Annotated in this window: 48 protein-coding genes and 1 pseudogene (2 of these 49 cut by a window edge); 36 read left to right on the plus strand and 13 right to left on the minus strand. The window is 75.5% G+C overall.

The window, feature by feature from the left end:
* Both E1O70_RS06440 and E1O70_RS06445 read right to left on the minus strand, forming a co-directional pair.
* Positions 1 to 497: the 5' portion of a glucose 1-dehydrogenase gene (locus E1O70_RS06440; protein WP_061269402.1), read on the minus strand. The gene continues 268 nt to the left of window position 1, outside the view; only the first 497 of its 765 coding nucleotides appear in the window; it begins with the start codon at positions 495 to 497; its stop codon lies beyond the left edge, outside the window.
* A gap of 125 nt (positions 498 to 622) precedes the next feature.
* Positions 623 to 1285 carry a TetR/AcrR family transcriptional regulator gene (locus tag E1O70_RS06445; protein WP_163186606.1) on the minus strand — a complete coding sequence of 221 codons (663 nt, stop codon included), beginning with the start codon at positions 1283 to 1285 and terminating at the stop codon, positions 623 to 625.
* Between the two features lie 176 nt (positions 1286 to 1461).
* Between E1O70_RS06445 and gad the strand changes: the two genes are divergently transcribed.
* The 4 genes from gad to E1O70_RS06465 are packed head-to-tail and all read left to right on the plus strand — an operon-like array spanning position 1462 to position 9073.
* A complete protein-coding gene (gene gad / locus E1O70_RS06450; protein ID WP_061269400.1) occupies positions 1462 to 2868 on the plus strand; it encodes a glutamate decarboxylase in 1407 nt (468 codons plus the stop codon).
* Between the two features lie 27 nt (positions 2869 to 2895).
* Positions 2896 to 4539: a glutamate/gamma-aminobutyrate antiporter GadC gene (gadC, locus tag E1O70_RS06455; protein WP_082774848.1), complete on the plus strand. Its 1644-nt coding sequence runs from the start codon at positions 2896 to 2898 to the stop codon at positions 4537 to 4539.
* On the plus strand, positions 4536 to 7877 hold the full coding sequence (gene lysX, locus E1O70_RS06460; RefSeq protein ID WP_082774847.1) for a bifunctional lysylphosphatidylglycerol synthetase/lysine--tRNA ligase LysX: 3342 nt from the start codon (positions 4536 to 4538) through the stop codon (positions 7875 to 7877). The genes gadC (E1O70_RS06455) and lysX overlap by 4 nt, the downstream gene beginning before the upstream one ends.
* Positions 7878 to 7879: 2 nt before the next feature.
* Positions 7880 to 9073: an alpha/beta hydrolase gene (locus E1O70_RS06465; protein WP_061269398.1), complete on the plus strand. Its 1194-nt coding sequence runs from the start codon at positions 7880 to 7882 to the stop codon at positions 9071 to 9073.
* A 7-nt stretch (positions 9074 to 9080) separates the two neighbouring features.
* Here the strand turns inward: E1O70_RS06465 and E1O70_RS06470 are convergent, their stop codons facing one another.
* From E1O70_RS06470 to E1O70_RS06480, 3 genes are all read right to left on the minus strand, one after another.
* The gene (locus E1O70_RS06470) at positions 9081 to 9503 is read right to left on the minus strand and encodes a hypothetical protein (RefSeq protein WP_128957650.1); all 423 of its coding nucleotides are present in this window, start codon (positions 9501 to 9503) and stop codon (positions 9081 to 9083) included.
* 50 nt (positions 9504 to 9553) lie between these two features.
* The gene (gene gadC / locus E1O70_RS06475) at positions 9554 to 11068 is read right to left on the minus strand and encodes a glutamine/gamma-aminobutyrate antiporter GadC (RefSeq protein WP_128957649.1); all 1515 of its coding nucleotides are present in this window, start codon (positions 11066 to 11068) and stop codon (positions 9554 to 9556) included.
* 79 nt (positions 11069 to 11147) lie between these two features.
* Positions 11148 to 12422: an amidohydrolase gene (locus tag E1O70_RS06480; RefSeq protein ID WP_061269397.1), complete on the minus strand. Its 1275-nt coding sequence runs from the start codon at positions 12420 to 12422 to the stop codon at positions 11148 to 11150.
* Between the two features lie 545 nt (positions 12423 to 12967).
* On the opposite strand from E1O70_RS06480, the gene E1O70_RS06485 reads away from it, so the two are divergent.
* The 8 genes from E1O70_RS06485 (at position 12968) to E1O70_RS06520 (ending at position 19379) form a co-directional block, all read left to right on the plus strand.
* Positions 12968 to 13171 (plus strand): cold-shock protein, encoded by a 204-nt coding sequence (locus tag E1O70_RS06485; protein ID WP_034655341.1) that lies wholly within the window; start codon positions 12968 to 12970, stop codon positions 13169 to 13171.
* A gap of 184 nt (positions 13172 to 13355) precedes the next feature.
* On the plus strand, positions 13356 to 14042 hold the full coding sequence (locus tag E1O70_RS06490) for a Pr6Pr family membrane protein (RefSeq protein ID WP_167496856.1): 687 nt from the start codon (positions 13356 to 13358) through the stop codon (positions 14040 to 14042).
* A 10-nt stretch (positions 14043 to 14052) separates the two neighbouring features.
* On the plus strand, positions 14053 to 14724 hold the full coding sequence (locus E1O70_RS06495; protein WP_128957648.1) for a hypothetical protein: 672 nt from the start codon (positions 14053 to 14055) through the stop codon (positions 14722 to 14724).
* A gap of 89 nt (positions 14725 to 14813) precedes the next feature.
* Positions 14814 to 15521 carry a copper resistance CopC family protein gene (locus tag E1O70_RS06500; RefSeq protein WP_061267085.1) on the plus strand — a complete coding sequence of 236 codons (708 nt, stop codon included), beginning with the start codon at positions 14814 to 14816 and terminating at the stop codon, positions 15519 to 15521.
* A gap of 88 nt (positions 15522 to 15609) precedes the next feature.
* Positions 15610 to 16137: a hypothetical protein gene (locus tag E1O70_RS06505; RefSeq protein WP_128957647.1), complete on the plus strand. Its 528-nt coding sequence runs from the start codon at positions 15610 to 15612 to the stop codon at positions 16135 to 16137.
* Positions 16138 to 16317: 180 nt separating this feature from the next.
* Positions 16318 to 17049 carry a YcnI family copper-binding membrane protein gene (locus tag E1O70_RS06510; protein ID WP_061267083.1) on the plus strand — a complete coding sequence of 244 codons (732 nt, stop codon included), beginning with the start codon at positions 16318 to 16320 and terminating at the stop codon, positions 17047 to 17049.
* A gap of 3 nt (positions 17050 to 17052) precedes the next feature.
* Entirely contained in the window at positions 17053 to 18765 is a 1713-nt protein-coding gene (locus E1O70_RS06515) for a copper resistance CopC/CopD family protein (RefSeq protein ID WP_061267082.1), read from the plus strand.
* Positions 18762 to 19379: a YcnI family protein gene (locus E1O70_RS06520; RefSeq protein ID WP_061267081.1), complete on the plus strand. Its 618-nt coding sequence runs from the start codon at positions 18762 to 18764 to the stop codon at positions 19377 to 19379. Before E1O70_RS06515 ends, E1O70_RS06520 begins: the two co-directional genes overlap by 4 nt.
* Before the next feature lie 27 nt (positions 19380 to 19406).
* Here the strand turns inward: E1O70_RS06520 and E1O70_RS06525 are convergent, their stop codons facing one another.
* Together E1O70_RS06525 and E1O70_RS06530 are read right to left on the minus strand one after the other, a co-directional pair.
* Positions 19407 to 21338: a sigma-70 family RNA polymerase sigma factor gene (locus tag E1O70_RS06525; protein ID WP_061267080.1), complete on the minus strand. Its 1932-nt coding sequence runs from the start codon at positions 21336 to 21338 to the stop codon at positions 19407 to 19409.
* A 357-nt stretch (positions 21339 to 21695) separates the two neighbouring features.
* The gene (locus E1O70_RS06530; protein WP_240696627.1) at positions 21696 to 22808 is read right to left on the minus strand and encodes a CobW family GTP-binding protein; all 1113 of its coding nucleotides are present in this window, start codon (positions 22806 to 22808) and stop codon (positions 21696 to 21698) included.
* 281 nt (positions 22809 to 23089) lie between these two features.
* Between E1O70_RS06530 and rpmB the strand changes: the two genes are divergently transcribed.
* The 7 genes from rpmB (at position 23090) to E1O70_RS06565 (ending at position 26207) form a co-directional block, all read left to right on the plus strand.
* On the plus strand, positions 23090 to 23326 hold the full coding sequence (gene rpmB / locus E1O70_RS06535) for a 50S ribosomal protein L28 (RefSeq protein WP_021483267.1): 237 nt from the start codon (positions 23090 to 23092) through the stop codon (positions 23324 to 23326).
* Positions 23326 to 23493, plus strand: coding sequence for a 50S ribosomal protein L33 (rpmG, locus tag E1O70_RS06540; protein WP_021483268.1), 168 nt, complete (start codon positions 23326 to 23328; stop codon positions 23491 to 23493). The genes rpmB and rpmG overlap by 1 nt, the downstream gene beginning before the upstream one ends.
* A complete protein-coding gene (rpsN, locus tag E1O70_RS06545; protein ID WP_021483269.1) occupies positions 23493 to 23798 on the plus strand; it encodes a 30S ribosomal protein S14 in 306 nt (101 codons plus the stop codon). Before rpmG ends, rpsN begins: the two co-directional genes overlap by 1 nt.
* 47 nt (positions 23799 to 23845) lie before the next feature.
* Positions 23846 to 24145 (plus strand): type B 50S ribosomal protein L31, encoded by a 300-nt coding sequence (locus E1O70_RS06550; RefSeq protein WP_021483270.1) that lies wholly within the window; start codon positions 23846 to 23848, stop codon positions 24143 to 24145.
* Complete coding sequence (gene ykgO / locus E1O70_RS06555; protein WP_021483271.1) at positions 24142 to 24264, plus strand: type B 50S ribosomal protein L36; 123 nt, start codon at positions 24142 to 24144, stop codon at positions 24262 to 24264. Before E1O70_RS06550 ends, ykgO begins: the two co-directional genes overlap by 4 nt.
* Positions 24265 to 24376: 112 nt before the next feature.
* Positions 24377 to 25771, plus strand: a complete 1395-nt coding sequence (gene aztD / locus E1O70_RS06560) for a zinc metallochaperone AztD (protein WP_061267110.1) — start codon at positions 24377 to 24379, stop codon at positions 25769 to 25771.
* 154 nt (positions 25772 to 25925) lie between these two features.
* Positions 25926 to 26207, plus strand: a complete 282-nt coding sequence (locus E1O70_RS06565; protein WP_021482680.1) for an HU family DNA-binding protein — start codon at positions 25926 to 25928, stop codon at positions 26205 to 26207.
* A gap of 94 nt (positions 26208 to 26301) precedes the next feature.
* Here the strand turns inward: E1O70_RS06565 and E1O70_RS06570 are convergent, their stop codons facing one another.
* Positions 26302 to 26673 carry a hypothetical protein gene (locus E1O70_RS06570; protein WP_021482679.1) on the minus strand — a complete coding sequence of 124 codons (372 nt, stop codon included), beginning with the start codon at positions 26671 to 26673 and terminating at the stop codon, positions 26302 to 26304.
* Between the two features lie 167 nt (positions 26674 to 26840).
* Here E1O70_RS06570 and rpmF point away from each other — a divergent pair, with 167 nt between their 5' ends.
* From rpmF to E1O70_RS06585, 3 genes are all read left to right on the plus strand, one after another.
* Positions 26841 to 27011, plus strand: coding sequence for a 50S ribosomal protein L32 (rpmF, locus tag E1O70_RS06575; protein ID WP_009864893.1), 171 nt, complete (start codon positions 26841 to 26843; stop codon positions 27009 to 27011).
* Positions 27012 to 27105: 94 nt separating this feature from the next.
* Positions 27106 to 28416 (plus strand): YibE/F family protein, encoded by a 1311-nt coding sequence (locus tag E1O70_RS06580; RefSeq protein WP_228485181.1) that lies wholly within the window; start codon positions 27106 to 27108, stop codon positions 28414 to 28416.
* Between the two features lie 67 nt (positions 28417 to 28483).
* Entirely contained in the window at positions 28484 to 29401 is a 918-nt protein-coding gene (locus tag E1O70_RS06585) for a ketopantoate reductase family protein (RefSeq protein WP_205688621.1), read from the plus strand.
* Positions 29402 to 29435: 34 nt separating this feature from the next.
* Here the strand turns inward: E1O70_RS06585 and E1O70_RS06590 are convergent, their stop codons facing one another.
* On the minus strand, positions 29436 to 30296 hold the full coding sequence (locus E1O70_RS06590) for an SDR family NAD(P)-dependent oxidoreductase (RefSeq protein WP_061267079.1): 861 nt from the start codon (positions 30294 to 30296) through the stop codon (positions 29436 to 29438).
* Positions 30297 to 30410: 114 nt separating this feature from the next.
* Between E1O70_RS06590 and E1O70_RS06595 the strand changes: the two genes are divergently transcribed.
* Entirely contained in the window at positions 30411 to 31004 is a 594-nt protein-coding gene (locus tag E1O70_RS06595) for a TetR/AcrR family transcriptional regulator (RefSeq protein ID WP_061267078.1), read from the plus strand.
* A gap of 103 nt (positions 31005 to 31107) precedes the next feature.
* Positions 31108 to 35295, plus strand: a complete 4188-nt coding sequence (locus tag E1O70_RS06600) for an SCO7613 C-terminal domain-containing membrane protein (RefSeq protein ID WP_128957646.1) — start codon at positions 31108 to 31110, stop codon at positions 35293 to 35295.
* Positions 35296 to 35336: 41 nt separating this feature from the next.
* On the opposite strand, the gene E1O70_RS06605 is transcribed toward E1O70_RS06600, so the two are convergent.
* The gene (locus E1O70_RS06605; RefSeq protein WP_061267076.1) at positions 35337 to 35810 is read right to left on the minus strand and encodes an Lrp/AsnC family transcriptional regulator; all 474 of its coding nucleotides are present in this window, start codon (positions 35808 to 35810) and stop codon (positions 35337 to 35339) included.
* 142 nt (positions 35811 to 35952) lie between these two features.
* Between E1O70_RS06605 and E1O70_RS06610 the strand changes: the two genes are divergently transcribed.
* From E1O70_RS06610 to E1O70_RS06650, 9 genes and pseudogenes are all read left to right on the plus strand, one after another.
* Entirely contained in the window at positions 35953 to 37266 is a 1314-nt protein-coding gene (locus E1O70_RS06610; protein WP_082774306.1) for a thiamine pyrophosphate-dependent dehydrogenase E1 component subunit alpha, read from the plus strand.
* Complete coding sequence (locus E1O70_RS06615) at positions 37263 to 38291, plus strand: alpha-ketoacid dehydrogenase subunit beta (RefSeq protein WP_061267075.1); 1029 nt, start codon at positions 37263 to 37265, stop codon at positions 38289 to 38291. The genes E1O70_RS06610 and E1O70_RS06615 overlap by 4 nt, the downstream gene beginning before the upstream one ends.
* A complete protein-coding gene (locus tag E1O70_RS06620) occupies positions 38288 to 39979 on the plus strand; it encodes a dihydrolipoamide acetyltransferase family protein (RefSeq protein WP_061267074.1) in 1692 nt (563 codons plus the stop codon). The genes E1O70_RS06615 and E1O70_RS06620 overlap by 4 nt, the downstream gene beginning before the upstream one ends.
* The gene (locus tag E1O70_RS06625; protein WP_061267073.1) at positions 39976 to 41616 is read left to right on the plus strand and encodes a carboxyl transferase domain-containing protein; all 1641 of its coding nucleotides are present in this window, start codon (positions 39976 to 39978) and stop codon (positions 41614 to 41616) included. Before E1O70_RS06620 ends, E1O70_RS06625 begins: the two co-directional genes overlap by 4 nt.
* Before the next feature lie 4 nt (positions 41617 to 41620).
* Positions 41621 to 44008 (plus strand): ATP-binding protein, encoded by a 2388-nt coding sequence (locus E1O70_RS06630; protein WP_061267072.1) that lies wholly within the window; start codon positions 41621 to 41623, stop codon positions 44006 to 44008.
* The gene (locus tag E1O70_RS06635; protein WP_061267071.1) at positions 44005 to 45180 is read left to right on the plus strand and encodes an acyl-CoA dehydrogenase family protein; all 1176 of its coding nucleotides are present in this window, start codon (positions 44005 to 44007) and stop codon (positions 45178 to 45180) included. The genes E1O70_RS06630 and E1O70_RS06635 overlap by 4 nt, the downstream gene beginning before the upstream one ends.
* Before the next feature lie 42 nt (positions 45181 to 45222).
* Positions 45223 to 45696 (plus strand): annotated as a pseudogene (locus E1O70_RS06640) (MaoC family dehydratase); the annotation flags it as partial.
* Positions 45697 to 45887: 191 nt separating this feature from the next.
* Positions 45888 to 46790, plus strand: coding sequence for an HpcH/HpaI aldolase/citrate lyase family protein (locus E1O70_RS06645; RefSeq protein ID WP_276321392.1), 903 nt, complete (start codon positions 45888 to 45890; stop codon positions 46788 to 46790).
* A gap of 115 nt (positions 46791 to 46905) precedes the next feature.
* Complete coding sequence (locus E1O70_RS06650) at positions 46906 to 47493, plus strand: hypothetical protein (protein WP_061267070.1); 588 nt, start codon at positions 46906 to 46908, stop codon at positions 47491 to 47493.
* 52 nt (positions 47494 to 47545) lie between these two features.
* On the opposite strand, the gene pntB is transcribed toward E1O70_RS06650, so the two are convergent.
* From pntB to E1O70_RS06665, 3 genes are all read right to left on the minus strand, one after another.
* Positions 47546 to 48955 (minus strand): Re/Si-specific NAD(P)(+) transhydrogenase subunit beta, encoded by a 1410-nt coding sequence (gene pntB, locus E1O70_RS06655; protein ID WP_061267069.1) that lies wholly within the window; start codon positions 48953 to 48955, stop codon positions 47546 to 47548.
* Positions 48952 to 50550 (minus strand): Re/Si-specific NAD(P)(+) transhydrogenase subunit alpha, encoded by a 1599-nt coding sequence (locus tag E1O70_RS06660; protein ID WP_061267105.1) that lies wholly within the window; start codon positions 50548 to 50550, stop codon positions 48952 to 48954. The genes pntB and E1O70_RS06660 overlap by 4 nt, the downstream gene beginning before the upstream one ends.
* A gap of 171 nt (positions 50551 to 50721) precedes the next feature.
* Positions 50722 to 53520, minus strand: coding sequence for a flippase-like domain-containing protein (locus tag E1O70_RS06665; RefSeq protein WP_082774301.1), 2799 nt, complete (start codon positions 53518 to 53520; stop codon positions 50722 to 50724).
* Between the two features lie 170 nt (positions 53521 to 53690).
* On the opposite strand from E1O70_RS06665, the gene E1O70_RS06670 reads away from it, so the two are divergent.
* The 3 genes from E1O70_RS06670 to E1O70_RS06680 all read left to right on the plus strand — a co-directional run.
* Positions 53691 to 54593, plus strand: a complete 903-nt coding sequence (locus E1O70_RS06670) for an HdeD family acid-resistance protein (RefSeq protein ID WP_061267068.1) — start codon at positions 53691 to 53693, stop codon at positions 54591 to 54593.
* 294 nt (positions 54594 to 54887) lie between these two features.
* Positions 54888 to 56534 (plus strand): ABC transporter substrate-binding protein, encoded by a 1647-nt coding sequence (locus E1O70_RS06675; RefSeq protein ID WP_061267067.1) that lies wholly within the window; start codon positions 54888 to 54890, stop codon positions 56532 to 56534.
* Positions 56535 to 56648: 114 nt separating this feature from the next.
* A protein-coding gene (locus E1O70_RS06680) for an ABC transporter permease (protein ID WP_081600020.1) crosses the window boundary here: on the plus strand, positions 56649 to 57195 show its beginning. The gene runs 575 nt beyond the window's last position; 547 of the gene's 1122 nt are visible here — the first part of the coding sequence; the start codon lies at positions 56649 to 56651; its stop codon lies off the right edge, out of view.

Here is a 57195-nt window from a genome sequence, read left to right on the forward strand (position 1 = left end):
AGCCCGCGGACGCCGAACTTCGACGCGACGTAGCCGTGCAGGCCCGCGCTCCCGCGCATGCCCTCGACCGACGAGATGTTGATGATCGACCCCGCGCCGGCCTTCGCCATGATCGGCGACACCGCGCGGATCCCGAGGAACGTGCCGGTGAGGTTGATGTCGATGATCCGGCGCCAGGCGGCGACGTCGAACTCCGTGATGGGACCGCCGTTGGCGATGCCCGCGTTGTTGACGAGCACGTCGACGCGCCCGAACGCGTCGAGCGTGGCCGCGACGGCGGCCGCCCACTCGTCCTCGCTCGTCACGTCGAGGTGCACGTAGCGGGCGTCGGGGCCGAGCTCGCGCGCGAGCGCCTCGCCCTTCGCGTCGTCGAGGTCCGCGACCACGACCTTCGCGCCCTCGGCGACGAGCGCGCGCGCGTTCGTGACGCCCATGCCGCCGGTGCCGCCGGTGACGATCGCGACCTTGTTCTGCACCCTTCCGGGAGTGCTGCCCATGGTGGGGCTCCTTTCCTTGCCGGGCACGGCGGCGTCGGCCCGCCTCGTGAGCGGGGGCGTCGTCGCGCGGGTGGTGCGCACCTGCCCGCCGGGGACCGCGGTCGACCGGCGGAGGGGACGGCTCGTCAGGGCGACGGCGTGGTCCACCAGGCGGGCAGGGCGTCTCGGGCGACCCGCGGGAAGAGCCCGGGGTCACGGGGAGGGGGCGTGGCGAGCCACACCTCGAGCGCGCCGACCGTGCCGAAGCCGACGTACGTCGCGAACGCGCGCGCCGCGACGTCGGCCGTCGCGGTGGTCGTGGCTCCGGCCGACGGCTCGGCCGGGAGTCCCGCCGAGGTGCCGGCCGGGGCCGACGGCAGGAGGCCGGGGTGGGCGTGCAGGTGCTCGACGAGCGTGCCGGTGACGTGGCTCGCGAGCAGCCGGAACAGCGGCGCGCTGAGGCCGCCCTCGAGCGCGCGCTCGTAGACGGGGAGGTGGGCCTCGACGTGCACGACGAGCGCACGGCTCCAGTGGTCGACGACCTCGCGGGAGCGGGCGGCGACGTCGTCGGCCGTCTCGGCGGCCCGGACGTCGGCGAAGAAACGGTCGCGGATCGCGTCGAGCTCGGCGCCGAGCACGCGCGCGAGGAGCTCGGACGGGCTCGACGCGTGGTCGTAGAACGTCACGCGGTTGATCCCCGCCCGGGCCGCGACGGCGGACACCGTGAGCCGGGTGACGTCCTGCTCCGCGGCGAGCGCGAGGATCGCGGTCCGCAGGGCCGCGGCGGTGCGGGCGGTGCGCTTGTCCACGGCCACCTCCTCCGCGTCGTGCCGTGCGCTGCGTCGTCCTCGACGTTACGCCGAGGCAATCACTTAAGCAACAGGTGTTGCCTATCTCACTCGCCCAGAGGCGGTGCCGGGACCGCGGTCGTACCGTCGAGAGAGCGGCCGCAGGTCCGCGGCCACACCAACCCGAGGGGGCGGACATGGTCACGAACACGCGCCGGGCCGAGAGGCACACCGGAGAACCCGACGTCGTCGAGCTCAACCCGGTCTTCGCCAGACCGGGGGAGGCGACGGCGCTGCCCAAGTTCCGGTTCCCGGAGGACGAGTCCCTCCAGGAGACGGCGTACCAGATCGTCCACGACGAGGCGATGCTCGACGGGAACGCGCGGCTCAACCTCGCGACGTTCGTCGGCACGTGGATGGACGAGCACGCCGCGCGGCTGTACCTCGAGGCCGCCGACAAGAACATGATCGACAAGGACGAGTACCCGCAGACGGCGGCCGTCGAGACGCGGTGCTGGACGATGCTCGCCGACCTGTGGCACGCGCCCGACCCGGAGCACACCATCGGGACGTCGACCATCGGCTCGTCCGAGGCGTGCATGCTCGGCGGTCTCGCCCTCAAGCGGCGCTGGCAGCACGCGCGCCGCGCCGCCGGCAAGCCGACCGACCGTCCGAACCTCGTGCTCTCGAGCGCGGTCCAGGTGTGCTGGGAGAAGTTCTGCAACTACTTCGAGGTCGAGGCGCGCTACGTCCCGATCTCCGAGGACCACAAGGTCCTCGACGGCCACGACCTCGAGACGTACGTGGACGAGAACACGATCGGCGTCGTCGCCATCATGGGCGTGACCTACACCGGCATGTACGAGCCGGTCGCCGAGATCGCCGCGGCCCTCGACCGGATCCAGGAGTCCACCGGCCTGGACGTGCCCATCCACGTCGACGGCGCGTCGGGCGCGATGATCGCCCCGTTCCTCCAGCCCGACCTCGAGTGGGACTTCCGCGTCCCCCGCGTCGCGTCGATCAACACCTCGGGCCACAAGTACGGCCTCGTCTACCCGGGCCTCGGGTGGGTCGTCTGGCGCGACACGGAGTCGCTGCCGGAGGACCTCGTGTTCCGCGTGAGCTACCTCGGCGGGGACATGCCGACGTTCGCCCTCAACTTCTCGCGCCCCGGCGCGCAGGTGCTCCTCCAGTACTACCTCTTCCTGCGGCTCGGGCGCACCGGTTACGAGGCCGTGCAGCGCACGTCGCGCGACGTCGCGCTCTACCTGTCGGGCGAGATCGCGAAGATGCCCGCGTTCGAGCTGTGGAACGACGGCTCGGACATCCCCGTGTTCGCGTGGCGCCTGCGCGAGGGCCACACGAAGAACTGGGACCTCTACCACCTGTCGGAGCGGCTGCGCACCAAGGGCTGGCTCGTGCCCGCGTACCCCATGCCCGACGACCTCACGGACCTCACCGTCCAGCGCGTCGTCGTGCGCAACGGCTTCAGCCACGACCTGGCGTCCGCGTTCCTCGCGGACCTGCGCGACGAGGTCGCGCTCCTCGACGCCCTCACCGGCCCGATGCCGACCGAGGGCCAGCGCTCCAACTTCCACCACTGACCCGGGCGACCGCGGGAAGGACGGACCATGGCACAGGGGGCAGCACAGGATCCGCCCGGCGGCTCGGGACCTCACGTCCGGGCCGACGGCACGCACGCGCCGACGGCGGCGCACGTCCGGCCGCACCCGTACGGGTCGCCCGGCTCCCGGCAGCCGCCGGGCCACACGGGGCCCGCCATCGGGGCGCCCGCCGCGGGCGCGACGACGTTCATGTCGGTCGTGCAGCTCGCGATGCTCACCGTGGTGGTGGTCGCGTCGCTGCGCTCGCTGCCGGCGATGGCGTCGTACGGGCTCGGCTCGGTGACGCTCTTCATCGTCCCGGCGATCCTCTTCCTCGTCCCGACGGCGCTCGTCGCGGCCGAGCTCGCGACCGGCTGGAAGGGCGGCGTCTTCACGTGGGTGCGCGAGGCGTTCGGCGAGCGCGCCGGGTTCGTCGCGATCTGGCTCCAGTGGATCCAGAACGTCGTCTGGTACCCCACGCAGATCGCGTTCATCGCGGCGAGCCTGTCGTTCGTCGTGGGCGACCCCGGTCTCACGCAGAACGGCCTCTACACGGCCGTCGTGATCCTCGTCCTGTACTGGGGGTCGACGCTCATCACGCTCGCCGGCGGCAACCTGTTCGCCAAGGTCGGCTCGTGGAGCGGCGTCTTCGGCACGATCCTGCCCGCCGTCCTGCTCATCGTGCTCGGCGCGGTCTGGCTCGGCGCCGGCGAGCGCTCGGAGACGACGCTCGAGGCGTCCGCCGTCATCCCGCCGTGGACCGGGATCGCGTCCATCGTGCTCATCGTCTCGAACGTGCTCGCGTACGCGGGCATGGAGGTCAACGCGGTGCACGCGAACGACCTGCGCAACCCCGGTCGGGGCTTCCCGCGCTCGATCGCCATCGCGACCGTGCTGATCCTCGGTGTCTTCATCCTCCCGACGCTCGCGATCTCCGTGGCCGTCCCGAAGTCCGCGCTCGGCGTGACCGACGGGATCAACCTCGCGTTCAAGGCGTTCTTCGACCACTGGGGCATGAGCTGGGGCACCCCGGTCATCTCGCTCCTCATCGCCCTCGGGGCGTTCGCGTCGGTCGTCACGTGGATCGCCGGGCCGTCGCGCGGCCTGCTCGCCGCGGCTAGGACCGGCCTGCTCCCGCCCGCGCTCCAGCGTCGCAACAAGGCCGGGGTCCAGGTCGGGATCCTCGCGGTGCAGGGCGGGATCGTCACGCTGCTCGCGCTGCTGTTCGTCCTCGTGCCGAACGGCAACACGGCGTTCATCGCGCTGGTCGACATGGCAGCGGCGCTCTACCTCGTCATGTACATGCTCATGTTCGCCGCGGCGATCCGGCTGCGGCGCACCAAGCCCGACGTGGTGCGGACCTACCGCACGCCCGCGATGCGGTTCGTCGCGGGGCTGGGGTTCGTCGCGTGCGCGGCCGCGTTCGTGCTCGCGTTCGTCCGGCCGTCCGGCTTCAGCGGCCTCTCCGAGACCGCCTACCCGATCGTGGTCGCCGGGGTCGTCGTCGTGCTCGGCGGCCCGCCGCTCCTCTTCTACGCGCTGCGGCGCCCCACGTGGGATCGTCGTACCGCGGCGGAGCGGCAGACCGCCGACGACGTCCTCGTCAACCCGCCGACGCAGCCCGCGCCGGCGCCCGCCCGCACACCGCGCGACCCGGAGGAGACCACGTGACGGGTACCAGCACCGTCGGGCGCGAGACGCCCACCCCGGACGGCGGACGGCGCGCTCCAGCGCCGCCCGCCGTCGCGTCGCCCTGGGCCGAGGCGGTCGCACGCTGGGGCGGCCGGATCCTCGAGGTCTACGCGGTGTGGCTCCTCGTCGCGCTGATCCTCCGTCCCGTCGCGCACCACGCCGAGCGCCCGGTCGCCGAGGTCCTGTCGGTCACGAACGTGCCGTCGTACCCGTCGCTCTTCTCCGCGGTCGTGGTCGGGCTCGTCGCGAGCGGCTTCCTGCGCCGGCGCCGCGCCGCGCTGTGGTTCGTGGTCCTCGTCTGGCAGCTCCCGTCCGCGCTCGTCATGCTGCTCGCGATCGTGCTCGACCGGATCGACCCGGCGGCCGGCGTGCTCGACGACGTGCACTGGACGGCGTACGCGGGCGGGCTCGTCGGGCTCGTGCTCGTCGTGGTGCTCGTCGCCGCGCGCCACGCGTTCCCGGCCCGTATCGCCCGGGGTGCGTGGTGGACGGCGGCGCTCGTCCTCGTGCTCGGCCTCGCCGTCGCGACCGGCGTCGTGTGGGCGCTGCTCCAGGTCGTGCCGTCGAGCCTCGACGACCAGTCGGCGCGGCTCGGGTGGGCCCTGAGCGTCTCGGTCGGGCTGTCGCCGCACGAGGAGCCGTTCGCCATCGACGGCGGCGCGCCCGGCTGGCTCGCGCTCGTCGGCGGCCTGCTCGCGGGCGCCGCGCTGCTGCTCGCGGTGCTCGTGTTCCTGCGGACCGGTCCGCGCGACGCCGCACGCACCCCGGACGAGGAGCTCGCCGTGCGCCGTCTGCTCCTGGAGCACCCGAGCGACGACTCGCTCGAGTACTTCGCGACGCGCGACGACCGCGACGCGATCTTCTCCGGCGACGGCCGCGCCGCCGTGTCGTACCGCGTGGTGAGCGGCGTGCTGCTCGCCGCGGGCGACCCGCTCGGGGACCCGGCGTCGTGGCCCGACGCGATCGAGCGCACGCTCGCGTACGCGCGGCGCCACGGGTGGGCGCCCGGCGTGCTCTCGGCGAGCGAGAAGGGCGCGCGGGCCTACCGCGACGCCGGGCTCGCCGTCCTCACGATGGGTGACGAGGCGATCGTCGAGACGCGGTCCTTCGACCTCGCGTCGCCGTCGATGCGGCCCGTGCGGCACGCCGTCGCGCGGCCCCAGCGCGAGGGGTACACCGTGCGCCTGCGGCGGCAGCGCGAGATCCCGGCGGACGAGCTCGCGGCGCTCGCGCAGGCCGTCGACGCGTGGCGGCACGGCGAGGACGAGCGCGGCTTCTCGATGGCCCTGGAGCGCCTCGGCAGCCCGCGCGACCCGCGCGTGCTCGTCGTCACCGCGCACGACCGCGACGGCGCGCCGCGCGGCCTGCTCACGTTCGTCCCGTGGGGCCGCAAGGGGGTCTCGCTCGACTACATGCGTCGGTCTCCCGACGCGGTGCCGGGCGTCACGGAGCTCATGATCTCGACGCTCGCGAGCGAGGGCGCGGGCATGGCGATCGACCGGGTCTCGCTCAACTTCGCGATGTTCCGCGGCCTGATCGAGCAGGGCGAGTCGGTCGCGGCGAGCCCCTTCCAGCGTTTCCTGCGCCGCCTCGTCCTCACGGCCTCGCGCTGGTGGCAGCTCGACCAGCTGTACCGCTCGAACCAGAAGTACGAGCCGCGCTGGCGCACGCGCTACCTCTGCTACGCCGCCCCCGCCCAGCTCACGTCCGTGTCGCTCGCGGCGGGGCAGGCCGAGGGCTTCGTGCCGCAGTGGCCCGGCGCGCGCGGCGGCACCGGGAGCCAGCAGGTCGCGACGGCCGACGCCGCGCTCGGCGCCGCCGTGCGCGAGCAGGAGGACGCGCTGCTGGCGCTCGACGTCCCGACCCGGCGGCTCACCGACCAGGAGCGCGCCCGCCGCGCCAAGCTCGACGTGCTCGCGGCGGCCGGCATGCCCGCCTACCCCGTGGCCGTGCCGCGCACGCACCGGCTCGCCGACGTCGACGACCTGCTGCTCGGGCACGAGGTGTCCGTCTCGGGGCGCGTCGTGCGGCTCCGGGACCTCGGTGGCGTCGTCTTCGCCGTCCTGCGCGAGGAGAACCACGAGCGCCAGGTGATGCTCACCGCCGACGGCGCCGCCGACCTCGCGCTCTGGCGCCGCGTCGTCGACCTCGCGGACCAGGTGAGCGTCACGGGGACCGTCGCGCGCAGCCGGACGGGGGAGCTGTCCGTGCACGCGGGGTCGTGGGTCATGGCGTCGAAGTCGCTCAAGGCGCCACCGGACAAGTTCCGCGGGCTCGCCGACCCGGAGACGCGCATGCGCCTGCGCCACGTCGACCTCGCGCTCGACACGCGGTCGTCCGTGACGCTCCGCGGTCGCTCCGCCGCCGTGCACTCGCTGCGCTCGTCGCTCGTCGAGCGCGGCTTCATCGAGGTCGAGACGCCGATCCTGCAGCGCGTGCACGGGGGCGCGAACGCGCGGCCGTTCCGCACGCACATCAACGCGTACGACATGGACCTGTACCTGCGCATCGCCCCGGAGCTGTTCCTCAAGCAGCTCGCGATCGGCGGCATCGAGCGCGTCTTCGAGCTGGGCCGCAACTTCCGCAACGAGGGCGCCGACGCGACGCACAACCCCGAGTTCACGTCGCTCGAGGCGTACCAGGCGTTCGGCGACTACACGACGATGCGGCACCTCACGCGCGAGCTCGTCGTCGCGGCCGCGGTCGCGGTGCACGGCGACGCCGTGTCGCGCCGGCCCGACGGCAGCGAGGTCCGGCTCGACGGCGAGTGGCCCGTCGTCACCGTGCACGACGCCGTCTCGCGCGCCGTCGGCGCCGAGGTCACCCCGGACACCCCCGACGCGGAGCTGCACGCCCTGTGCGCCCGGCTCGGCATCGAGGTCGGCGAGGACGAGACGCACGGTGCGGTGGTCAACGAGATGTACGACCGCCTCGTCGAGGGCCAGACGGTCGAGCCGACGTTCTACACCGACTTCCCGGTCGAGACGTCGCCGCTCACCCGCGTGCACCGCCGCGACCCGCGCCTCGCGGAGCGCTGGGACCTCGTCGCGTTCGGCGCCGAGCTCGGCACCGCGTACTCGGAGCTCATCGACCCGATCGACCAGCGCGAGCGGTTCACGCAGCAGTCGCTCCTGGCGGCCGCGGGCGACCCGGAGGCCATGGAGATCGACGAGGACTTCCTCTCGGCGCTCGAGTTCGCGATGCCGCCCACCGGCGGGCTCGGCCTCGGTGTCGACCGCATCTACATGACCATCATCGGGGCGTCGATCCGCGAGACGCTCGCCTTCCCGTTCGTGAAGCCGCAGCGCCGGTCCTGACCGTGGCGACCGGCCTCCCCGTCCCGGACACCGACCCGGCCCTGCCCGCGGCCGTGCTGCGCGAGCTGCAGCCTGCCGAGACGTACCTGACGAGCTACCCGGTCGCCGTCGTGCTGACGGTGCTCGGGGCGGGAGCGGTGGCGTGGGCCGTGGTGCGCGCACGGCGCGGCGCCCGGGCGCGGCGCGCGCGGCGGGCCCGGGGCGAGGACCCGCGCCGACCGTGGCGTTCGCGCGTCGCGACGGCGTCCCTCGCGGCGCTCGGCGCGCTGTCCCTCGTGCTGGGCCTGGCGGTCGGCGCCAACGCCTACTCCGGCTACGTCCCGACGTGGGGGGCCGCCCGGGTGCAGCTCGTCGCGCTGGGTCTGACGGACCTGTCGGCCGACGCGCCGGGCGGCGCGCACCGGGGCCAGGTGCGGACGCTCGCGATCCCGGGGACGGCCGCCGAGCAGATCGCGGACGAGGACGCCTGGGTGTACCTCCCGCCGGGGTTCGACCCCGAGGGCTCGACCCGCTACCCGGTCGTGTACCTGATCCACGGGTCGCCCGACGACCCGAGCAGCTGGTTCGCCGCCGGGCGGGTGCCCCGCACGATGGACGTGCTCATCCGGCGCGGGCTCGTCGACCCGATGATCGTCGTCGCCCCCACGGTGAACGGCACGGGGCCGGGCGGGCTCGACACCGAGTGCCTCGACTCGATGACGGGCGGCGAGCAGGTCGAGACGTACCTGACGACGACCGTCGTCGACACCGTCGACGCGACGTACCCGACGCTCGCGGACCGCGAGCACCGCGTGCTCGGCGGCATGTCGTCGGGCGGGTTCTGCGCGCTCAACGTGGGTCTGCGGAACCTCGACCTGTTCGGGGCGATCCTCGCGATCGAGCCCTACGGGAACCCGGGCCCCGGGCCGGAACGGACGATGCTCTCGACGCAGGCGGAGATCGACGCGAACACCCCGACGACGTACCTGCCCACGATGACGTTCACGCACCCGATGCCGGTCTTCCTCGACTCCGGGCAGGAGGCGCCGCGGGAGGCGCTCACCACGGTGCGGCGGATGGCGCAGGACCTCGAGGACCAGGGGCAGACCGTCGAGCTCCGCGAGGAGCCCGGTCAGACGCACACGTGGGCCATGGCCGCGACCGCGCTCCCGTACGGGCTCGTGTTCGCGCAGCGGCAGATGGCGGGCGGCGGCTGACGCCGCGTCACTCGTCGGTGAGGAACTGTCCGCCGATGCCCGCCTGGGTCTCGAGCAGGTCGCCGGTGTCGCCGAGCACGACCCAGTTCGGCCCGGCGAGCGCGGCCTCGCCCTCCTCGGTGGGCTGACGCGGCAGGAGCGCGAGGAACTCGTCCTCGGCGATCCCGTCGGTGAACACGGCGAGGAGCGTCGTGTCGTCGCACGCGCCCAGCTCGACGTCCTCGCTGTCCGTGCTCTCGGTCGTGAACGACAGGCACGTGAGGCCGGCGGACGTGGCGGCGCGGTGGAGCGCGTCGAGCGAGTCGTACTCGACGTCCTTGTCGCCCGGGCCGGGGCCGGAGCAGGCGGCGAGCGCCCCGACGAGGACGACGAGACCGACGACCGGGCCGGTCGCGGCGCTGCGAGGGCGGGGAGCGGGTCGGGTAGGCATGTTCCGATGGTCCGCCGCCGCGCGGGTTCGCGCCACGGGAACCTCGCCCGTCATCCCGGCGGGCCGGGATCGCCTCGGTCGGGTTCGGCGTCCGCGGACTGCCAGGTGAAGGGCGCGAACGTCGACGAGTCGTCCCGCCAGGCCGGTGTGCGGGCGCGGTACAGGAGCAGCGGGAGGGCCACGAAGACGAGGGCGAGCGCGACGAGCAGCACGACGTACGTCGTCGGGCTGCCGACCGCGACCTGGCCGGGCGGGGCGAAGCTCGTGACGAGCGCGAGCAGCGACGCGACGAACCCGAGCCCGCCGACCGCCCAGACCCCGACGCGGCCCCCCGGCACCCGGTAGGGGCGCGGCCGGTCGGGCTGCGTGCGGCGCAGCACGACGACCGCGGCGAACATCAGGAGGTAGGCGACGAGGTAGAGGATCACGGTGAGCTGGCTGAGGAGCTGGTACGCGGACTGCACGGAGGGCATGACGACGAACAGCACCGACAGCACGGTCACGACCAGCGCCTGGACCAGGAGGATGTTCGTCGCCATGCCGCGGTCGTTCGTCCGGTGGAACCACCGCGGGAGGAACCCTGCTCGCGCGACGGCGTGCAGGCCCGTGGCGGGCCCGGCGACCCACGTCGTGACGCCGGCGAGGACGCCGACGGCGAGCATCGCCGCGACGACCGGCCCGGCCCAGCCGATCCCCGCCCAGGCGAGCAGGTGGTCGAACGCCTGGAGCAGGCTCGTCGTGAGGCTGATGTCCTGCTGCGGCACGACGACCGCGATCGTCAGCGTGCCGAGGGTCAGCACGACGACGGCCACGAGCGCGGCGACGAGGATCGCGAGCGGGTAGGTGCGCTCCGGCCGCCGGATCGAGCGGACGTGGACCGCGTTGACCTCGATGCCCGCGTAGAAGAGGAAGATCCCGGCGGCGAGCACGATGTTGTCGAGACGCGTGAGGTCCGGGACGAACGCGCCCCAGGAGAGCGTGGTCCGGGACGGCTCGCCGCCGAGGAGGTAGGCGGCGCCGAGCCCGACGAGCAGCGCGGCGGGGACGAGCGTCCCGACGATCCCGCCCCAGCGCGCGGTGCGGGCGAACGCGGACGCGCCGCGCAGGGCGATGAGCGTCGCGGCCCAGAACACGACGAGAACGATCGCGAGGACGAAGAGCCGGTCGTCGGCGACCCGTTCGTCGAACCGCGCCTCGGGTCCCGTGTAGGCCAGGGTGACGGCGGCGAACGTGAGGACGGTCGGGAACCAGATGCAGCCCTCGACGAACACCATCGCGATCGCGAGGAAGCCCCACCTGCTCCCGAACGCCTCGCCGACCCAGCGGAACATGCCGCCCTCCTCGGGCCACGTGGACGCGAGCTCGGCCGCGACGACGGCGACGGGTGCGAGGAAGCAGACGGCGGCGAGCAGGTAGTAGAACGCGGAGGAGAGCCCGTACTCCGCCTCGGCGGGCAGACCACGCAGGCTGACCACCGCGGCGACGTTGAGCATGACCAGCGACGTGGCCGTGATGGTCGCCGCGGCGGGCCGGGCGGGGTGCTGCGAGGTGGCGGTCCGGGCCATGGCGTCCCCCTCGGCGGGCGCGACGGCCCTCGGGGGGAACGCTAGCGACGCCGCGCGCGACCGGCGAGCGGGGCCGGCGTCAGGCCCGGAAGCGCTCGCCGCGCTCGACGACGCGGCCCGCGCCGCGCCCGTCGGCGGCCGTCGCGTCCCACGTGTAGACCTCGGTGCCGGTGATCAGCACGTGCTCCGCGCGCGACGTCACGTCGAGCGGGTCGCCCGACCACACGACGACGTCCCCGTCGAGGCCCGGCGCGAGCGCGCCGACGCGGTCGTCGAGACCGAGGAAGGCCGCGGGGTTCACGGTGAGTGCGCGCAGCGCGGTGTCGCGGTCGAGGCCCTCCTTGACCGCGAGCGACGCCTGGTGCACGAGGAAGTTGATCGGCACGACGGGGTGGTCGGTCGTGATCGCGACGCGCACGCCCGCGCGGGCGAGCGCCCCGAGGTTCGCGATGTCGCGGTTGCGCAGCTCGATCTTCGAGCGTGACGTGAACAGCGGGCCGAAGATCACCGGCACGTCGCGTTCGGCGAGGACGTCCGCGACGGCCGCGCCGTCGGTGCCGTGGTTGACGACGAGCCGGTAGCCGAACTCGTCCGCGAGGCGCAGCGCGGTCGCGATGTCGTCGGCGCGGTGCGTGTGCTGGTCCCAGTACAGCTCGCCCGCGAGGACGCGCGCGAGGGTCTCCTTCGCGAGGTCGCGGTCGAACGGCTCGCCCTTCGCCTCGGCCGCGTCACGCCGCGCGGCGTAGTTCTGCGCGTCGACGAACGCGGCACGGATGACCTTCGCGACGCCGAGGCGCGTCGAGGGCGTCTTCTTCTGGTCCCCGTACACGCGCTTGGGGTTCTCGCCGAGCGCCGACTTCACGGAGACCGCCTCGCGGATCACCTGCTCGTCGACGGTGCGGCCGCCCCACGTCTTGATCGCGACGGTCTGCCCGCCGATGGGGTTGCCCGAGCCCGGCTTCACGACGGCGCTCGTCACGCCGCCGACCAGCGCGTCGCGGAAGCCCTCGTCCTCGACGTTGATCGCGTCGATCGCGCGCAGCGCCGCGCCGTTCGGGTCGGTCATCTCGTTCGTGTCGTTGCCGGCCCAGCCCTCGGCCTCCTCCATGACGCCCATGTGGGCGTGCGCCTCGACGAAGCCGGGCAGCACCCAGCGGTCGCGCGCGTCGAGGGTCGGGACGCCGTCGGGCACGACGACGTCCGCGCCGACCGCGGTGATGACCCCGTCCTCGACGAGGACGGTCCCGTTCTCGATCGGGTCGGACGCGACGGGCACGAGGTAGCCGTTCACGACGGCGACGCTGCGGCGCGCGGTGCGAGGGGCGGTGCGGGCGGGGGTGGAGGAGGTCGTCATGCCCCCATCATCGCCCGGGGCGACCGTCCGCCACACGCCATGGTGTAGCGTGAGGGCTGCGCCCAGGTCGCGAGCAGGGTCTCGCGACGATCTTCGGTCCTCGGCATCGAAGCACGACCGCGGGCGCCGGGCAGCAGACGCTGCCGACGACGATCTCCGCCCCAGAAGCGCGCGGAGCGAGAGCAGAGAAACACATCACTTCTTCCACCATCCTTGACCGCCCGGCGACCGCTCCTGCGGCCGCGGGCACGCCCGGACCAGACCTCGTGCTGCGCCGCGCCGACGACGACCTGTGGGTCGCGACGGCCGACGGCGAGTACGCCGGGATGGTCACCCGACGCCCGGACGGCTTCCACGTCCACGACCGCTTCACGCGGCCCGTGACCGTCGTCGCCGCCCTGGAGCACGCGCGGCGCCATCTGAGCGCCCCGCCCGGTCGCCCGGCGGGCTCCCGCCGCGACCACACCCCGAACTGCCGGCGCCCTGCAGGGCGCGGTACCCGGACCCGCGCACGTGGGCCGGTCGTCTCGACGAAGGAAAACACCATGGCTACAGGCACCGTGAAGTGGTTCAACGCGGAGAAGGGCTTCGGCTTCATCGCCCCCTCCGACGGCACCGCGGACGTGTTCGCCCACTACAGCGAGATCCAGTCGAGCGGCTACCGCTCGCTCGAGGAGAACCAGAGCGTCTCCTTCGACGTCACGCAGGGCCCCAAGGGCCCGCAGGCGACGAACATCCAGGCACTCTGATCCCGCTCCCGCCCGGCGCCTCGCGCCGGCGGGGGTGACGATCTCCACCGGAGGGCCGCGCCTCGTGCGCGGCCCTTCGGCGTGCCCGGACCTCGACGCGCGCCGCGGTGCCCGACGGCGGTCGTGCCCCGGCCGCGAGGACTAGGCTCTCGACCGGAGCCACACCGCGCGCGAAGGAGCCCGCATGCACGTCGTCGTCGGACTGTTCCGGCTGTTCCTCGTCGTCCTCGCCCTCGTCGGGACGCGCGCGATCTGGCGCGACGGGGACATCGAGGGCCTCGTCTACTTCACGAACCAGACGGGCTTCCTCATCGCGGTCGTCTTCGCCTGGGCGGGCCTCGCGTCCCTCCTGCGCCGCCGGCAGCCGCCGGGGTGGCTGAAGGGCGGCGTGACGCTGTTCGCCGCGATCGCGGGCCTCGTGTCGTGGCTCGTGCTCGCGCCCGAGGACCCGGGCGCGCCCGCCGTCTTCCTCGGGCTCACCGACGGCCAGATCGAGCACGAGGTGCTCCCGCTCGCCGTGGTCGCCGACTTCCTCCTGCTCGACGCGCACCGGCGCCTGCGCGGCCTCGACGCCGCGCGCTGGCTCCTGTACCCGCTCGCGTACTTCGCGTTCACGACGATCCGCGGGTTCGTCAGCCCCGGCAGCGAGTACCCGTACGGGTTCGTCGACCTCGACGCGCTCGGCTGGACCGGGCTGCTCGTCAACGTCGTGCTCTACGGGGCGGGCTTCCTCGTGCTCGGGCTCGTGATCGTCGGGCTCGACCGGCTCCTGCCCACCGGCCCCGCGATCGGCCGGTACGCGGAGCGTCGGCCCGCCCCGGCCCCCGCGTCGCAGCGGTCCCGGGCCGAGGGCGTGGACACCTCGCGCTAGGGTGGCCGTCGTGCCCTCCCCGGTCGTCGGTCCGCTGCGCGTCGCCCGCGCCGCGCTCGTGGCGACCCTCGTGCTCGCGTTGACGGCGCTCGCGCACCGCGTCGCCGGGGGCGCACTCCCGGACCCGCTGGTCCTCGCGGCGCTCGCCGCGTTCACGCTCGCCGGCACGACGGCGGCCGCCCGCCTGCGCTTCACGCCCGCCCGGCTCGTCGTGCTCCTCGGGGGTGCGCAGCTCGCGCTCCACCAGGCGCTCACCGTCCTGACCCCGGGGTCGTGCCACGCCGTCGGCGGGGGAGCCGGGCACGCTGCGCACCTCGCGGCGTCGTCGGGCGCGGTCGTGTGCGCGGTGCCGTCGGCCGACGGCGCGGCGTCCCCGCTGCACCCGGAGCACCTCGCGGCGTCGGGCGCGTGGATGGTCGCCGCCCACGCCGCCGCGACGGTCGTGCTCGCCCTCGTGCTGGCGCACGGCGAGCGCGCGCTCGAGCGGTTCCTCACCTGGGTGACCCCGCGCGCCGCGCTCCCGCTCCCGGCCCGTGCGGCGGTCCTCGGCCGCCGCGGCGTCGTCCCCGCGCGCCCGGTGCGCGTCGTCGGCGTGTGGCGGTCGCTCCGGGCGCCGACGCGCGGACCGCCGCGGGCGCACGGTCCGTCGGGAGCACTGCTGCGCCCCCTCGCCGCGTCCTGACGCGGCCCCCGACGAGGCCGACCCGGCGACGGCCGGGCCCCGGGGCACCACCGTGCGGCCACCGGCCGCGCCTCGGACGGAAGAACCTCATGACCCTCTCCCTGCGCCGACCGCTGTCGGCCCTGCCCACCCTGCTCGCCCTCCTCGCCGCCGCGGTCCTGACGCTCGGCCTCACCGCGACGGTCACGACGCTCACGGCCGGCCCGGCGTCCGCGCACGACCGGCTCCTCACCTCCGACCCGGCCGACGGCGCACAGCTCGAGGCCCCGCCCGCGGCGATCACGCTGACGTTCAACACCGAGCCGCTCCCCGTCGAGCCGCAGGTCGTCGTCTCCGACGCGGCCGGCACGGTCGTCACGCAGGGTGCGCCGACGATCGACGGCAGCACCGCGACCTTCGCGATCGACCCGGCCGTCGCGCTCGGCGGCGACACGTACACCGTCGCGTGGCGCGTCGTCTCGTCCGACGGGCACCCGATCGAGGGCACGTTCGCGTTCGCCGTCGCAGCCCAGCCGGAGGCGCCCGCGACGGACGACCCCGCGACGGACACGGCGACGCCGGAGGAGACCGCGACCGAGGAGCCGACGACCGGCACCACGACCGAGCCCTCCGCGACCACGACGACCGACGCCGCCGAGACCGCGGACGACGGCACCTCGTCGCTGCTGCCGGTGCTCGTGGGGCTCGGCGCGCTCGTCGTCGCCGCGGCGGTCGTCGTCGTGGTCGTGCTGCGCCGTCGGGGCCCCGGCCCGGACGCCGGCACCGACGACGGCGCCCCGCACGACCCGCAGGGCTGACCGTGCCGGCGCACGCCGCCCTCTCCCGCGCGGAGAGGGCGGCGCCGGCCCCTGCCGCCGGAGCCCCTTCTCCCGCTAGGGTGCGTCCGTGACGTCGCCCGGAGCAGGGGTGCTCCGCGGCGTGCGGGTGCTGCTGCTCGCCGCCGCGGTCGTCGGGCTGTCCGTCGTCGCGCACGGCCTCGCCGGGGGCACCGACCCCGGGGCGGTCCCGCTCGGGGTCCTCGCGGTCCTCACCGCCGTGGCCGTGCGACCCCTCACCCGGCGCGAGGTCGGGCTGCCGCGGCTGCTCGGCGCGGGCCAGCTCGTGCTCCACGTCGTCTTCGACCGCTGCGCCGCGCTGTCCCCGGCCGACGCCGCCGCGCACGCGCACTCCTCCTCGCCGCTCGCGATGCTCGGCGCGCACGCCGTCGCGACGCTCGCCGTCGCGCTCGTGCTGCGGTACGGCGACGCCGTGCTGTGGCGCCTGTGGACGTGGCTCGCAGGACGCCGGGTCCCCGGCCGCCCGCGGCCCGTCGTCGTCCTCGCGGCCCCTCCCGCCGTCGGCGCGCTGCCGACGGTGCGCGACCTGCTCGTGCGCGGCGCCGCCCCCGGGCGGGGGCCGCCCCTTCCCGCCTGACCTCTCCCGGACGCCCCCCGGACGCCGTCGCCCGACGGAGTCCGCGGCGTCCCGCTCCCGCGCGCCCGCGCGACCGCTCACCCGCCGCCGGCCGGCTCCGCCGACCCGTGGCGCGGCGCGCCGTCGTGCCCGCCGGAGCAGCGTCGCCTCTCCCCGCACCTCTCCCCGAAAGGCACCACCATGCGAAAGACCCTGCGCGCCGTCGGCGTCGCCGCACTGACCACCGGGCTCGTCGTGACCGGCGCGGCCGCCGCCTCCGCCCACGTGACCGTCACGCCCGACACGACCGAGGCGGGCTCCTACGCCCTCCTCACGTTCGGCGTCCCGCACGGCTGCGGCCACTCCCCGACGACGAAGGTCTCCGTCCAGGTCCCCGAGCAGGTCGTCACCGTGACCCCCACGGTCAACCCCGGCTGGGACGTCGAGAAGGTCATGGAGGACCTCGCCGAGCCCGTCGACGACGGGCACGGCGGCCAGTACACCGAGCGCGTCGCGGAGGTCGTGTACACCGCGAAGGCGCCGCTGCCCGACGGCTACCGCGACGCGTTCGTGCTGTCGCTCAAGCTGCCCGACGCGGCGGGCGAGACGCTCGTCTTCCCGACCGTGCAGGAGTGCGCCGAGGGCGAGAGCGCCTGGGTGCAGGTCCCGGCGGAAGGCGAGGACGGCGAGGAGCTCGACCTGCCCGCCCCGCTGTTCGAGCTGACGGCCGCGTCCGGCGGCGACGCGCACGGCACCCAGGACGCCGCGGCGGACGCGACCGCCGAGCCGGCCGCCGCGGACGGCGAGACGACGGAGGCCGCGAGCACGTCGAGCGGACCGGCCCCCGCGGTCACGTGGACGGCGCTCGTCCTCGCGGCGGCGGGCCTCGTGCTCGGGCTGCTCGGGTTCGTGCGCTCGCGCCCGCGGGCCTGACCCGTGGGCCGCCCCCTGGCGCTGCGCCGGGCGGTGGCCGTCGTCGTCGGTGCCGCGGCCGCGGTCCTGCTCGCGATCCTCGCGAGCGGCCCGGCCGCGGCCCACGCCGTCCTCGTGGGCACCGACCCGCAGGACGGCACCGTCCTCGACGCGCCGCCCGACGCGCTGACCCTCACCTTCAACGAGCCCGTCCAGGTCGTCCCCGGCGGCACGACCGTCCTCGCGGCCGACGGCACCCCCGTCGACGTGGACGTCGCCGCGGTCGACGACGCGCTCGTCGTCACGCCCGGCACGGCCCTCGGCGACGGCACCTACGTCGTCAGCTGGCGCGTCGTGTCGCTCGACACGCACCCCGTGGCGGGGGCGTTCACGTTCTCCGTCGGCGCGCCGAGCACGACCGCGGTCGAGGCGCGCGTGGCCGAGCCGACGGCGGCGCTCGTCGCCGTCCGGGCGCTCGACCAGGCCGCCGTCTACGCCGGGACGTTCCTCGTCGCGGGGCTCGTCGTGTTCGAGCTCCTCGTGCTGCACGTCTCGCCCGGCGCGGCCCCCGTGCTGCGGCGGCGGCTCCACCGCGTCCGGCGCGGGGCGCTCGGCGTCGCGGTCCTCGGGACCGTGCTCGCGGTCCCGCTCACGCCCGCCTGGCAGGCGGGCGGCGGGCTGGGCGCGCTCGCGGACCCGGCGACGTGGGCCGCGGGCCTCGCCTCCGACACCACCGTCGCGGGCGCGCTCGGGCTCGCGGGTCTCGTCGTCGCGACGCTGCTCGCGCCCCGGGCCGCGCGCGAGACCCGGGCCGCGTGGCCCGCGGGGACCGTGCTCGGCGCCGCCGCGCTCGCGCTGGGCTCGCTCGTGCTCGTGGGCCACACGCGGACCTTCGGGCCGCCGTGGCTCGTCGTCACGGCGGACGCGCTGCACGTCGCGGCCGGGGCGGTGTGGCTCGGCGGCGTCGTCGGGCTCGGGCTCGTGCTCGCGCCGTCCGCCCACGTGGACGCCCGCCGCGCGGGCGTGACCGTGGCGCGGTTCTCCGCGCTCGGCGCGTGGGTCGTCCTCGCGCTCGCGGTCACCGGGACCGTCCTCGGGTGGCGCATCCTCGGGACCCTCGACGCGCTCGTCTCGACGACGTACGGCCGGACGCTGCTCGTCAAGGTCGGCGTCGCGCTGGTGCTCGTCGGCATCGCGGCGTGGAACCGGTACCGGCTCGTCCCCGAGGTCGCCGGGCCGGGAGGTGCCGCTGCGGCGGGCGGCACGACCGCGACGACGGCGCGCCGTCGGCTCGGCCGGACCGTCGCGGTCGAGGCCGCGCTGCTCGTGCTCGTGCTCGCCGCGACGGGCGTGCTCGTCTCGCGCAGCCCGGTCGTCCCGCCGACACCGTCCGCGCAGGACGCCGCGACCTCCGGCGTCGAGGTGGTCGAGGAGCTCGGGGACGGCACGCTCCGCGCGCGCGTCACGCCGGGGCGCGTGGGCGTCAACGCGCTCGAGATCGAGCTGCTCGACGCCGACGGAGCGCCGTTCGAGCCCGTCGCGGTGCCCGAGCTGGCGACGACGCTCGCCGACCCGGCGCTCGGCCCGTTCTCGCGCCCGCTCACGCGCACGGGGCCGGGTGCGTACGAGGCGACGCTCGACCTGCCGATGCCCGGCTCCTGGACGCTCGAGGTGAGCGTGCGGACGTCCAAGTACGAGAACCCGATCGTCCGCATCCCCGTGGAGGTGACCTCATGACCCCCGACCGACGGCCGCCCGGGCCGCACCGCGGTGCGCGCGCCCTCGTCGCCCTGGCCGCCGCCGGGGCGTTCGCCCTGCTCACGGTCGCACCCGCGGCCGCGCACGTGCTCATCGAGACGGTCGAGCCGCGCGGCGACGGCACGTCGCGGCTCACGTTCACGTTCGACCACGGGTGCGACGGCGAGCCCACCGACGCCCTGCGCGTCACCCTGCCCGCGGGCGTCGAGGCGCTGGACGCGGGCCAGCCGGCCGGCTGGACCGCCGAGGTGACGGACGACGCCGTCGCGTGGGCGGGCGCGCCCGTGCCCGACGGCGAGCGCGCGGCCTTCACGCTCGACGTTCGCGTGACGGGCGAGCCTGGGCAGGCGTTCGTCTTCCCGGCGGTGCAGGAGTGCCCGTCCGGGGCGTCGTACGCGTGGACGGACACCGACCCGGCGGGCGCCCGTCCGGCACCCACGTTCGTCGCGACGGCGGCGTCGCTCGCCCCCGCGCCCGTCGCGCCGGGCGCTTCCCCGACGCCGACCGGCCCGCTCGTCGGGGCGGTCGTGCTCGGGGCGGGCGTCGTCGGCGTCGCGGGCGGGGCGTGGTCCCGCCGGCGCGTGCGGGGGTGACCTCCGCAGCCGTCGCGGGTCCCGCGCTCAGGGGCCCGCGACGGTGAAGCCGACGCTCACGGTCGGCCCGAACCCGGCGGCGTCCGACGCCGGCTCGACGAACCGGATCCCGAACGTGTGCGGTCCCGGGGCGAGGCCGCGCACCTGGCGCACCGCGGGCTCGTCGCCGAGCTCGTGGAGGTTGCCGGTCGAGCGTCCGTCGACGAACGCCTCGACGACCAGGCCCGGGGTGCCCGTGAAGGTCGCGAGGACGGAGAAGCGCGGGTCCTCCCACGGCGCGGTCTCGCGCGCGCCGAGGACGGTCTCGCCGGGGCCCGGCGACAGCACGCGCGGGAGGTCGAACACGTAGGGGCCGAGCGGCGCGGCAGCCGCCGAGACGACGCCGTCGACGTCCTGGACGACGTCGAGCACGTGCTCCCCGGTGGCGCCGAGCCCGGTCGGGACGAGCGCCCAGCGACCGTTGGGCGCCACGGTCGTCGTGCCGACGACCGCTCCCGCCGCGTCGAGCGCCCGCACGGTCGCCCCGGGCTCACCGGTGCCGCGCAGGGTGGGGTAGACGGTGAGCGCCCCGGCCGGGGGTGCCTCGTCGACGACGGGTGCCGGAGGCGCCGGTTCCTCGGGCCCGGGCTCTTCGGGCGCGGGTTCCTCCGCACCGGGCTGCTCGGGCTCCGGCGGGGTCGGCGCGGCCGGCTCGACCGACGGCGGGCCCGGCTCGGGCACGGTCTCGCCGGCTCCGGGCACGTCCTGCCCGTCCGAACGGGAGACGGGCGGGGCGTCGACGCCCGCCGCGGGCGGCTCGGGGCGGTCGCCCGCCCCGACGGGGGCGTCGGGCTCGGTCGGGGCCGGCACGTCGTCCGCGTCGTTCTCCGCCGGGTCGCCGTCCGGCAGGACGGGGAGCGGCGCGGCGAGACCGGGAGCGGACGACGGCTGCCCGGCCGCTGCGGAAGGCGGCTCGGCGGCGGACCACGGCCGCGCCACGGCCAGCACGCCGACGACGGCCGCCACGACCACCGCGGCGAGCGCGCCGACCAGGACGCCGGGGACCGCGGCTCCCGCGGCGGCGGCTCCGGCCCCGGCGCCGGACGCCGCTCCGCCGGCCCCGCCCCCGGTGGTGCCGGTCGTCAGGCCCGTCGTCGTGCCGGGAGCCGGGCCCGTCGCCGTGGCGGGCGCGGAGGTCGTCGCCGCGAGCGCGCCGGTCGCGGCGTCGACCGCGGCCGGGACGCCGAGGACGAGCGGCAGGAGGACGATGCGCAGGCGCGAGGCGACGTCGTCGAGCTCCTCCGCGAGGATCGAGCACGACAGGCACCCGGTGAGGTGCTCTTCGACGCGGTCCTGCGCAGTGCGCGACAGCGTCCCGCGCGCGTGGTCGCCCAGGCGCTCGACCGTCCAGCGGCACTCGGGGGCCACAGCGTCGCTGCTCACGTGGGCCTGGAGCCACTCGCGGCGCAGGCCCTCGCGGGCGCGGTAGGAGAGCGCGGCGGTCGCGCCCGCCGAGAGCCCGAGCAGCGGTGCCGCCTCGCGCGGCTCCATCCCCTCGACCTCGGTGTACCAGAGCACGGCCTGCCACCGCTCCGGGAGGCGGCGGAACGCGCGGACGGTCACCGAGCGCTCGAGGACCTCGGTCGACAGGTCGCGCGGGTCGACGACCTCCGGCACGTCCTCGACGGGCAGCGGGTCCGGCGTCCGGGCCCAGCCCGCCGCGACGTGGCGCAGCGTCGTGTAGAGGTAGGGCCGGAACGGTCCGGTCGGCCCGTGGCCGGACTGCAGCGCGCCGAGCACGCGCAGGTACGCCTCCTGGACCAGGTCGTCCGGGTCGTACGTCGCCGTGAGGCGACGCGCGGCCGAGCGCCCGGCGTCCGCGTGCCGCTCCCAGAGCACGGCGAACGCCTCGGAGCGGCCCCCGCGCACCGCGTCGGCGAGCTGCTCGTCGCCGAGCTCCGTCAGGTCCTGCGTGTGCACGCCCGCTCCCGTCCCGGCCGCCTCCGTCCGGCGGCCCTCAGGGAGGAGGACGCTCGAGAGCCGCGATCATGACGCGGTTCGCGGTGTGACGTGCGCGCGCGCTCGGGCCGCGCCCGACCTACTGTGATTCACATCACTGGCAACGCGCGTCACGAACGGGCGCCCCGGTGCTCTTGCACTGGTGGGGGACGTCGCCACGACGGGTCACGTGGCGACACACCTGGACCGGTGGCGGTCCGCGACGAGAGCTTCGCTGGGGGGAGCTCTCGCGGCGGATCGCCACCGGTTCTCCCGTCTCCGGGGGGTTTCCGTCCTTCCGGCACGCGCCCTCGCGTCCCGGTGGCAGCGCCCCGATTCTCAGACGGCGTCCGTGCGCGCGCCGAGCCAGGGCGCGAGGACGTCGGTGCGCCCCAGCCAGCGCAGCCCGCCGTCGGCCAGCTCGTCCCGCGTCGCGAGCACGTCGCGGAACGCGTCGAGGACCCGCTCGCGCACGTCCTCGCCCGGCTCGCCCTCCGGCGGCGTCGCGCCGACGACCACCACGCGCGTGTGCGGCTCGACGGGCCGCCCCTCGGCGGTGGTCGCGTCGTCCCACGTGCCGAGCGTGCCGATGCAGAGCTGGCCGCCCGCGCCGTCCCACGCGCACAGCGAGTCCGGGCGGTTCGCGACGTGGAACACCCCGCGCGACCGGACCCGCCCCGTGCCCAGGTCCTCGATGCGGCGCAGCAGCCGCTCGGGGTCGAAGGGGCGGGCCGAGCGCAGCTCGACCGTCCAGCTCCGGTCGCCCGCGCGGCGCGTGCGCCGGGGGAGCGGGCCCCGCACGCCGAGCGGGTGGGCCCGGCGCTCGCCGGCCACCGGGTCGTGCGTGCGCCCCGCGAGGTCCGCGGCGGCGAGCGCGTGGAGGCCGTCGACCCGGCGGGTCCCGACGCCGCGCAGCCGGTCGACGAGCCCCGCCCCGGTCGCGGCGGCGACAGGATCGCCGGTCGTCACGACGAGGTCGGCGTGCTCGAGCTGCGCGGCGAGCACCTCCCCGACGGCCCGCTGGTCGTCCTCCGTGAGCCCCACCCCGCGCTCGGCGACGAGCTCGTCGTCGAGCAGGTCGTGCTCGAGCGTGTCGACGTCAGCGACGGCGAGCACGGTCGCGAGGCGCAGCCGATCGAGCTCGGCGCCGGGGGTGGTCTGCGCGGCGAGCGCGCGGACGACGGGCAGCGACTCGGCCGCCACGGGGAGCGCGAGCACGACGTGGTCCCAGCGCCCGTCGTCCGCGAGCCGCCGCAGCGTCGGGACGGCGTCCTCCCGGACCGCGCACGACAGGCACGCGTGCTCGAGCGGCACGACCTCGTCCTCGACGACGCCGCTCGCGTCGACGACGACCCGGCGCAGCGCGCCCTCGGCGGCGCGGATGTCGTGGCGGAGCGCGACGACGCGCGGTGCCCCGACGACGAGCCCGAACACCGCGCTGTCGCGCAGCACGGGATCGATGGTCGCGAGGACGCTGAGGGCGACGCGGGTGTCGTCGGGCGCCGGGTCTGGCGAGGGATCCGGCGACGGGTCTGGCGAGGGGTGCGACGAGAAGGGCATGAAGCGCTCCGATCCGTGGTCTGGGGCGTCCCGGGAGGCGCGGCGGCCGGTGCGGGAACAACCTGCTCCTGAGAACTGTTCTCGACAGCGGGTCAGCATAGCGTCTTGACGGGAATGATTCTCACTATCTAGTGTCGTCCCCGTCGCCCCGACCGACCCCGAGAGGAACCGCCATGTCCGCCGTCTGCCAGGTGCTCGGCACCGCTCCCGGGTTCGGCCACGCGATCTCGCACTCCCACGTGCGGACCAAGCGTCGCTTCGACCCGAACATCCAGAAGAAGCGCTACTGGGTGCCGTCGCTGGGTCGCCACGTGACCCTGCGCGTCAGCGCCCGGGGCATCAAGACCATCGACCGCCAGGGGATCGACGCCGTCGTGGCGCGGATCCTCGCCCGAGGGGAGAAGCTCTGATGGCTACCCGCACCGACCTCCGTCCCGTGATCAAGCTCCGGTCCACCGCGGGCACCGGGTTCACCTACGTGACCCGCAAGAACCGCCGCAACGACCCCGACCGCATGGTCCTGCGCAAGTTCGACCCCGTCGTCCGCCGCCACGTCGACTTCCGCGAGGAGCGCTGATGGCGAAGCGGTCGAAGATCGCGCGCAACGAGCAGCGGGCGGCCGTCGTCGCCCGCTACGCCGAGCGTCGTGCCGAGCTGAAGCGCGTCGTCGCGTCGCCGTCGTCGTCCTTCGAGGAGAAGGCGGACGCGGTGCGCGAGCTCCAGCGCCAGCCGCGCGACGCGAGCGCCACGCGCACGCGCAACCGCGACGTCGTCGACGGCCGCCCGCGCGGCTACCTGAGGAAGTTCGGGCTCTCCCGCGTCCGCCTGCGCCAGCAGGCGCACCGCGGCGAGCTGCCCGGAGTCACGAAGTCGAGCTGGTGACCGCCGCCCCGAGCGGCGGCCGGCCCTGGCTCAGCAAGGAGGCCACCATGAAGAAGGACATCCACCCCGTCTACGGGCCCGTCGTCTACCGCGACAAGTCCGCCGACTTCTCGTTCCTGACCCGCTCGACCCTCGCGGGCGACCACCCGCAGGGCCCGGGCGTCCCGCGCGAGACCGTGACGTGGACGGACGGGAACACCTACCCCGTCGTCGACGTCGAGATCTCGAGCGCGAGCCACCCGTTCTACACGGGCACGCAGCGCGTCGTGGACACGGCCGGCCGCGTCGAGAAGTTCCGCCAGCGCTACGGCGCCCGCGGCGGCGCGCAGGGCGGGGGCGCGCGATGAAGGTCCGCGCCTCGCTCCGCTCGCTCAAGGACAAGCCCGGGGCGAAGGTCGTGCGCCGGCACGGCAAGACCTTCGTCCTCAACAAGGCCAACCCGCGCTGGAAGGCCCGTCAGGGCTGACCCGCGCACCACCACCACCGGAGAGGAGCGGCCGCCCGGGTGTCCGGGCGGCCGACCACGCATGCACCACACCGCACCCGACCCGACCGACGCCGCTGCCGATTCCGCCCGGGTGACGGCCCCTCCCGGCGCCCGTGCCCGACGCCGCCCGCTCGCCCTCGCGCTCGGCCTCGCCCTCCCGCTCACGCTCGTCGCGGCGTGCGCGCAGGGCGCGGGCTCCGAGGGCGAGCAGGGCGACGCGGCGGAGCCCGCGCCGTCCGCCACGTCCGACGTGAGCGAGGCCGCGGCGCTCACCCCGCGCCTCGCGATCACCTACGACGGCGGCGTCCAGGTCCTCGACGCGACGACGCTCGAGGTCGTCGACGACCTCGAGCTCGACGGCTTCAACCGCCTCAACCCCGCGGGCGACGGGCGGCACCTGCTCGTCTCGACGTCCGGCGGGTTCCAGGTGCTCGACGCCGGCACCTGGGCCGAGCCGCACGGCGACCACGCCCACTACTACACGGCCGACCCGGTCCTCACGGACGTGACGTACGCGGCCGAGAAGCCGGGCCACGTCGTCGTGCACGACGGCCGCACCGCGCTGTTCGACGACGGCACGGGCGACATCACCGTGCTCGACTCGGCCACCGTGGCCGACCCGCACGGCATCGACGACGCGCGCACCCTGACCACCCCCGCGGCGCACCACGGTGTCGCGGTCGAGCTGTCCGACGGCTCGCTCGTCGTCTCCGAGGGCACCGAGGACGCGCGCACCGGCGTCCGCCTCCTCGACGCCGCAGGTGACGAGGTCTCGGCGAACGACCAGTGCCCCGGCGTGCACGGGGAGGCCGTCGCCGCGGGCGAGGCCGTCGTCATCGGCTGCGAGGACGGCGTGCTCGTCGTCGCGGGCGGCGCGATCACCAAGGTCGCCGCCCCGGACGCCTACGGGCGCATCGGCAACCAGGCGGGCAGCGAGGCGTCGCCCGTCGTGCTCGGCGACTACAAGTCCGACCCTGACGCGGAGCTCGAGCGGCCCACGCGCGTCTCCCTCGTGGACACGCGCGACGCGAGCCTGCGCCTCGTCGACCTCCCCGCGAGCTACACCTTCCGCTCGCTCGGGCGGGGCGACGCGGGCGAGGCGCTCGTGCTCGGCACCGACGGGTCGCTGCACGTCATCGACCCGGAGTCGGGCACGGTCGTCCGGTCCGTCCCCGTCGTCGACGCGTGGGAGGAGCCCGAGGAGTGGCAGGAGCCGCGGCCGGCGCTGTTCGTCCAGGACGGCATCGCCTACGTCACGGACCCGGCCGGTCGCGCGATCCACGCGGTCGACTACGTGGGCGGCGAGGTGTGGAAGAGCGCGGAGCTCGACGTCGTCCCGAACGAGCTCAACGGGGTCACCGGCAAGCCGGCCACCACGGGGGGCCACGAGGCCGACGAGCACGCCCACGAGGACGGCGAGCACGGTCACGACGAGCCCGCGCACGACGAGCACGAGGGCCACGACCACGAGCACGAGGACGGCTGAGCGAGGACACGCGACGACGAGAGCCGCGAGAAGTCGCGCGAAACTCCGCGTGTTCCCTAGTGTTGTCCCCGGTGCACGGCCCCGCGGCTGGCACACTGAGACCGTGACGACGGGTGGTGACCACCGCGCGTCGTGAACCGAAGAAGGGATTCGCATGTCGCTCAACAAGTCCGAGCTCGTCTCGGCCATCGCCAGCAAGGCCGACCTGTCGAAGGCGGACGCCGAGAAGGCTCTCAACGCCTTCCAGGAGGTGCTCATCGAGTCGCTGGGCAAGGGCGAGGCCGTCAAGGTCACGGGCCTCCTGTCCGTCGAGCGCGTCGAGCGTGCCGCCCGCACGGGCCGCAACCCCCGTACGGGCGAGGAGATCTCGATCCCGGCCGGTTACGGCGTGAAGATCAGCGCCGGCAGCCTGCTCAAGAAGGCCGTCGCCAAGTGACGTCCCGCTGACCGGCCGTCGCCGGCCCGGTCAGCAGCACGAAGGCCCGGACCCCCGTGAGGGGATCCGGGCCTTCGTGCGTGCGGGGGGCGGGTCAGGCGTGCACGACGTTCGCGAGGATGCCGTGCTGCGTGAGGCGCGTGCCGATCGCCTGGTCGACCTCGCCGAACGCCTTGTTCGAGCGTGCGACGCCGACGGCGCCGGCCATCGCGCCGTGCCCGGTCGGGCGGTCGATGCGCGCGACGAGCTGGTCGCCGTGGACCATGAAGTCGACCGTGAAGACGAGGTGCTGGGCCTTGCCGGCGAACGCGCCGAGCCAGAACGTCTTCTGCTTGCTGCCGCGCTCGGCGGCCCACTGGCCCGTGGGGCGCGTGGTCACCGTGAAGCCCTGCTCCTGGAGCGCGGCGTGCAGGTGCTGCTTGGCGACCTCCGGGTCACCGGAGAGGAAGTAGTCGACCGTGGCCATGAGGGCTCCTCGTGCGTCGTGGTGGTGGGTGCGGCGGTCGCGCCGGGTCGTGGCGGGGCGCGCGGCCCCGGGGATGCTACCGCCGGGCCGGGCCAGCGACCGGACTGTCTTGAGAATCGTTCTCACGAACCGGTAGGCTGGACGCTCGCCCACCGGAAGGACCCCTCATGGCCGTGCCCAAGCGCAAGCTCTCCCGCTCGAACACCCGCGCCCGTCGCTCGCAGTGGAAGGCGCAGGTGCCCGAGCTCGTGACCGTCGTCGTCGACGGCCGCGAGGTCACCCTCCCGCGTCGCCTCGTCGCGGGCGTGCGCCGCGGCCACGTGACGCTCCCCGAGTGAGCCGGAGGGGGCCCCGGACGGCCCGGCCCGCGCGATCGGTGCCCGACGGCGCGTGCCGCCGGGCGCCGTCGGGCCGCCGTGGCAGCATCCTCGCGTGAGCGCACCGACCCCTCCCGAGACGCCCGGGCGCGGCGAGCGCCGCACGCGGTCCCGGCGGGTGCCCGACGTCCTGGCGCGCGGCACCGCACGCACCCCGGCGCACGCGCACGCCCACGCGCACGGCCCGGCCGCGCCCGCGACCCGGCGCGTGCGGGTCACGCTCGCCGCGCTCCTGGTGCCCGCGCTGCTCGTCACGCTCGCCGGGCTCGTCGCGCTGTGGCCCGCCGCGGCGGACGTGCCCGCACGCATCCCCGTCGCCGCGGAGGGCAGCACCGTCCTGCGCGCGACCGTCACCGGGCCGGTCGACGAGGCGACGAGCGAGGTGCCCGCCCGGCTCGACGCGGGCTCCCGAGCGGGCGGCGAGGACGTGGGCGGCGACGCGATCACCGTCAACGCGCCGCCCGAGTACGTCGCCTACGGGTTCGACGAGGGCGACCGCCTGCGCGTCCTGTACATCGCCGAGGCCGCGGGCGCGGGCGGCACGCCCTACGTCTTCATGGACTTCGAGCGCGGGCTGCCCATCGGCGTCCTCGCGGTCGCGTACGCCGTCGTGGTGCTCGCCGTCGCACGGTGGCGGGGGCTCGCGGCGCTCGCGGGGCTCGCGGGGGCGTTCGTCGTCATCACGTCGTTCACGCTGCCCGCGCTCCTCACGGGGCAGAACGCGCTGGGCGTCGCGCTCGTGACGTCGTCGCTCGTCATGTTCGTCGTGCTGTACGTCGCGCACGGATTCACCGCGCGGACGTCGACGGCGCTGCTCGGCACCCTCGTCGGCCTGGTGCTCACGGCCGTGCTGGGCTGGTGGGGATCCGGGGCGGCCAACATCACGGGCCTCACGTCGGAGGAGTCCCTGTGGATCCCGCAGTACGCGCCCGAGCTCTCGATCCGCGGGGTCGTGCTGTGCGGGATCGTGCTCGCCGGCATGGGCGTGCTCAACGACGTGACGATCACGCAGGCGTCCGCGGTGTGGGAGCTGCGCGCCGTCGCGCCGCTCGCGACCCGGCGCGAGCTGTACGCGCGCGCGATGCGCATCGGGCGCGACCACATCGCCTCGACCGTCTACACGATCGCGTTCGCGTACGTCGGCGCCGCGCTGCCGCTCCTCATGGCGGTCTACCTCTCCGACCAGAACCTCGCGACCAGCCTCACCTCGGGGGAGATCGCGGAGGAGGTCGTGCGCACCCTCGTCGGCTCGATCGGGCTCGTGCTCGCGATCCCCATCACCACGGGCATCGCGGCGCTCACCGTGCCCGGTGCCGGCTCGGCGCGGTCGGTCCCCGTGGGTAGGGTCGAGGTTCCCGCGACCTGACGGCGGGACGCCCGCCCGCGCGGGCACGACGACCGGGGCGACCCGGCGGCACGACGAGAGGACGACGGTGACGGAGACGACGGACGGCCTGAGCGGCCGGGACGGCCGGGACGTGGCGGTGCTCGGGCCGGGCGGGGTCGGCGGGCTGGTCGGCGCGCTGCTCGTCCGGTCGGGCGCCCGGGTGACGTTCCTCGCGGGCGAGGCCACGGCGGCCACCCTCACGGAGCGCGGCCTGCACGTGCGCAGCCGCCAGGTGGGCGACCTCCACGTCCCGGCGCACGCGGCCACGCGCCTCGACGCCCCGGTCGACGTCGTCGTGGTGGCGGTCAAGCAGACCGCGCTCGACGACGCGCTCGACCGCGTGCCGCCGGAGGTGCTCGGCGACGGGGTGGTCGTCCCGATGCTCAACGGCCTCGACCACCTCGACGCGCTGCGCGCGCGGTACGGCACCGCGCGCGTGCTCCCCGCGACGGTCCGCGTCGAGTCCACGCGCGTCGCGCCGGGCGAGATCGAGCACACGAGCGCGTTCGTCGAGGTCGACGTCGCGCCGGGCGGGGTGGACCGGGAGCGGGTCGAGGCCGTGCGCGCGCTCCTCGACGGGGCGGGCATCCCCACCACCGTGCACGACGACGAGACGGCGCTGATGTGGGCGAAGCTCGGCTTCCTCGCGCCGTTCGCGCTGCTCACGACGGCGCACCGCGCCCCGATCGGCGAGGTGCGGACCACGCACCGGGCCGAGCTCGAGGCGCTCGTCCGCGAGGTCGCCGCCGTCGCGGCGGCGAGCGGCGCGCCGTCGGACCAGGACCGCACCCTGACGTTCTACGACCGCTTCGGGGCCGACGCGAAGTCCTCGATGCTGCGCGACGCCGAGGCGGGCCGGCCGCTCGAGACCGACGCGATCGGCGGCGCGATCGTGCGCGCCGCCGACCGCGCGGGGGTCGACGCGCCTCTGACGCGCGCGCTCGTCGAGCGACTCCGGGGCTGAGCGCGGCCGTCGTGAGGTCTCCCGGCGCGCGGGCTCATCCCGCGGCCGGGCCGGGCGCAGCGACGGCGTGCTCGGCGGCGCGGCTCACGTCCTCCCAGGCCGCCCACGTGTCCTGACGCTGCCGCGAGATCCCCTGGGCGAGGTCGTAGACCATGCTGCCGAGCAGGAGGCGCAGCGGCGGGTCCTCGCTGTCGACGAGCGTGAGCACCGCGTCGGCGGCGAGCCGCGGGTCGCTGTCGACCGAGCCGTCCGCCCACTGCTTCTCGAGCTCCGCGCGCAGGGGCGCGTAGGCGTCGAGCGCGGTCGTCGTCGTCATGCTCGTGTACAGGTCCGTCCAGTACCCGCCCGGCTGCACGAGGGTGACCAAGACCCCGAAGCGCGCCGCCTCCATCGCGAGCGCCTCGCTCATCCCCTCGAGCGCGAACTTGCTCGCGCTGTAGAGGCCCGTGCTCGGGAAGCCGGCGAGCGCGGCGACGCTCGACATCTGGAGCACGTGGCCCGAGCCCTGGCGCCGCAGGTGCGGCAGCGCCGCCTGGCTGACCCACAGCGCCCCGAAGAAGTTCACCTCGAGCTGCGCGCGCGCCTGCGCCTCGGTGAACTCCTCGACCATGCCCATCGACATCGTCCCGGCGTTGTTCACGACGACGTCGAGCCGGCCGAGGTGCTCGACGGCGGTGTCGACCGCGGCCACCACCGCGTCGCGGTCGGTGACGTCGAGGGGGAGCGCGAGCACGCGGTCGTGGTGCTCCGGGGCGAAGGCGTCCCGGGACGCGGTGCGCGCGGCGGCCACGACGCGGTCGCCGCGCTCCAGCGCCGCGACGGCGATCGCGTGCCCGATGCCGCGGCTCGCGCCGGAGACGAACCAGGTCCGGGCCGGCGGGGAGGTGTGTCGCATGACGGTTCCCTTCGACAATATGACGAGACGGTCCGTCTCGTTGGCTCGACCTTAGAGGGCTGCACAACTGCCGTCAAGACGAAACGGTCCGTCTCGCCGGGGTAGGCTGCCGCCATGGCCGCACCCGATCCCTCGCGCCGCAGCGAGTCCTCCCGCCGCGCCGTCCTCGCCGCCGCGCTCGACCTCCTCCAGGAGATCCCGTACCCGCAGCTGAGCATCGAGGGCATCGCGGCCCGCGCCCGCGTGGGGAAGCAGACGATCTACCGGTGGTGGCCCTCGAAGGCTGCGATCGTCCTCGACGCGTTCCTCACGCTCAGCGAGGGCGAGGACGGGGGAGCGCCGGTCCTGCCCGACACCGGAGACCTCGTCGCCGACCTGCGGCACGTGCTGCACGCGACCGTCGCCGAGCTGGAGGACCCGCGTCTCGCCGCGCCCATGCGCGCGCTCGCCACGGAGGCGGCGCACGACCCGGCGCTCGCGGACCTCTACCGCGAGCGCCTCGACGAGCCGCTCCGCGAGGCCAAGCGGCAGCGGCTCCGCAGCGCGCAGGAGTCCGGGGAGCTGGCCCCCGACGTCGACCTCGACGTCGCCGTCGACCTCGTCTGGGGCCCGGTGCTCAACCGCTGGCTCCAGCGGACGGGCCCGCTCACCGTCGAGTACGTCGACCGCGTCCTCGACACGGCGCTGGGCGGGCTGCGCCCGCGCTGACCCGCGGTTCCTCACGACGGCGGCCGAGCTCTTCACCGGACCGCCACGCGACCCCCTGTGGACGCGTCCCCAGGCGCCTCACAGGTTCGCCAGGATGTCCGTCATGAGAGAGCCGTGGGTCGACGTCGCGCTGGCGCGGCTCCCCGAGACGCGTTCCTGCCCCGCGTGCGCCGCGCCGTTGCGGTCGTCGCGGTGCGACCGGTGCCTGCTCGACCTCGTCGGGCCGCTCGCGTTCGAGGTGGCGGCGGCGTCGACCGACGCGGCCGACGCGCTCCGGCGGCGCCAGACCGCCCTCGACACGCTCCGGGCCGCACAGCCCGAGGCGGCCGCGTGGGCCGCCCGTGCCGCCGTCGCGGGCCCGTCCGGCACGCTCCCTGGCACCCTGCGCGGTGGCCGGCCCGGCGCAGCAGCGGGCGGCAGCTGGGGGACCCCGGCGGGCCCGCCGCCGATGCGCCCGCTCGACACGGCCGGGCGCGGCGCGGCGGGGCCTCGCTCGTCGACCCTGTCGCCCGTCGCCGGACTGGGCGGGCCGGTGCGTCCCGGAGCGGCCGGCCCGGTCGCGCCGGTGCCTGTGCCGGTGCCTGTGCCTGTGCCGGGGCCTGCGGGCCCGCGCGCCGGTGGTGTCGGTCCGAGTGCGGTCCCCGCGCGGTCCGTCGGCCTCCAGCCCGTGCTCGCCGGGGCGGGCGCCGGGCTGCTCGCCGTGGCAGCCGTCGTCTTCGTGTTCTTCACGTTCGCCGACGACCTGGCCCTGCGCGCCCTCGTCACCGGGGTGGTCACCGCGCTCACGGTCGGCGCCGCGGTGCTCCTGCGGTCGCGCGGACTGCGGTCGTCCGCGGAGGCCGTCGCGGCGCTGGCCGTCGTGCTCGCCCTGGTCGACGTCGAGCTCGCGCTCAGCGCGTGGGCGCTCGACCCGGTGGGTGCCGCCGCGGCGCGCGCGACGCTGCTCGCCGTCGTGCTCGTCGGCCTCGGCGTCGTGGGCGAGCGGGCGCGCGTCCGGGCCTGGGTGACGGGCGCCGTCGTGCTCGGTCCCCTCGTGCCGCTGGTCGGCGCGCCCGCCGCGCAGGCGTCGTGGGGCTGGGCCGTCGCGCTCCTCGTGACGGCGTGCCTGACGGCGGTCGCCGGCCCCGTCGCCGCGGCGGCGGGCGCGCGCGTGGGCGGCACCCTCGGCGCGGAGCGCGGGTTCCTGGGCGTCGTGCGCACGGTCGCCGTGCTCCTCGCGGTCCTCGTCGGCCTCACCGTCCCCGCGCCGCCGGGGCTGCCCGGGGGCGCAGGTGCGGCGCTCGTCGCGCTCGGGGCGGCGCTCGTCGCGACGCTGCTCCGGGTCACGACGGGCGAGCGGCGCTGGTACGCGGTCGGCGGCGCCGCGGCGGTGCTCGCCGGCGCGCTGCTCGGCACGGGCGACGGCGTCGGCTTCGTGGGTCTCGCGCCCGCGCTCGGCGCGCTCGCGTGGGTCGTCGTGCTGGTGCTCACCGGCCGCCGCGTGTCGGCGGGGGTGCTCCGGGTGCCGGTCCCGCCGATCGGGCGCTCCGACGCGCTGCTCGGGGGCGCCGTCGTCGTGCTCGTCATGGCGGGCCCCGCCCTCGCGCTCGCGGGCCTGCGGGCCGCCGAGGTGCTCGTGACCCCGACCGCGGGGACGAGCGCCGTGCGCGACGCCGCGCCGCTCGGCGTGGGCGTCCTGTCCGCCGGGCTGGCGGGCGAGGGCACGGCGCCCGGGACCGTCGGCGCGACGCTGCTCGACGGCACGCTCGTCGGCCTCCTCTCCGTGCTCGTCGTCCTGCTCGTCGCGGCCCGGCTCCCGCTGCGCACGTCGCGGACCGCGCCGCCCCTCCTCGGTGGGACGCCCCGGCTCGGGACGGCGCCGCTCGTCGTGACCGGGCGCGCGCTCGCGCCCTGGGCGGCCCTCGCGCTCGTCCTCACCCTGGCGCTCGACCCGCGGCTCGCGGGCGTCTCGTCGCTCGTCCTGCTCGCGCTGCTCGCCGCGGTGCTGCTCGTCGCGACGGCGCGGCCGGCCCCGGCTGCCCCGTCGCCCGGGGCCGTCGTGCGCGCCGTCCGGCGCGGGCTCGGACGCGCCCTGCGCCCCGTCGGGCGCCTCGTGCCCGGCCCGCGCACCGCCGTCCGCCACGGTCTGCTGCCCGTCGGCCGGTCCGAGCGGCGGGCCGCGCACGCCGCCGCCGTCGCCGGCACGGTCCTCGCGCTCGTCCTCCTCGTCGCCGGGTCCTGGGTCGCGCGCCCGACGGCAACCGCCGGGGCCGTCGTCGTCGGCCTGCTCCTCCTCGCGGCGCGCGCCGCCGCGCCGCGGTCCCTGCACGCGCCCCTCGTCGGGGTCGCGTACGGGTACGCGCTGCTCGTGCTCGGGGTGACGCTCGGGTGGAGCGGCGCCGGGACGGTCGTCGTGCTGTGCGGGGTCTCCGGCGTCGCCTCGCTCGCGGCGCTCGCGGTGACGCTCGCCCCGCGCGTCGACCGGCACTCGTGGTGGGCGGTCCTCGGCGTGACGGCCGTGCCGTTCGGGCTCGGCGTGCTCACCGTCGTCGACGAGCGCAGCACCTGGTCCGTCGCGGCGTGCCTCGCGATGCTCGCGCTCGAGGTCGTCCTGGTCGGCTCCCGGCGCCCCGGCTCGGTGACGGCGCTGCGCGTCCTCGCCGCGGCCCTCGTGCTCCCGACGGCGGCCGTCGCCGTGGTGAGCGCGGGCGCGCTCGTCCTCCCGGGCAGCGGCTCGCCCGTCGTCCTGCCCGTCGTCGCCGTCCTCGTCGCGGCGGCCCTCGCGGGGGCCCGGCCGCTCGCGGCACGGCTCGACCTCGGCGCCGGCCGCGTCGCCGTCGAGGCGAGCGCGGCCGTGACGGGGGCCATCGCGGTCGGGCTCGCGTACGGGCGCCCCGCCGCAGGCCCGACGATCGCCGTCGCCGTGCTGCTCCTGCTCGCCGTCGGTGCAGGGCTCGCCGCGCGCGACCGCGACCGGCGGGGGGAGTGGTGGCTCGCCGCCGTCCTCGGCACCGCGGCGCTGTGGACGGCGCTCGCGGCCGCCGAGGTCGGGCTCGTCGAGGCGTACACCGCGCCGCCCGCGGTCGCTGCCGTCGTCGTCGGCGCGCTCCTCGCCCGCCGTGCGCGGCGCTGGTGGGATCTCGCGGGCGCGGGTCTCGTGCTGCTCGTCGTGCCGTCGGTGCTCGTCCTGGGCGCGGCCCCGGGCGCGGGCGACGTCCGCGCGTCGCTGCTCGTCGTCGCCGGTGCGGTGTCCGTCGCCGGTGCGGTGCTGCTCCGGCAGGGCACGACGGCGGGCGGCGTCGCCCCGGCCGCGACGACCCGCAGCGCGTGGCGGCGGGCCGGTGCGCTCCGGCTCGCCGGAGCCGCGGTGCTCGCCGCGGTCGCCGGGACGGTGGAGTCGCTGCACGTCGCGCACGTGCCCGGCGGTGGCGCGCTGTTCGTCCTCGGGTTCGCGTGGGCGGTCGCGGCGGGCGGCGTGGCGCTCGGCGCCGGGTTCGTCGCGGCGCGCGCGGCGTCGGGTCGTGGCACCGTGGCGGCGCGGCGCTGGGCCGTCGCGCCCGCCCTGACGCTCGTGGTGGTCGGCGCCGTCGCGAACGTGCGGCCCGTGTGGGGCGTCATCGCGACGGTCTGGCTCGTCGAGGTCGCGCTCCTCGCGGTGCTCGTGGTGGGGGTGCGCCGCGCCGTGCGCGGGCGGCTCGACCTCCCGCCCGCGTGGTTCCTGTGGCTGCTCGCCCTCGTCGCCGCGATCGGTGCGTGGTCGCCGCGCGAGCTGCGCGTCGAGGTCTTCTCCCTGCCCCTCGGCGCCGGGCTCCTCGTCGCGGGCTACCTCGCGCTCGCGGCGGGAACCGCGGGAACCGCGGGAACCGCGGGCACGGCGAGCGCGGCCGCGGGCGGACCGAGCGGTCTCCCGGCGGCGCGCGCGGCCCGGCCCCTCGGCGGCTGGCCCGTCGGCGTCGTCGGGTCGTGGCGCACCCTCGCGCCCGGGCTCCTCGCGCTCGTCGGGCCGTCGGTGCTCGCGACGTACACCGACGCGCGCACGTGGCGCGCGATGCTCGTCGTCGTGCTCGCGCTCGCGGCGGTCCTCGTCGGGACGCGCAAGCACCTCGCGGCCCCGTTCCTGCTGGGCGTCGCCGTGCTGCCGGTCGAGATCCTCGTCGTGTTCGTCTCGCAGCTCGGCACGCGCATCTCCGCCGGGCCGTGGATGCTCACGCTCGCCGCGGCGGGCGGCCTGCTGCTCATCATCGCGACGTACTACGAGCGGCGGATCGCCGCGTACGACGGCGCCGCCGCGTACGTCCGGGACCTGCGCTGAGTCGCCGGGCTTGAGTCGCCGGGCTGAGTCGCTCGACGGCGTCAGCGCCCGCGGCGCTGCTTCTCGATGAGTGGCCGCAGCCGGTAGGGGATGAGCTCGCCCATGGAGAGCGACGTCTCGGTGCGCTCGACGCCGTCGATCGCGAGTATCGCGGCGTCGATGCGGAACAGGTGGTCCGTGTCGCGGCACGCGACGGTGACGCGCAGGTCCGCGGTGCCGCTGCGCCCGAACGCCTGCACGACCTCCGGGATGCGCGCGAGGTCGTCGACGATGCGCGCGAGCTCCTTCTGCCGGAGCTGCACCTCGACGAACGCCGTGAGGGGGTGCCCCAGCACGTGCGGGTCGATGCGCCGGTCGAGGTCGAGGAACGCGCCCTCGGCCTCGAGGCGGGCGAGCCGCGCGGCGACCGTGTTGCGGGAGAGCCGCAGCCGGTCGGCGAGCGCGACGATCGTGGCCCGCGGGTCGTCGGCGAGCGCGAGCAGGAGGTCGAGGTCGACAGCGTCGGCGCTGTGCATGCTGCTCACCCTAACCGAGTGACAGCGGTCACAGTGCACGGTGCGGCAGGCGTCGGTGGAGCCATGTGCGTGACGCGGGTTACGTTCCCCCTACCTCGGTCCTCGACGGAGAGGACCGGCTCCCCGAGGTGAGGTGGCGACGATGCCCAGCGAACCTGCGGTGCGGACCGGACCGACGGCGGCGACCCCGCCGAAGGCGTACGACGGTCACCGGGCGGCAACCCCGCGCGACGCACGAGCAGACCGGAAGAACGTGGTGCGCGACGTGCGCAAGGACGCGCCGCGGCAGGACCCGCCCGACCCGAGCCCCGGGTCGACGCCGACCCTGCGCGTGCTCGACGAGGACGGCACCCGCCACCGCGACCCGGACCTGGACCGGTGGCTCGCGGACCTCGACCCGACGGCGCCCGACGACGCCGCGCGCGCGTCGGCCCGGTCGACGCTGCTGCGGCTCCACGAGGACATGGTCGTGGCGCGTCGCATCGACGCGGAGGCCACGGCGCTCCAGCGGCAGGGCGAGCTCGCGCTCTGGCCGCCGCTCCTCGGCCAGGAGGCGGCGCAGGTCGGCTCGGCACGCGCGCTGCGCGACGACGACTTCGTCTTCTCCTCCTACCGCGAGCACGCCGTCGCGCGGGTGCGCGGTGCGGCGCTCGTCGACCTCGTGCGCGTGTGGCGCGGCGTCGCGGTCTCCGGCTGGGACCCGTACGCGATCGGCATGGCGTCGCCGCAGGTCATCATCGGCGCCCAGGCGCTGCACGCGACGGGCTGGGCGATGGGCGTGCAGAACGACGTCGACGCCGGCCGCGTCGACGCCGCCGCCGGGCTGCCGGTCGGGGTGTCGTACTTCGGCGACGGCGCGATGAGCCAGGGCGACGTGAACGAGGCGTTCGTCTTCGCGTCCACGTACCGCTCGCCGGTGGTGTTCTTCTGCCAGAACAACCAGTGGGCCATCTCCGAGCCGGTCGCGCTCCAGTCGCGCGTCCCGCTCGCGGAGCGCGCCCGCGGATTCGGCCTGCCGGGCGTGCGCGTCGACGGCAACGACGTCCTCGCCGTGCTCGCCGTGACCCGCGCGGCCCTCGACCGCGCCCGGCACGACGGCGGCCCGACCTTGATCGAGGCCGTCACCTACCGCATGGGCCCGCACACCACGGCCGACGACCCGAAGCGCTACCGCGACGCGGCCGAGGTGGAGGAGTGGACGCGCCGCGACCCGATCGCGCGCTTCGAGGCGTACCTGCGCGCCGTCGGGGTGCTCGACGACGCGGGCGCGGCGCACGTTCAGGAGGTCGCCGACGCGGCGGCCGCCGAGCTGCGCGCCGGGTGCGTCGCGCTCACCGACCCGCCGCCGCTCTCGCTCTTCGACCACGTCTACGCGGAGCCGCACCACGCGCTGGACCGCGAGCGCGCCGAGTACGCGCACTATCTCGCCGGCTTCGACGGGGAGGAGGCACGATGACGACCCTCACGCTCGCGAAGGCGCTCGGCGCCGGGCTGCACCGTGCGATGACCGACGACGACCGCGTGGTCGTCATGGGCGAGGACGTCGGCCGCCTGGGCGGCGTCTACCGCGTGACGGACGGGCTCCAGGCGGAGTTCGGACCGCGGCGCGTGCTCGACACCCCGCTCGCGGAGTCCGGGATCATCGGGACGGCCGTCGGGCTCGCGTACCGCGGCTACCGGCCGGTGTGCGAGATCCAGTTCGACGGCTTCGTGTTCGTCGCGTTCGACCAGATCCTGTCCCAGCTCGCGAAGATGCACGCCCGCACCGGCGGGAAGGTGCGCCTGCCGATCACGATCCGCATCCCCGTGGGGGGCGGCATCGGCGCGGCCGAGCACCACTCGGAGTCGCCCGAGGCGCTGTTCGCGCACACGGCCGGGCTGCGCGTCGTGTCGGTCGCGAACCCCCAGGACGCGTACACCGTGCTCCGCCAGGCCGTCGCGTGCGACGACCCGGTGATCTTCTTCGAGCCCAAGCGGCGCTACCACCTCAAGGGCGAGGTCGACCTCGACCCCGTCGACCCGCCGCCCATGGACCGGGCCCGCGTCGTGCGCGAGGGCCACGACGTCACGCTCGTCACGTGGGGCGGCCTCGTCGGGACCGCGCTGGACGCGGCCGTCGCCGCGTCGGACGACGGCGTGTCCGTCGAGGTGGTCGACCTGCGCTCGCTGTCGCCGATCGACCACGACACCGTCGCGGCGTCGGTCCGCAAGACGGGGCGCGTCGTCGTCACGCACGAGGCCCCGCGCCAGGCCGGGATCGGCGCGGAGATCGCCGCGACCGTGACGGACCGCTGCTTCGAGTACCTCGAGGCCGCGCCCGTGCGGGTCACGGGCCACGGCATGCCGTACCCGCCCGCGAAGCTCGAGGGCCACTACCTGCCCGACCTCGACCGCATCCTCGACGGCGTCGACCGCGTGCTGGGGCGGGTGGAGCCGTTCGTGCCGTCGTCCGGGCGCCCCGTCGCGGAGGTGGCCCGATGACGGCGCTGCGCGAGTTCCGCCTCCCCGACCTGGGCGAGGGTCTCACCGAGTCCGACATCGTCAGCTGGCACGTCCACGCGGGCGACCGCGTCGAGCTCAACCAGGTCATCGCGGAGGTCGAGACCGCGAAGGCCCTCGTCGACCTCCCGTCCCCGTACGCGGGCGTCGTCGCGTCCCTCCACGCCGAGGAGGGCCAGACGGTGAGCGTCGGCGAGCCGCTCGTCACCTTCGAGGTCGACGACGGCGCGGCCCCCGTGTCCGGCGGCGGTGCCGCCCCGGTGACGGACGGCGCCGCGGCGCCCGGGTCCGCCGAGGTCCCGGCTCGGGTGCCCGACGCCGTCCCCGCCCTGGTCGGGGCGGTCGCCGAGGTGCGAGCCGCCCCGGCCGACCCCACCGACGCGCCCGGGTCCGCCGAGGTCCCGGCCCGGGCGTCCGACGCCGTCCCCGCCCTGGTCGGGGCGGTCGCCGCGGTGGGAGCCGCCCCGGCCGACCCCACCGACGCGCCCGAGCCGAACCTCGTCGGCTACGGGGCCCGACCCGACCGGGTCGGGCGGCCCGCGCGTCGACCCCGGCGGGCGGCGACTGAGACCCAGGTTTCAGGGCCCGACGTCGCCGAGGCACCCCGCCGCACCACCGTGACCGGCGAGCGGCCCCGGTCGACACCGCCCGTGCGCGCGCTCGCAAAGAAGCTCGGCGTGCGGATCGACCGGGTCGAAGGCTCCGGCCGCGACGGGCTCATCACGCGCGACGACGTCCTCGCGGCGGTGAGCTGCCACCGCGACGTCGCCCGCCGACCGCGCGACGAGCACCACGCGCACCCCGCGACGTCCGCCGGCCCGGGGGCATCGAGCGGCGAGAAGCGAGAAGTGGCCCCTCCGGACCGCGGCCGCGGGGCCACTTCTCCCCTCTCGGCGCCGGGTGCGGCGACGGGCGTGGCCGCCGACCGCTCGACCGGCCTCGAGCCGGAGGTCGTGCCCGTGCGGGGCGTGCGCAAGCACACCGCGGCGGCGATGGTGGCGAGCGCGTTCACGGCGCCCCACGCGACGGTGTTCCTCACGGTGGACGTCACGCGCAGCGTCGAGCTCCTGGAACGGCTGCGCACCCACCGCCTCGCGCGCGGCGCGCGGATCACCGTGCTGGCGCTCGCGGCCCGCGCGCTGTGCCTCGTGCTGCCGCGCCACCCCGCGCTCAACAGCGCGTGGCGCGACCTCCCCGACGGCTCGGCGGAGATCGTGCGGCACCGACGGGTGCACCTGGGGATCGCGGTCGCGACCGACCGGGGGCTCGTCGTGCCGCACGTGCCCGACGCGCAGGCGCTCGACCTGCCCGACCTCGCCGTCGCGCTGACCGACCTCACGACGACCGCGCGCGACGGCCGCACGACGCCCGAGCGCCTGACCGGCGGGACGATCTCGATCACCAACGTCGGGGTGTTCGGCGTCGACGCGGGCACCCCGATCCTCGTCCCCGGCGAGGCGGCGATCCTCGGCCTGGGGGCGGTGCGGCGTCGGCCCTGGGAGCACGACGGCGAGGTCGGGCTGCGCGACGTCGTCACGCTCAGCCTGTCGTTCGACCACCGCGTGGTCGACGGCGAGCAGGGCGCGCGCTTCCTCGCCGACCTGGGCGCGCTGCTGGAGGACCCGGCGCTCGCGCTCCTCGCCGGGAGCCGGCAGGAGGTGGTCGCGTGACCGTCCTGACGAGCGCCGTCGAGCCCGGGTCGGACGCGGCTCGGGCGAACGACGCCGCGCAGCGCGGGCTCGCTCAGGAGCTGCGCGAGCGCACGGCGGACGTCGCGCGCGGCGGCCCGGCGTCGGCGCGCGACCGGCACGTGGCGCGCGGCAAGCTGCTCCCGCGCGACCGCGTCGACCGGCTGCTCGACGAGGGCAGCCCGTTCCTGGAGATCGCACCGCTCGCCGGGTACGGCGTGGACGACGGCGCGTGGCCGGCCGCGGGTGTCGTCGCCGGGATCGGGGTGGTGAGCGGGCGGCAGATCATGGTCGTCTGCAACGACGCGACCGTGAAGGGCGGCACGTACCACCCGCTCACGGTGAAGAAGCACCTGCGGGCGCAGGAGATCGCGCTGGAGAACCGGCTGCCGTGCGTCTACCTCGTCGACTCGGGCGGTGCGTTCCTGCCCCGGCAGGCCGAGGTGTTCCCGGACCGCGACCACTTCGGCCGCATCTTCTACCACCAGGCGCGTCTCTCGGCGGCGGGGATCCCGCAGATCTCCGCGGTGCTCGGGTCGTGCACGGCGGGCGGCGCCTACGTGCCCGCGATGAGCGACGAGACGGTCATCGTGCGCGGGCAGGGCACGATCTTCCTCGGCGGTCCGCCGCTCGTGAAGGCGGCGATCGGCGAGGTCGTCACGGCCGAGGAGCTCGGCGGCGGTGAGCTGCACGCGCGCCGCAGCGGCGTCGTCGACCACCTCGCCGACGACGACGAGGACGCGCTCGACACCGTGCGGCGCATCGTCGCGACGCTCCCGCCCGACCCGGAGCCCGCGTGGGACGTGGCGCCCAGCGAGCCTCCCCGTGTGGCGGGTGCCGCCGTACAGGACCCGGGGGAGGATCTGTACGCCGCCGTCCCGGCCGACGTCCAGGCTCCCTACGACCCCCGCGAGGTCATCGCCCGGCTCGCCGACGGGAGCCGGTTCGACGAGTTCAAGCGCGAGTACGGCGACACGCTCGTCACGGGCTTCGCGCGGATCCACGGGCACCCCGTCGGGATCCTCGCGAACCAGGGTGTGCTGTTCTCGGCGTCCGCGCTCAAGGGGGCGCACTTCGTCGAGCTGTGCGACCAGCGCGGCATCCCGCTGCTGTTCCTGCAGAACATCTCCGGCTTCATGGTCGGCACGGACGCCGAGGCGGGCGGGATCGCGAAGGACGGCGCGAAGATGGTCACGGCCGTCGCGACGACGCGCGTCCCGAAGCTCACGGTGATCGTCGGCGGGTCGTTCGGGGCGGGGAACTACTCGATGTGCGGGCGCGCGTACTCGCCGCGCTTCCTGTGGTCGTGGCCCGCGAGCCGCATCTCCGTGATGGGCGGCCCGCAGGCCGCGTCCGTGCTGTCGACCGTCAAGCGCGACCAGCTCGCGGCGCGCGGCGAGACGTGGGACCCCGACGAGGAGGCCGCGTTCTCCGCGGGCATCCGCGCCGACTACGACGAGCACGGCAGCCCCTACTACGCGACCGCGCGGCTGTGGGACGACGGCGTGATCGACCCCGCCGACACGCGCCGCGTGCTCGGCCTCGCCCTCGGCGTGTGCGCGCGCACGCCCCTCGCCGAGACCTGGACCGGTGACAGGTTCGGCCTCTTCCGGATGTGAGCCGATGACCTCCCGCACCCTCCACGACGCGACCGCCCGCCCGCCCGGCGGTACCGGGTTCCGCACGGTCCTCGTCGCGAACCGCGGCGAGATCGCGTGCCGCGTGATCGGCACGCTGCGCCGCCTCGGCGTGCGGTCCGTCGCCGTCTTCTCCGACGCCGACGCCGACGCGCGCCACGTGCGCGAGGCGGACGTCGCGGTCCGGCTCGGGCCCGCGCCCGCGACGCAGAGCTACCTCGACGTCGACGCCGTCGTCGCCGCGGCCGTCGCGACCGGGGCCGAGGCGGTCCACCCCGGCTACGGCTTCCTCTCGGAGAACCCGGCGCTCACCCGGGCGTGCGAGCGCGCGGGGATCGCGTTCGTCGGGCCGGGCGTCGACGCGCTCGAGGCGATGGCCGACAAGCTCGCCGCGAAGAGCATCGTCGGCGCGCGGGGCGTGCCCGTCGTGCCCGGGGCGGGCGAGCCGGGCATGTCCGACGACGACCTCCTCGCCGCCGCGGGCGCCGTCGGGTTCCCGCTGCTCGTCAAGCCGTCCGCCGGGGGCGGGGGCAAGGGCATGGTCGTCGTGCGCGCGGAGGCCGACCTGCCCGGCGCCCTCGCGTCCGCGCGCCGGGTCGCCGCGTCGTCGTTCGGCGACGACACGCTCCTGCTCGAACGGCTCGTCGAGGCGCCGCGCCACATCGAGGTGCAGGTGCTCGCTGACACGCACGGGACCGTGGTCCACCTGGGCGAGCGCGAGTGCTCGCTCCAGCGCCGCCACCAGAAGGTCGTCGAGGAGGCGCCGTCGCCGCTCCTCACCGCGGAGCAGCGCGCCCGCATGGGCGAGGCCGCGTGCGAGGTCGCGCGGTCGGTCGGGTACGTCGGCGCCGGGACGGTCGAGTTCCTCGTCCCCGCCGCGAGCCCGGACGAGTTCTTCTTCATCGAGATGAACACGCGACTCCAGGTGGAGCACCCCGTGACCGAGATGGTCACCGACCTCGACCTCGTCGCGCTCCAGCTGCGCGTCGCGGCGGGCGAGCCGCTGGGCCTGGCACAGGACGACGTCGTGCTGCGCGGCCACGCCGTCGAGGCGCGCCTCTACGCAGAGTCGCCCGAGCGCGGCTTCCTCCCGGCGACCGGGTCGGTCCGGGTCTACGACGACGGTGGCGTCCCGTCCGGGCCCGGCGCCTCCCCGCTGCGCCTCGACTCCGGGATCTCCGCCGGTGCCGTGGTGGGTGGGCACTACGACCCGATGCTCGCGAAGGCCGTCGCCTGGGGCGAGACGCGCGACGAGGCCGTGGAGCGCCTCGACGGCCTGCTCGCGCGGACGGTCGTGCTAGGTGTCGAGACGAACACGGCGTTCCTGCGGTCTCTCCTCGCGGACGACGACGTCCGTGCCGGTCGGCTCGACACCGGCCTGATCGACCGTCTGGTCTCCGCCGGTTCTGGGATGGCCGGGTCCGGCGAGGGGCCGGGGGGTGCGCGCGCCGTCTACCCTCCGCGCCCTCGTTCCTCGGGCGCTCCCGCCAGGCCCGACCACGACGGCGCGCACACCCCCCGACCCCTCGCCTCGGAGGTCGGCTCGCCATCCGACGGCCCGGACTGGGTCGACCTCGTCGCCGCAGCCCTGTTCCTCGTCGAGCAGGCGGTTGCGGCTCGTCCGGAGGGTGGGACGGGCCACGACCGCCTGCTCGGCGGGGGGATCGGGGGGCGGGACGACGATCCCTGGCGGGTGGGGGACGGGTGGCGGCTCAACGGGGACGCGGCGCCGCGGCGGGTTCTGCTCGTCGATGCCGGCGGGGGCGCGCACGAGGTGCGGGTGACCGGGGTGGTGGGGGACGCCGTCGTGCACGTGCCGGCACCCGACGACGGTGCGTGGCCCGGCTCGACGACGCACGCGGTGCGGGCGTCGCTCGCTCGCGACCCCGGGGTCGACGGCGCGTGGTGGCTCACCCTGGACGGTGTCCGGGAGCGCGTGCGGCTCGCCCTCGACGCACCCCCCGCCGACGGGGAGCCCGCGACGGTGTGGGTGTGGCGCGACGGGCGGACCGTCGCCCTGGCCGCCCCGGACCGGGAGCAGCGCGCGGCTCGGGCGCGGGCCGACCGCCGTCGGGCACGGGGTGACGCGCCCGGCGCGACCGACCCCGAGGTGCGCGCCGCGATGCCCGGCACGGTCGTGACGGCCGCCGCGGACGGCGAGCCCGTCACCGCCGGGGACGTCCTCGTCACCGTCGAGGCCATGAAGATGGAGCACCCGCTCCTCGCCCCGCACGACGGCGTCGCCGACGTGCGCGTGCGCCCCGGCGACCTCGTGCGCCGGGACCAGGTGGTCGCCGTCGTCCACCCTCACGACTCCGGTGCGGCACAACCCGCCGCTCCGGTCCCGCAACCCGACACCCAGGGAGCATCATGATCGAGGCCGACGTCCTGCTCGACGACGAGCAGCGGAAGCTCAGCCAGGTGGTGCGCGACTTCGCGGACAGCGTCGTCGCGCCCGCCGCCTACCGCTACGACACGGAACGCCGCCTGCCGATGGAGATCATCGCGCAGATGGGGGAGCTCGGGCTGTTCGGGCTGCCGTTCCCGCGCGACATCGGCGGCCAGGGCCAGGACTACGTGTCGCTGTGCCTCGCCGTCGAGGCGCTCGCGCGCGTCGACCAGTCGATCGCGGTGACGCTCGAGGCCGGGGTCGGGCTCGGGATCGTCCCGCTCTACCGGCACGGCTCGCGCGAGCAGCAGGAGCGGTGGCTGCCCGACCTGCTCGCCGGGCGGGCGCTCGCGGCGTTCGGGCTCACCGAGGCCGGTGCCGGGTCCGACGCGGGCGGCACCCGCACGACCGCGCGGCTCGACGGCGACGAGTGGGTGATCGACGGGTCGAAGCAGTTCATCACCAACTCGGGGACGCCCATCACGAGCCTCGTGACGATCACCGCCGTCACGGGCGAGACGGTCGGCGTGGAGGGCGAGCTGCGCAAGGAGCTGTCGAGCATCATCGTCCCCGCGGGGACGCCCGGGCTCGAGGTCGGGCCGTCGTACGACAAGGTCGGCTGGCACACCTCGGACACGCACCCCCTCACGCTGACCGGCGTCCGGGTGCCCGCCGGGAACCTGCTCGGCGAGCGCGGCCGCGGGTACGCGAACTTCCTCCGCGCGCTCGACGAGGGCCGCATCGCGTTCGCCGCCCTCGCGACCGGCGCCGCGCAGGGCTGCCTCGAGGAGGCGCTGCGGTACGCGCGCGAGCGCGTCGTGTTCGGTCGGTCGATCGGGGAGAACCAGCACGTCGCGTTCACGCTCGCCCGCATGCAGGCGCGCGTCCACACCGCGCGCCTCGCGTGGCTCGACGCCGCGCAGAAGCTCGTGCGCGGCAAGCCGTTCAAGGCGGAGGCGTCGGTCGCGAAGCTCGTCGGCGGCGAGGCCGCGATGGCGAACGCGCGCGACGCGTCGCAGATCTTCGGCGGCTACGGGTTCCTCAACGAGAACCCCGTCGCGCGGCACTACCGCGACGCGAAGGTGCTCGAGGTCGGCGAGGGCACGACCGAGGTGCAGCTCATGGTCATCGCGAGGAGCCTGGGACTGGACGGCTAGCGGGGGACCGACGCCGACGTCAGGGACGAGGGGAGGAGCAGCATGCGCGAGGTGGTCCAGCGGGGCCTGTACTACGACGAGCTGGAGACGGGCGTGGTGTACCGCCACCGGCCTGGCCGCACGCTCACGGAGGCGGACGACGTCGTCTTCTCCACGCTCACGATGAACCACCAGGCGTTGCACCTCGACGCCGCGTGGGCCGCGACCCAGCCGTTCGGGCAGCGGCTCGTCAACTCGATGATGACGCTGTCCACGCTCGTCGGGCTGTCCGTCGGGCAGGTCACGCAGGGCACGATCGTCGCGAACCTCGGGTTCCGCGAGGTCGAGTTTCCCCAGCCGCTGTTCCACGGCGACACCCTCTACGCCGAGACGGAGGTCGTGGAGAAGCGGCTCTCCGCGTCGCGGCCGGGGCAGGGCGTCGTGACCCTCGAGCACCGCGGCCTCAACCAGGACGGCGTGCTCGTCGCGCGCGCCGTCCGCACCGCGCTCTTCTGGACGCGCGCCGCCCACGAGGCGGCGTCCGCGGCCGTGCCCGACGACGCCCGGTCCCCCGGGGCGTCCACCGGACCCGGGGCTGCGGGCACGGTGGGTACCGATCCCGGCGACACCCCCGGGCCCGGCGCCGGGCGCGACGACGGCCCCGGGCTCAGCGAGCACGCGGCGGGGGTGCACGAGCCCGTGCTCGAGCGCGGCGACGAGGAGAGCGCGTGGTGACCGACGGCGTCGGGCACCGCGCCGCCTCCCCGCCAGGGTTCGGGCTCGGGCCCGCGCTGCTGTTCTGCCCCGGCGACCGACCCGACCGGTTCGCGAAGGCCGCGGACCGCGCGGACGCCGTGATCCTCGACCTCGAGGACGCCGTCGCCCCGCACGCCAAGGACGCCGCGCGGCGTGCCGTCGTCGAGGCGTCCGCGACGCTCGACCCGGCGCGCACGGTCGTGCGGGTGAACCCCGTCGGGACGCCCGAGCACGCGCTCGACGTGGCGGCGCTCGCGGACACGCGCCTGCGGACGGTCATGGTCGCCAAGGCCGGGCCGGAGCTGCTCGTGTCGCTCGGCGGGCTCGCGACGACGCTCCCCGGGGTGCGAGTGCTCGCGCTGTGCGAGACGGCCGCCGGTGTCGTGGCGGCGCCGGAGCTCGCCCGCAGGCCCGAGGTCGTCGCGCTGATGTGGGGCGCGGAGGACCTCGTCGCGTCCCTCGGGGGGACGTCGAGCCGCCGCCCCGACGGCACGTACCGCGACGTCGCGCGGCACGCCCGCGCCGCGGTGCTGCTCGCGGCGGGTGCGGCGGGGAAGGCCGCGGTCGACGCGGTGCACCTCGACGTGGGCGACCTCGACGGGCTGCGCGCCGAGGCCGAGGACGCGGCCGCGTCGGGGTTCGCCGCGACGGCGTGCATCCACCCGAGCCACGTCCCCGTGATCCGCGCCGCCTACGCGCCGACCGCCGAGCAGGTGGCCGACGCCCGCGCGCTGCTCGACGCCGCGGCCGCGAACCCGGGCGGCGCGGGCGCCGTCTTCACGTTCGAGGGCCGCATGGTCGACGAGCCGGTCCTCCGGCACGCGCGGGCGGTCCTCGACCGGGTGGTTCTCGACCGGGCGCGCTCGGACGGGTGAGCGCGGGGATCTCGCGCTCGCGGGCCCGGCCGACGGCGCCTCGTCGCGGCCGACCGGACAAATACCCCGCTCCGCCCGTTCCGCTTGCGGGCTCGGGCATCGTATGGTCACTCGCGTGAACGTCTACGTCGTCCTGTCCCGCAGTCGTACGGTCCTGTCCCGGACGATCGCGCTGGCGACGCGCGACGAGTTCACGCACTCCTCCCTGGCGCTCGACCAGGGGCTCGACCTCATGTTCAGCTTCGGCCGGCGCCGGGCGGGCAACCCGTTCGTCGGCTGCTTCCGGCGCGAGCGGTTCGACGACGGCCTGTACCGCGGCATGGACGTCGTGCCGGGGGTCGTGCTCGCGGTGCCCGTGACCCCCGAGCAGCACGAGGCGATCCGCGTCCGGATCACCGAGTTCCTGCTCGACTCGCACGCGTTCTCGTACAACGTGCGCGGCCTCGTCGGCGCGCGGTTCGGCCGCGGGCACGAGGCCGCGGACCGGTTCTTCTGCTCGGAGTTCGTCTACCACGTGCTGCACGGCGCGGGCGTGTGGGACCTCGGGGTCGAGCGGTGGCAGGTGCGGCCCCAGACGCTGCTCGACCTGCCGGGCCGCGTCGTCTTCCGCGGGGACCTCAAGGACTACGTCGCCGCGCACCGGACGCTCGAGACGCTGCCGTCGCTGACGTTCGCGCCCGCCCGGGAGCGCGTGCCCGGCTGATCGCCGGGGCGCGCTCCGCGGGCCCCGCGCCGTCCCCGTCGCCCGCGGCCCCTCAGCCCGCGCGGAGCGCCGCCACGATGTCCTCGACCCGCAGCTTGGCGTCCCCGAAGAGCATCCCGGTGTTCTCGCGGAAGAACAGCGGGTTCTGCACCCCGGCGTAGCCCGCCGCCATGGACCGCTTGAAGACGACGACCTGCTCCGCCTCCCACACGTGCAGCACGGGCATGCCCGCGATGGGCGAGCCCGGGTCGTCGAGCGCGGCCGGGTTCACGGTGTCGTTCGCCCCGATGACGAGCACGACGTCCGTCCCCGCCAGGTCGTCGTTGATCTCGTCCATCTCGAGCACGATGTCGTACGGGACGCGCGCCTCCGCGAGCAGCACGTTCATGTGCCCGGGGAGCCGGCCCGCGACGGGGTGGACGCCGAAGCGGACCTGGGCGCCGCCGTCGCGCAGGAGCTGCACGAGGTCGGCGACGGGGTACTGCGCCTTGGCGACAGCCATGCCGTAGCCCGGGGTGATGACGACGCTCCGCGCGTCGCGCAGGAGGGCCGCGACGTCGTCGGCGCTCACCTCGCGGTGCTCGCCCTGCGGTCCCTCGCCACCCGCGGGGGCCGCACCCTCCTCGGCCCCGAAGCCGCCGAGGATGACGGACACGAACGACCGGTTCATGGCCCGGCACATGATGTAGCTGAGGATCGCACCGGAGGACCCGACGAGCGCGCCCGTGACGATGAGCAGGTCGTTCCCGAGCATGAAGCCCGCCGCGGCGGCGGCCCAGCCGGAGTACGAGTTGAGCATCGAGACGACGACGGGCATGTCGCCGCCCCCGATCGACGCGACGAGGTGCCAGCCCAGCGCGAGCGACACGACGGTGAGCAGGAGCAGCGGCCACACGGACGGCGCGACGACGAACCACGCTACGAGCCCGAGGCTCGCCACGAGCGCCCCGAGGTTGAGCAGGTTCCGGCCGGGGAGCTGGAGCGGCGCCGACCGCGTGCGACCGGACAGCTTGAGGAACGCGACGACGGAGCCGGTGAACGTCACGGCGCCCACGAGCACGCCGAGCGAGACCTCGACGAGGTGCGCGACGTCGTCGTGCCCCGCAGCCTGTGCGGTGAGGTACGAGTTGAAGCCGACGAGCACGGCCGCGGCCCCGACGAAGCTGTGCAGGATCGCGATGAGTTCCGGCATCTGCGTCATCTCGACGCGGCGGGCCCGCCACGTCCCGACGGCGGCGCCCACGAGGAGCACGACCACGACGAGCAGCGCGGTGACGAGGACCGGGCGGGCGCTCGTGCCGAGCGCGAGGACGATCGTCGCGGCGAGCGCGAGGACCATGCCGACCATGCCGAGGACGTTGCCGCGGCGCGCGGACTCCTGCTTCGACAGGCCCGCGAGGCTCAGCACGAACAGGACGGCCGCGAGGACGTAGACGGCCTGGGCGACGGACGTGGCGGTCATCGGGCCACCCCCTGCGCGCGGGCGGGGACGTCCTTGCGGAACATGCCGATCATGCGGTTCGCGACGAGGAAGCCACCGAACACGTTGATGCTCGCGAGCGTCGCCGCGACGAGCGCGAGCGTCGTGACGACCCAGTCGTCGGAGCCGAGCTGCAGGAGCGCGCCGACGAGGATGATGCCGGAGATCGCGTTCGTCTGGGCCATGAGCGGCGTGTGCAGGGAGTGCGTGACGTTCGAGATGACGTAGTACCCGACGATCACCGCGAGCGTGAACACCGTGACGTGCCCGACGAGCGACGGCGGCGCGAACGACAGTGCGAGCGTGATGAGCACCGCGGCCAGCGCGGCCCCGACGGTCCGACGGCGGCGGCGCAGGCTCGCGGCGGCGGCGGCCTCCGTGGCGGCCCGCTCGCGGTCCGCAGCCTCCTGGGCGGGGTCCGGCGGTGGTGGCGCGGCGGGGGACGGCGCCGCGCTCACCGCGACGGGCGGCGGCGGCCAGAGCACCTCGCCGGCGCGCGCGACGGTCATGCCGCGCTGGACCGGGTCGTCGAGGTCGAGGGCGGGCACGCCGTCCTTGCCGGGCGTGAGCAGCTCGAGCAGGTGCACGACGTTCGTCCCCAGGAGCTGCGACGTGTGCTGCGGGAGCCGGCCCGCGAGGTCGGTCCAGCCGACGACCACGACGCCGTTCTCGGTGACGACGCGCTCGCCCGGCACGGTGAGCGCGCAGTTGCCGCCGCCCGAGGCCGCGAGGTCGACGACGACGCTCCCGGGCCGCATCCCGGCGACCGCCTCGGCCGTGAGGGTGCGCGGCGCCCGGCCGCGCACGAGCGCCGTCGTGACGACGACGTCCGCGTCGGCCGCCTCGCGCGCGTAGACGGCGAGGGCCGCCGCCTCCTGCTCGGGCGTGAGCGGCTTCGCGTAGCCGTCGGCCGACATGCCCTGCTGCGCCGCGGGCTCGCGCACGGCGGTGCCGCCCATGGACTCGATCTGCTCGGCCGCCTCCGACCGGACGTCGAACGCGCGGACCTGCGCGCCGAGGCTCGCTGCCGCGCCGACCGCGGCGAGGCCCGCGACCCCGCCGCCGATGACGAAGACCTTCGCGGGCGGCGTCTTGCCTGCGGCGGTGACCTGCCCCGCGAACATGCCGCCGTACTCGGCCGCGGCCTCGACGACGGCGCGGTAGCCCGCGACGTTCGACAGCGTGCTCAGGACGTCGAGGGCCTGGGCACGCGAGATGCGGGGCACGGCGTCGAGCGCGAGCGCGGTCACGCCGTGGTCGGCGAGGCGCCGCACGAGGTCGGGGTCGTTCGCGGGACCGAGCATCGCGACGAGGGTCGCGCCCGGGTGCAGGAGCGCCACCTGCGCGTCGGTGGGCGCGTTCACGGCGGTGACGACGTCGGCCCCCCACGCCGTCGCGGCGTCGACCACCGCGGCGCCCGCAGCCTCGTACGCGGCGTCGGAGAACGTGGCACCCGCGCCCGCGTCGTGCTCGACGACCACCTCGTAGCCGAGCGCCCGCAGGCGCTCGACCGTGCGCGGGGTGGCGGCGACCAGCCGCTCCCCGTCCCTCACCTCGCGGGGGACACCGATCCTCACGTGCGGGCTCCTCACCTCGTCGGGCGTCGTCGGCACGCGCGCGACCGGTGGGGACGGCGGGTGCGCGGCGAGCCTATCGGGGGCCGCCCGCGCCGTCCCGGGTCGAACGTCCCCGGGCCTGCGGCGTCCGCCCACGCGGTGCGCGGACCGCGACGGGGCCGGTCGTGCGGGCTAGAGGTCGCCCTTCTTCTGCAGGAAGCGCATGGCGAACCAGCCGATGGGGATGCGCGCCCAGTACGTCGCGACGCGGAACAGCATCGCGACCGACGTCGCGATGGCGGGCGGCACCTGGGCTGCGGTGAGGCCGGCGATGAGGGCGAGCTCGATCGCGCCGAGGCCGCCCGGCGTCGGGACGGCCGCGCCGGCCGCGTTGCCCACCAGGTAGATGACCGCGACGTCGACGAGGTCGAGCTCCTGCCCGAACGCCGCGAGCGCGGCGTCGAAGGCGAGCACGTAGCCGAGCGTCATGACGATGTTGCCCGCGAACCCGAGCGCGAGGCGGCCGGGCTGGCCCAGCATCTCCGAGAGCCGCGGCCAGACCTGCTGGACCGTCGGCCGGATCTTGGCGAGCGCCCAGGTCCGCACCGCCGGCACGAGCAGCGTCGCGAGCACGGCGAGCGCGACGCCGCCGATGGCGAGCAGCACCGTCGTCGAGGGGAGCTGGACGAGGCCGCCCTCGCCGGTGAAGACGGACAGGACCACGAGGATGAGGATCGTCACGACGAACTGCGACACCTGGACGAGCGCGACGGTGGCGACCGCCATGGGCGTCGAGATGCCGCGCTTCGTGAGCAGCCGCAGGTTGAGCGCCGCCGGGCCGATGCCGGCGGGCGCGGCGAGCGCGATGTACGACCCGGCGGCCTGCGTGAGCGTGACGCGCCACATCGACAGTCGCTTCGGGGAGAACGCGGCGAGGGTGAGGGCCGCGCCGACCCACGTGAGGATGCCGAGCGCGAAGGACAGGACGGCGAACCAGGGGTTCGCCTCCGTGACGGCTGTGGCGATCTGGTCGAAGTTGAAGGACGTCACCAGCGCCGTGACGGCCGCGATGACGAGGACGAGCGTGAGGATGGTGCGGCCGCCGAAGCGGGTGATGCGCTGCGGCTCGACGTCGGCTTCCGGCAGCCGCTCCACGAGCGCCGCGCGCAGCTCCTTGAGCAGCTCCTTGTCCTGCCGGATCTCCTCGCGCGTGCTCGGCGGCAGGGCGACGGACTGGAGCAGCGGACCGATGGCGGCGATGTCGTCGTCGGGCAGCACGCTCACCGCGGACTCGACCGCGCGCTGCGCCCCGACGCGCAGCGCCAGCAGCGCGACCATCTGGGCGAGGTCCATGCGGCGCGCGAGCTCGGACGACGCGATGTCGCCCTGCTCCCACCCGGTGAGCCACACCTCGGGGGCGCCCGTCGCCGGCTCGTGCGAGACGAGCACGACGTCGGAGGTCAGGGCGCGGTGGGCGATCCCCGCGGAGTGGGCGAGGCGGAGCTGGCGCCACGCCTCGTTGAGCACCGAGCCGGTGAGGTCCTCGACGGGGAGGTCGCGCAGCGACACGGCGCCCGTCGCGTGCTCCTGGACCAGCACCATCGAGTCGGCGGACTCGGCGACGCCCAGGAGCCGCGGCGTGCGGACGCCCGCTGCCCGGGCCGCGTAGGACAGGAGGGCCGTGCGCTCCGCGGCGGCGCGCAGCGAGATCGCGGCGCGGCCCTCGCTGCCGCGCAGGCGCAGCGACCGCCAGAAGCGGGTGAGGAAGCCGACGACCTGGCGGTCGCCGTCGAGCACGACGACGTCGCGGCGCACGTCGTCCTCCGCGAGCATCGCGTAGACGCGGTTGTCGCCCGCGCGCGTCAGCGCGATCGCGGCCGGGTCGGACGGGGCGCCCTGGGGCTCGGGGGCGGCGTCCGTGCCCTGCGGTGCGGCGCCCTCGTCGGGGTGCGCGGCCCCGAGGTGGTGCGCCGCGAGGGCGGCGTCGGCGGTGAGGACGGTCCCGCCGTCGTCGTCCGCGCCGGGCGCGCGCAGCACACCGACGTGCACCTCGGCCGTGATGCGGCCCTCGGCGTCGACCTCCGTGATGGGGTCGTCCGCCGCCTCGGCGAGCTCGTCGTCGTCGGTGACGTCGCGCACGCGGACGAGCGCCACGGGAGAGAACCCCGCGCGCCGGACCCCGGCCACGAGGTCGGGACCGTACGCGCGCTCGCTGCGCACGCCGGAGACATAACGCACGGCCAGCCCGGCGAGCCGTCCGAGCAGCAGCGTGATGAGGATGCCCGGCAGCGAGACCTGGCCGGTGATGAGCACGACGCCGATGCCGACGAACAGCAGGTTCCACGACCACTTGACGGTGCGCCGCCGGGTGCGGGTCCCTGCGGCGGTGAGCAGCCCGCCGATCGCCGCGACGTAGCCCGGGACGGTCAGGCGCCACGCGCCCTGGGAGTAGACGGAGAGGCCGCGCACCAGCTCGTCGGAGCCCCAGGCGCCCAGGGCCAGCACGACGAGCACCCCGAGCAGCAGGCCGAGACCCGCGGCGACGATCGACTCGACGACCTGGCGACCGAGCCGGCGCACGCCGAGCTCGGTGAGGACCGCGATCGGGACGAACAGGGTGATGAGGCCCTCGAGCACCGCGACCGGCACGAACAGGATCCGCGCGAGCAGGTCGGAGAAGTTGCGGACGTCCTCGGCCACGCCGGCCGTCGTGCCGTGCGCGTACACGGACATGAGGAGCACCACGGCGACGCCGATCGCGCACAGCACGAGGTTGACGAGGTCGATCGGGTGCCGGACCCGCTGCTCGGCGGTGTCGACGACGCGGACCGTGCCCTCGTCGTCGCCGTCGCGCGGGGCGAGCAGCGCCTCGAGCGCGCCGGTCTGGGGACGGGCGTCACGCCGGCCCGACGCGGTGAGCGACCCGACCTCGACGACCGCGCCCACGTGGGGCGTGTCGCCCGTCGTCGGCTCGGGCGCGGGGGAGGACATGCCTGCGAGTCTAGGTCCGGGGGTCCCGGCAGGCGCGGTATTTGGCCGATTCCTCCGGGTGATTCGCCCGGTTCGACCGGTTGTCCGACGCACGTGGGGGGTTGTTCGACGGGCGGGTGTGAGGAAGGCCTCCCTAGCATGGGGGTGCGAGCACCCCTGGGGAGGTCGGCATGGCACGTGGCACGACGACGCAGCGCGACGAGGCCGGAGGCGCCGCACCCGTGACGCCGGACGAGAGCGGGCAGGAGCGCAACCCCTTCCGGCGGGTGTGGTGGCTCCCCGTCGTCCGGGGCACGCTCCTCGTCGTCCTGGGCCTGCTCCTCATGATCGAGCCGCTCGAGCAGCTGGGGACCCTGCGGGTCGTGCTGGGGGCGTTCCTCGTGGCCGACGGCGTGCTGGTCGCCGTCCAGGGGTTCGTGCACCGCAAGCAGGTCGGGTCGGCGTGGTGGCTCGCGCAGGCCGGGGTCAACGTCGTGTTCGGCGTCGTGGTGGCGCTGTGGCCGGACCTCGGCGCGACGGCGCTGTACTACGTCCTCGCCGTCTGGGTGCTCGTCCTCGGCATCACGACGATCGCGGGGGCGGCGGCGCTCGTGCGCAACCGCGACCTCGGCTGGGCGTGGATGCTCGCCGTGGGGATCGTGTCGGTGCTCTTCGGGATCCTCCTCGTCACGCGCCCGCTCGACGCGTTCGACGTGCTGCGCCTCGTCACCGTGGTGTTCGCCCTGTACGCGTTCGTGTCGGGGGCGATCCACGTGGTGTCCGGCTTCGCGGTCCGGGCGGTCGCACGCGAGCTCGCCGACCTGCGCGCGCAGGCGGTCGCGGCCGGTGTCGTCGTGACGGGCGGGTCGGTGCTGGGCGCCGCCGCGGTGCACCCGGGCGTGGCTCCGCCGTCGGCCGTGAGCGGGGCGCCCGCCGGGACCCCGGCGGCTCCTGCGCCCGACGCGTCCCCGACGAGCGACCTCGCCCCGGCCGAGCCCGCCCCGGTGGAGCCCGCCCCGGGCGAGCCTGGCCCGGGCGACCCGGCGGCGGGTGGTCCCGGGGTGGCCGGACCGGAGGACCGCGCGGGCTCCTGAGGGCCGTTCGGTTGTCGTCCGCCAGGGCCGGGCGCCCCGAAAGGGGCGGGACTTTACACCCACGACGCGACCGCTGTGAGTGTGTCTCACGTCACGACCGTTGCCCGGGGCGCAGGGTTACGACCGGGTAACAACGCTGGCGTTCTGTCCGGTTTTCTGTCGATCCTGACACCTGTGCGACACGGCACTGTGCTAGAAATCACGGCACTCCGCCGACAGGTCGGGGTCCTGGTGCGTGCAAGGTCGCGCCACCGGTGTCTCGCACCCCGAGAAACCCGAGAAAGAGGTAGACACATGACAGCGGTGTCCAGGAAGCGGCTCCTCGCCGCGGCCGCCGGTATCACGGCGGTGACGCTGACCCTGACCGCGTGCGGCGGGGGCTCGAGCGACGGCGAGGGCGACGGGGACGGCGGCGGCTCGGCGAGCGGCTCGCTCGTCATCGGCACCACCGACAAGATCACGGTGCTCGACCCGGCCGGCTCGTACGACAACGGCTCGTTCGCCGTGATGAACCAGGTCTTCCCGTTCCTCATGAACACCCCGTACGGCAGCCCCGACGTCGAGCCCGACATCGCGGAGTCGGCCGAGTTCACCTCGCCGACCGAGTACACGGTCAAGCTCAAGCCGGGCCTCAAGTGGGCCAACGGCAACGACCTCACGTCGTCCGACGTGAAGTTCTCGTTCGACCGCCAGGTCGCGATCAACGACGAGAACGGGCCGGCGTCGCTGCTCTACAACCTCGACAGCGTCGAGGCGCCCGACGACACGACCGTCGTCTTCCACCTCAAGAGCGAGAACGACCAGCTCTTCCCGCAGATCCTGTCCAGCCCGGCGGGCCCGATCGTCGACGAGGACGTCTTCGCGGCCGACGCGCTCACCTCGGACCAGGACATCGTCGACGGCAAGGCGTTCGCCGGCCAGTACACGATCACGGGCTACAAGTTCAACGAGCTCGTCTCCTACGAGGCGTACGACGGCTACGAGGGCCTCCTCGGCCCGGCGAAGACCGACAAGGTCGCGGTGAAGTACTTCGCCGAGGCGTCGAACATGAAGCTCGAGATCCAGCAGGGCAAGATCGACGTCGCGTGGCGCAGCCTGTCCGCGACGGACATCGAGGACCTGCGCGGCAACGACGACGTCAAGGTCGTGGACGGCCCCGGCGGCGAGATCCGCTACATCACGTTCAACTTCGACACCCAGCCATTCGGCGCGAAGACGCCGGAGGCCGACCCGGCGAAGGCGCTCGCCGTGCGCCAGGCCGCCGCGTCGCTCATCGACCGCGACGAGCTCTCGGACCAGGTCTACAAGGGCACCTACACCCCGCTGTACTCCTACGTGCCCGCGGGCCTGACCGGCGCCGCCGAGCCGCTCAAGGAGATGTACGGCGACGGCGCGGGCAAGCCCGACGCCGCGAAGGCGCAGCAGCTCCTGGCCGACGCGGGCGTCGAGACGCCCGTGACGCTCAACCTGCAGTACTCGAACGACCACTACGGCCCGTCGTCGGCCGACGAGTACGCGCTCATCAAGGACCAGCTCGAGAAGGACGGCCTCTTCACGGTCAACCTGCAGACCACCGAGTGGGTCACGTACGCCAAGGAGCGCACGTCCGACGTCTACCCGGCGTACCAGCTCGGCTGGTTCCCGGACTACTCCGACGCGGACAACTACCTCACGCCGTTCTTCCTCACGGAGAACTTCCTGGTGAACCACTACGCCAACCAGGAGGTCAACGACCTCATCCTCCAGCAGGCGGCGACGCCCGACGCCGACGAGCGCACCGCGCTCATCGAGGAGATCCAGAGCAAGGTCGCGGCGGACCTGTCCACGCTCCCGTACCTCCAGGGCGCGCAGGTCGCGGTCGTCGGGACGGACGTGGAGGGGGCCGAGGACACGCTGGACCCGTCCTTCAAGTTCCGCTACGCGGCGCTGTCCAAGGGCTGACCGGCAGCTGCCCCAGCCGCCCGGCCCTCCCCGCGCGACCCGCGGGGAGGGCCGGGCACCGCTCGTCCGGACCGGCGACCACGCCGACGCCCGGGCACCTGAGGAAGAGACGACATGACGACCACCACCACCGACGTGCCCGTCGGCGAGGACGCGCCCCGCGACCCCGGCGGCACGGGGCGGGTGCGCACCCCACGCACGACCCGCCGTCGCGGCGGCGGGCTCGGGAGCTACATCCTGGTCCGCGCGCTGCTCATCATCCCGACGGTCTTCATCCTCGTGACCACGGTCTTCGTGGTCATGCGGGCCACGGGCGACCCGATCACCGCCGCGCTCGGCGGACGGCTCACGCCGGACCAGCTCGCCGAGCGCATCCACGAGGCCGGGTACGACCGCCCGGTGGTCGTGCAGTACCTCGAGTACCTCGGCGGCATCGTGCGCGGCGACTTCGGCACGACGATCAGCGACAACCGTCCCGTCACCGAGGTGCTCGCGACGTACGGCACCGCGACGCTCGAGCTCGCGGTCTACGCCCTGCTCGTCGCGTTCGTCGTCGGCATCCCGCTGGGCATGCTCGCGGGCTACCTGCGCGACCGCGTGCCCGACGCGATCCTGCGCGTCTCCGCGATCCTCGCCTACGCGACGCCCGTGTTCTTCGCCG

Origin of the sequence: Cellulosimicrobium funkei, from assembly GCF_004519295.1 — a bacterium.
In the GTDB taxonomy this organism is placed as follows: domain Bacteria; phylum Actinomycetota; class Actinomycetes; order Actinomycetales; family Cellulomonadaceae; genus Cellulosimicrobium; species Cellulosimicrobium funkei.

What these genes read in the sequence shown, in the direction of transcription:
- E1O70_RS06630 (WP_061267072.1), top strand. Translation starts at nt 41,621, where the DNA reads ATGACCTCCCGCACCCTCCACGACGCGACCGCCCGCCCGCCCGGCGGT.
- E1O70_RS06615 (WP_061267075.1), top strand. Translation starts at nt 37,263, where the DNA reads ATGACGACCCTCACGCTCGCGAAGGCGCTCGGCGCCGGGCTGCACCGT.
- E1O70_RS06510 (WP_061267083.1), top strand. Translation starts at nt 16,318, where the DNA reads ATGCGAAAGACCCTGCGCGCCGTCGGCGTCGCCGCACTGACCACCGGG.
- E1O70_RS06605 (WP_061267076.1), bottom strand. Translation starts at nt 35,810, where the DNA reads ATGCACAGCGCCGACGCTGTCGACCTCGACCTCCTGCTCGCGCTCGCC.
- rpmB (WP_021483267.1), top strand. Translation starts at nt 23,090, where the DNA reads ATGTCCGCCGTCTGCCAGGTGCTCGGCACCGCTCCCGGGTTCGGCCAC.
- E1O70_RS06490 (WP_167496856.1), top strand. Translation starts at nt 13,356, where the DNA reads ATGCACGTCGTCGTCGGACTGTTCCGGCTGTTCCTCGTCGTCCTCGCC.
- E1O70_RS06665 (WP_082774301.1), bottom strand. Translation starts at nt 53,520, where the DNA reads ATGTCCTCCCCCGCGCCCGAGCCGACGACGGGCGACACGCCCCACGTG.
- E1O70_RS06520 (WP_061267081.1), top strand. Translation starts at nt 18,762, where the DNA reads ATGACCCCCGACCGACGGCCGCCCGGGCCGCACCGCGGTGCGCGCGCC.
- rpmF (WP_009864893.1), top strand. Translation starts at nt 26,841, where the DNA reads ATGGCCGTGCCCAAGCGCAAGCTCTCCCGCTCGAACACCCGCGCCCGT.
- ykgO (WP_021483271.1), top strand. Translation starts at nt 24,142, where the DNA reads ATGAAGGTCCGCGCCTCGCTCCGCTCGCTCAAGGACAAGCCCGGGGCG.
- E1O70_RS06675 (WP_061267067.1), top strand. Translation starts at nt 54,888, where the DNA reads ATGACAGCGGTGTCCAGGAAGCGGCTCCTCGCCGCGGCCGCCGGTATC.
- E1O70_RS06620 (WP_061267074.1), top strand. Translation starts at nt 38,288, where the DNA reads ATGACGGCGCTGCGCGAGTTCCGCCTCCCCGACCTGGGCGAGGGTCTC.
- rpmG (WP_021483268.1), top strand. Translation starts at nt 23,326, where the DNA reads ATGGCTACCCGCACCGACCTCCGTCCCGTGATCAAGCTCCGGTCCACC.
- E1O70_RS06485 (WP_034655341.1), top strand. Translation starts at nt 12,968, where the DNA reads ATGGCTACAGGCACCGTGAAGTGGTTCAACGCGGAGAAGGGCTTCGGC.
- E1O70_RS06600 (WP_128957646.1), top strand. Translation starts at nt 31,108, where the DNA reads ATGAGAGAGCCGTGGGTCGACGTCGCGCTGGCGCGGCTCCCCGAGACG.
- E1O70_RS06570 (WP_021482679.1), bottom strand. Translation starts at nt 26,673, where the DNA reads ATGGCCACGGTCGACTACTTCCTCTCCGGTGACCCGGAGGTCGCCAAG.
- E1O70_RS06595 (WP_061267078.1), top strand. Translation starts at nt 30,411, where the DNA reads ATGGCCGCACCCGATCCCTCGCGCCGCAGCGAGTCCTCCCGCCGCGCC.
- gadC (WP_082774848.1), top strand. Translation starts at nt 2,896, where the DNA reads ATGGCACAGGGGGCAGCACAGGATCCGCCCGGCGGCTCGGGACCTCAC.
- E1O70_RS06590 (WP_061267079.1), bottom strand. Translation starts at nt 30,296, where the DNA reads ATGCGACACACCTCCCCGCCGGCCCGGACCTGGTTCGTCTCCGGCGCG.
- pntB (WP_061267069.1), bottom strand. Translation starts at nt 48,955, where the DNA reads ATGACCGCCACGTCCGTCGCCCAGGCCGTCTACGTCCTCGCGGCCGTC.
- E1O70_RS06565 (WP_021482680.1), top strand. Translation starts at nt 25,926, where the DNA reads ATGTCGCTCAACAAGTCCGAGCTCGTCTCGGCCATCGCCAGCAAGGCC.
- E1O70_RS06670 (WP_061267068.1), top strand. Translation starts at nt 53,691, where the DNA reads ATGGCACGTGGCACGACGACGCAGCGCGACGAGGCCGGAGGCGCCGCA.
- rpsN (WP_021483269.1), top strand. Translation starts at nt 23,493, where the DNA reads ATGGCGAAGCGGTCGAAGATCGCGCGCAACGAGCAGCGGGCGGCCGTC.
- E1O70_RS06480 (WP_061269397.1), bottom strand. Translation starts at nt 12,422, where the DNA reads ATGACGACCTCCTCCACCCCCGCCCGCACCGCCCCTCGCACCGCGCGC.
- E1O70_RS06550 (WP_021483270.1), top strand. Translation starts at nt 23,846, where the DNA reads ATGAAGAAGGACATCCACCCCGTCTACGGGCCCGTCGTCTACCGCGAC.
- E1O70_RS06500 (WP_061267085.1), top strand. Translation starts at nt 14,814, where the DNA reads ATGACCCTCTCCCTGCGCCGACCGCTGTCGGCCCTGCCCACCCTGCTC.
- gadC (WP_128957649.1), bottom strand. Translation starts at nt 11,068, where the DNA reads ATGGCCCGGACCGCCACCTCGCAGCACCCCGCCCGGCCCGCCGCGGCG.
- E1O70_RS06635 (WP_061267071.1), top strand. Translation starts at nt 44,005, where the DNA reads ATGATCGAGGCCGACGTCCTGCTCGACGACGAGCAGCGGAAGCTCAGC.
- gad (WP_061269400.1), top strand. Translation starts at nt 1,462, where the DNA reads ATGGTCACGAACACGCGCCGGGCCGAGAGGCACACCGGAGAACCCGAC.
- E1O70_RS06610 (WP_082774306.1), top strand. Translation starts at nt 35,953, where the DNA reads ATGCCCAGCGAACCTGCGGTGCGGACCGGACCGACGGCGGCGACCCCG.
- E1O70_RS06470 (WP_128957650.1), bottom strand. Translation starts at nt 9,503, where the DNA reads ATGCCTACCCGACCCGCTCCCCGCCCTCGCAGCGCCGCGACCGGCCCG.